Below are 56,943 nucleotides of genomic sequence, written 5' to 3' on the forward strand. Positions count from 1 at the left end.
GGCCGCCTCCTTCACCGCATCCTGCCGGTTGGTGGTGGCGTAGCAGATGGAATCGGCTGCGGGTGCCTGCAGGTTCGGGAAGCGCTCCTGCAGCTTCACGATGACGCCTGCGGTGTCGTCGACTGAGAGCGTCGTCTGGGTCACGAATCCAAGGTTGTCCGGATCCGCCGGCGCATAGACCTCGGCATCCTCCACCGTCTCGACGAGCGATACCGTCCCTTCCGGAAGCTGACCCATCGTGCCTATCACCTCCGGATGACCGGCATGGCCGATCAGGATGACGTGGCGACCGAGGCGCTGATGGCGCATCGCCTGCTTGTGCACCTTGGAGACCAGCGGGCACGTGGCGTCCAGATAGAAGAGATTACGCGCCTGTGCATCTTCGGGAACGGACTTCGGCACGCCGTGGGCGGAGAAGACCACCGGCTGCTCCCGGTGCTCAGCCGGAATTTCGTTCAGCTCCTCGACGAAGACGGCACCCTTGGCTTCCAGACCTTCGACGACGTAGCGGTTGTGCACGATCTCATGGCGAACATAGACTGGTGCGCCATAGGCCTTCAGTGCCAGAACCACGATCTGGATCGCGCGATCGACGCCTGCACAGAAACCGCGCGGCCCGCAAAGGCGGATCGTGAGCGGCGGCTTCTCGGCTGTGTTGTCTAGGTGGATGTTCATGCGTTCCGCTGCTGGTCGGTGGCAGATGCCGTCCATATAGGCGAGCCCACTCGCGCCCGCCAAGGAAAAGTTTGCTATTGCGGCCGATCGCCGGGTCGGCGGCGCCACAAGACGCCGATCACGACCACGACCAGGGCTCCTGCCAAGCCGTACCATGTGACGGCATATTGCAGGTGGTTGTTGGGGAGCGCGAACTGCGTCACCCCGCCCTGCGGCCAGCCGCCGGGATTGGTCTGCGAAGCGTCGACGTCCATGAAGAACGGCAGGACGCGGCCGCCGCCCAGGCTCGCCGTTTCCGTCATTGCATCGAGATCCTTCCAGTAAAAGATGTTCTTCGCGGGGTCGTTGTCCGGTACGATTGCCGAAGGCTTCCCATCCAGCCTGGAACGGGCATAGCCGGTGAGCGTGACCTTGCCCTCGACCTGCCCCTGCACGCGGAGGGCGGGATCCTTCATCTCGTAGGGGATAAAGCCGCGGTTGACGAAAAGGACGCCCCCATCTTCCAAGGTCACCGGGGTGTAGACATAGAAGCCGGTACGGCCCTCATGGGTGGCGAAGAAGTGCCGCTCGCGCTGATGATCGAAGGTACCGGTCACCTGCACCCGTCGGTACTCGATATCATCCCCGCGCGCCACCATGGCCGCGATGGCGACGGCATCGACGGGCTCGCCGTGCTGCCGCTCGGCCATGTCGGCCAACAGTTGCTCCTTCCAGTGCAGGCGCTGTACCTGCCAGGTGCCGAGCGAAAGCAGAATCGCCATCGCAGCGACGACAGCGACGGCGGTCACAATCACCCTTGTTCGACTCATGGGAGGCGCATTGTAGCCCTCACCCAAGGCTTCGGTCTTGTTGGTCATGCTTACTCTCTAATGCAGAAGGGCGGCTTTCGCCGCCCTCCCTCAATTTGGTCATTAAGCTTCGCCCGATCAATGGGCGAGCGGTGCGCCCCAGCCGCCCCAGATGTAGATGGCGAAGAAGAGGAAGAGCCAGACAACGTCGACGAAGTGCCAGTACCAGGCCGCCGCCTCAAAGCCAAAGTGCCTCTCCGGGGTAAAACCGCCGCGCATGGCACGGATCAGGCAGACAGCCAAGAAGATGGTGCCGATCAAGACGTGGAAGCCGTGGAAGCCGGTCGCCATGAAGAAGGTCGCGCCGTAGATCGAGTTGGAGAACGCGAAAGGCGCGGTCGCATACTCGTAGGCCTGGACGCAGGAGAACAGGATGCCGAGGGCAACCGTCAGTGCAAGACCGGTGACGAGGCCCTTGCGATCATTGTGCAGCAGTGCGTGGTGCGCCCAGGTGACGCAGGTGCCCGAGAGCAGCAGGATGACCGTGTTGTAGATCGGCAGGTGCCAGGGATCGAGAACCTCGATGCCTGCCGGCGGCCACTGGCCGCCGAGAGCTTCGACGCGGGTCGCCTGAATGGCTTCATTGGCGTACAGGCTGGCATCGAAGAAGGCCCAGAACCACGCCACGAAGAACATCACTTCCGAAGCAATGAACATGATCATGCCGTAGCGCAGATGCAGCGACACGACGCGGGTATGGTTGCCCTCGCGGCCTTCCTTGATGGTGTCGCTCCACCAGCCGATCATTACGTACACGATGATCGCGAGGCCGAGATAGAACAGCCACGGATTGGCAAGGTTCATGCCGAACAGGTTGAACTGGCCGCCATTCAGGTAGCGCATGTATCCGATGCCACCGAAGGTGATGACGAACGCACCGATGGACGCCAACAGCGGCCAAGGGCTCGGATCGATGATGTGGTAGTCGTGATTTTTCTGATGCGCGTCGGCCATGTCAGAATCCCCGGATCAATGCTTCTCCGCCGGCTGCCCGGCAGAATCCTCTCAAAGTTGCCCTTTGGCTGCCTTACCCTTTTCCTGCACCGCTGCAACCGGCTTTGACGGCTGCGTCGGGTAGAATGTGTAGGACAGCGTGATCGTCTTGATGTTCTTGGTCTCTTCAGCCTTGGTGATCTCCGGGTCGATGAAGAACACCACCGGCATTTCCAGCGTCTCACCAGGCTGAAGCGTCGTTTCGGTGAAGCAGAAGCACTGCACCTTGTTGAAGTAGGCCCCCGCCTCCATCGGCGTGACGTTAAAGACAGCCGTGCCCGTGGCTGCCGTGCTGGAGCGATTCGTGGCGGTGAAGTTCACCTGAACCGTCTCGCCAATCTTCGGCGCAATCGGCTTGGCCGGCTTGAACTCCCAGTTCAGCCCGGTCGAAGTATTAGCGTCGAAACTGACCGGCATGGTGCGCTCGAGGATCGTCTCGGAATACTGCTCCGTACGCTGCGTCGTGCCGTTATAGCCCGTCACCTGGCAGAAGATGCGGTAAAGCGGAACCGCTGCATAGGCCATCCCGACCATGCCGCCGGCAAACACGAAGCACAGGGCCATGATGGCGCCGTTGCCAAGCCTTTTGCTCTGCTGTTGCTTCACTGCTTCTGCCATGACGATGTCCTCAGTTCCCCCACCCGCCGATCTTGACCAGCGTGATGACGTAGAAGAGCGCAACGAGCGCCGCCAGGACCAGGCCGAGCGCGATGTTGCGGTTGCGCCGCGACTTCTTCTGCTTGTCTGTCACCTTCACCGTTTCGATCACAGCAGGCCTCCGACAAGGGCGCCGAAGCCTGCGGCGAAATGATCCGCCATCAAGGCGGAGAAGATCGCGAAAAGATAGAAGATCGAATAGCCGAACATCTTCTTGGCCGCGATCATCTTCTCGTCGCCATCTGGCATGCGCCAAACGGCGATGGAACAGTAGATGAAGATGGCACTGAGCAAAGCAGCGAAGATGCCGTAGCCGATCCCGGCAAGACCGGTGAAATAGGGAGCCACGGCAGTTGCAGCGGTGAGAGCCGAATAGACGACGATCTGGTTCTTGGTCGACCGCTCGCCCGCGACGTTCGGCATCATCGGAATGCCGACGGAACCGTAGTCGCGCATCTTGAAGAGGGCGAGCGCCCAGAAGTGAGCAGGCGTCCAGAGGAAGATGATCAGGAACAGCAGCACGCTGTCGATGGAGACGCCACCCGTAACGCAGGCCCAGCCGAGCATCGGGGGGAAGGCTCCGGAAGCTCCGCCGATGACGATGTTTTGTGGCGTCGAGCGCTTCAGCCACATCGTGTAGACAACGGCGTAGAAGAAGATGGTGAAGGCCAGCAGGCACGCTGCGAACCAGTTGACCGCCAGACCGAGGATGGTGACGGAGAAGACGGAGAGCGTCAGACCGAAGGCGAGTGCCTCGCGCGGCTCGATCCGTCCGGTCGGAATGGGACGCTTGGCGGTGCGCGACATAACGGCGTCGATGTCGGCATCATACCACATATTGAGTGCACCGGAGGCGCCTGCGCCAACGGCAATGCAGAGGATGGAGATCAGCCCGAGGATGGGGTTGATCTCGCCCGGTGCCAGCAGCAGCCCGACGACTGCCGTGAACACCACAAGCGACATGACGCGGGGCTTCAGAAGCTCGAAGAAATCGCGAGCGCCCGCTTCGGAAAGGCTGAAGCCTCCGTCGATCCCAGCTGTCTCGTGATTGTCGATTACCGTCATCATGCCGTCCTGTCTTACTGGTCAGGGCACCGCGCTGCGGTGCCCTGTTCTTTGCTTGTCGATCAGCGGATCTTCGGAAGCTGTTCCCACTGGTGGAACGGCGGAGGCGAAGACAGCTGCCACTCGAGTGTGCTTGCGCCCTCACCCCAGGGATTGTCGCCGGCGATCCGCTTCTTGGCGAAGGCTTCCCAGATCATGAACAGGAAGATGATGACGCCGAAGAAGGAGATGTAGGAGCCGATCGAGGACACGTAGTTCCAGCCGACATAGGCGTCCGGGTAATCAATGTATCGACGTGGCATACCGGCGAGACCCAGGAAGTGCTGCGGGAAGAACACGAGGTTCACACCGATGAACATCACCCAGAAGTGCAAGTTCCCGAGCGCTTCGGAATACATGTAGCCGCTCATCTTCGGGAACCAGTAGTACCAGGCTGCGAAGATGGCGAAGACGGCGCCGAGCGACAAAACGTAGTGGAAGTGGGCAACCACGTAGTAGGTGTCGTGCAGCGAACGGTCGAGGCCGGCATTAGCGAGCTGGACGCCCGTGACGCCGCCGACGGTGAAGAGGAAGATGAACCCGATCGCCCAGATCATCGGCGTGCGGAAGCTCAGTGAGCCGCCCCACATCGTCGCAATCCACGAGAAGATCTTGATGCCCGTCGGAACCGCGATCACCATGGTGGCGAAGACAAAGTAGCGCTGGGCATCAAGTGAGAGGCCGACCGTATACATGTGGTGCGCCCACACGATGAAGCCGACAGCGCCGATTGCGACCATTGCGTAAGCCATGCCGAGATAACCGAAGACAGGCTTGCGCGAGAAGGTCGAGATGATGTGGCTGATGATGCCGAAGCCCGGCAGGATCAGGATGTAGACTTCCGGGTGACCGAAGAACCAGAAGAGGTGCTGGTAAAGGATCGGGTCACCGCCGCCTTCCGGCGCAAAGAAGGTCGTGCCGAAGTTGCGGTCGGTCAGCAGCATGGTGATGCCGCCCGCCAAAACCGGCAGCGAAAGCAGCAGCAGGAAGGCTGTGACGAGAACGGACCAGGCGAAGAGCGGCATCTTGTGGATGGTCATACCCGGCGCGCGCATGTTGAGGATCGTGGTGATGAAGTTGATCGCACCAAGGATCGAAGAGGCACCCGAAACGTGCAGCGCAAAGATTGCCAGATCGATCGCCGGGCCGGGATGGCCTGCCGTCGAAAGCGGAGGATACAGCGTCCAGCCACCGCCTGCGCCATAAGCGCCTGCCGGACCTTCGACGAAGAGCGACAGCATGAGCAGCAGGAAGGACGGCGGCAGCAGCCAGAACGAGATGTTGTTCAGGCGCGGGAAGGCCATGTCCGGAGCACCGATCATGATCGGGATCATCCAGTTGGCAAAACCGCCGATCAGGGCCGGCATGACCATGAAGAAGATCATGACCAGCGCGTGCGCCGTGGTGAAGACATTGTACATGTGCTTGCCGCCATCGATGGCAGCTTCGCCTTCGAAGCCGTAGACCATGGAGGCCAGACCATGGAAGATCTGGATGCCAGGCTCCTGCAGCTCCATGCGCATGAACACGGACAGAAGGCCGCCGACGATACCCGCCATGATCGCGAAGATCAGGTAGAGCGTGCCGATGTCCTTGTGGTTGGTCGACAGAAACCAGCGGGCGAAGAAGCCCGGCTTGTGGTCGTGATGTCCATGCGCGTCGTCGTGCGAGGCAGCGCGGGCGTGTGCGTGGTCGTCATGAGCGGTAGGTCCAGCCATTGTCCTCACTCCTCGTTACTTGTTTTCGGTCGCGGCGACGCGGACGGCATCAGCCGACTGATCGGCCGAAGCCATCAGGGCACGGTTCGCACCGGCGAGATCTTCTCGGGCAGCGGTCGACCAGGCAGCGTATTGTTCATCCGAAACGACGCGGATCGCGATCGGCATGAAGGCATGATCCTTGCCGCAAAGCTCGGAGCACTGACCGTAATACATGCCTTCCTTCTCGGCGCGGAACCAGGTTTCATTCAGACGACCCGGGACGGCGTCGATCTTCAGACCAAAGGCCGGCATTGCGAATGCGTGAATGACATCCGTCGGCGCTGCCGTCACGAGAAGGCGGACCGTCTTGTTGACCGGCACGACCAGTTCGTTGTCGACGGCTAAGAGGCGCGGGTAGGCAGCCAGATCTTCCTTGCCGATTTCAGCGCGGTCTTCATCCTTCAGCATGTAGGAGTCGAAGGAGAGCGGGTCTTCGCCACCTTCATACTCGTAGCTCCACAGCCATTGCGTCGCCGTCGCCTTCACCGTCAGGTCCGGATTGGTCGGGATCGTCAACTGGGCATTCAGAAGATTGAAGGAGGGAATAGCAATGAAGAAGAGAACGAGCACAGGCCCAATCGTCCAGATGATCTCGATCATCGTGTTGTGGCTGGTGCGCGACGGCACCGGATTGGCGCTTGCGCGGAACTTCATGACGACCGCAACGATCAGGATGAGCACCAGGAAGGTGATCGGGACAATGAACCACAGGGTGTAGTTATTGAACCACTTGATTTCCTGCATGATCGGGGTGGCCGGCACCTGCATGTCCACCTGCCACGGTGTCGGCTGATCAGCAAAACCGGCAGAGGCAAAGAGCAGACAGATGAGCGCCGTCATCACCGCAAAAGCTCTGTTCATCACAACTATTCTCCTCAGGCGTTTGATTTCGATCAAATCGAAACGCAGAATCCAGGCTAGATGGTCTGCTTCAATCACAGTTTGCCGGCTGCCGCAATATCTGCCGGGAAAAGCCAGTGCGGCATTTTTGCGCGTCGTCAAACGCCCGTGACAGAGCGCATTTTAGCAAGTTTTGCGCCCTTCCGTCACTCGGTGTCTTGCCCCCGGGTCCCATTTTCGCCTCACTCCATTGGAAAGAGGACGGGGCTTTTCATTTGAAGCCTTGGGCGCCAAGAATAGCCGCACCGATTCGCCATTAGGGGGTTCCATGGGTCGTTCCTCAATCATCGCCGCTTGCCTTGCCGTCGCCCTTGCCGGCTCGTCGCTTCCTGCGCGGGCTCAGCAGAGTGCCGTTCCGGCTCCGCAAGCGCCGACGCAGGAACGGGCGCCGCAGCCGAGCGCGCCGCAACAGCAGCCCGGAACCGTTCGCGAGAACCATGGCGCATGGTCGATCATCTGCGACCGCCCCGCCGGCGCCTCCACCGAACAGTGCGCGCTGATGCAGAACGTGATCGCCGAAGATCGTCCGGAAGTCGGGCTCTCCGTCGTCGTTCTGAAGACGGCGGACCGCAAGGCAAAGATCCTGCGCATCCTCGCCCCGCTCGGCGTGTTGCTGAAGGACGGCATGGAGCTCTATGTCGACAACAACAATATCGGCCGCGCCTATTTCACCCGCTGCTTCTCGGAAGGTTGCTATGTCGAGGTGGAAATTGACGACGAGTTGATGCGGATTCTGAGGGCCGGCAAGAACGCCGTCTTTGCACTTCGAGAATCGGTTGATCAGGATCGCGTCGGCATTCCAATCGAGCTCAATGGCTTTGCCGCCGGATACGACGCCCTCCCCTAACCTTGCTTCGGCTCGACACGGGACCTACATCGGTCGAAACGCTCTTGAATGCCCAAGGAGCGAAGGAGCCTTTCATGAATACCGACCTTCTGAGCCTGTTCGACTGCGACGAGGCGCGCCTGCGCCGGATCCTCGCCGAGACGCTTGCGGGCGCCGACGACGGCGAACTCTTCGTCGAACATGCACAGGCGGAATCGCTGACGTTCGATAACGGCCGATTGAAGGGCGGAAGCTTCAATACGGACCAAGGCTTTGGACTACGCTCCGTCGCCGGCGAGGCTGTCGGGTACGCGCATGCCGGCGAGCTTTCGGCCGCAGCACTGGAGCGTGCCGCCGATGCTGTTCGTGCCGTGACAGCCGGCTATTCCGGCTCCTATGCAGCCGCCCCCCAGCGGACGAACACGAAGTATTACGGTGACGACAACCCGATCGGGCAGCCCAGCTTCGAGGAAAAGGTCAAGCTGCTGACGGAGATCGACGCCTATCTGCGGAGCAAGGATCCGAAGGTGCGGCAGGTGACGGCCACGGCTTCGGCAAGCTGGCAAGTCGTTGATATCCTGCGCGCCGACGGGCACCGCATGCAGGACATCCGTCCGATGACACGGGTCAACATCTCGGTTGTCGTCGGCGAAGGTGACCGGCAGGAATCCGGCTCCTTCGGCACCGGCGGGCGCATGGGCTTCGGCGACTTCGTGGTGTCCGGAAACTGGCAGTCTGGCGCAGACGAGGCTCTGCGGCAGGCGCTGGTGAACCTGGAGGCGATCGATGCGCCGGCCGGCACCATGGACATCGTGCTCGGCAATGGTTGGCCGGGTGTCATGCTGCACGAAGCCGTCGGCCACGGGCTGGAAGGCGACTTCAACCGCAAGAAGACCTCGGCCTTTGCCGGGCTCCTCGGCGAGATGGTTGCCGCGCCCGGCGTCACCGTCGTGGACGACGGCACGATCGATGGTCGCCGCGGTTCGATCACGATTGACGATGAAGGCACGCCTTCCGGTTACAATGTGCTGATCGAAAACGGCAAGCTGGTCGGCTACATGCATGACCGGCAGAATGCCCGGCTAATGGGCATGACGCCGACCGGCAACGGCCGCCGCCAGGGCTATTCGCACGTGCCTATGCCGCGCATGACCAATACCTATATGCTATCAGGCGACAAGACGCCGGAAGAGATGATCACCTCGGTCAAGAAGGGCATCTATGCCGTTTCCTTCGGCGGCGGCCAGGTCGATATCACCTCCGGCAAGTTCGTCTTCGGCTGCACCGAGGCCTACATGATTGAGGACGGCAAGATCGGCCCGGCGATCAAGGGCGCCATGCTGATCGGCAACGGGCCGGACGCGATGAAGCGTGTCTCGATGGTCGGCAACGACACCAAGCTCGATACCGGCATCGGCAATTGCGGCAAGGCCGGCCAGTGGGTTCCCGTCGGCGTCGGCCAGCCGCATCTGCGGATGGACCAGATGACGGTCGGCGGCACGCGGACCTGACCGCGTGCCAGGCAACGCCCTCGTTCCCGAGCTTGCGGTGTCCGACTGGCAGAGGAGCCGCAGCTTCTACTGCGACCTGATCGGCTTCTCCGTGCGCTACGAGAGACCAGAAGAAGGTTTCTCCTATCTTGTTCTCGACGGCGCCGAGCTGATGATCGACCAGATCGGCGTCGGCCGGACCTTCACCGTCGCCGACGCACCCGTTGAACGACCTTTTGGTCGAGGGCTCAACCTTCAGCTCAGAGTGCCTGACGTTGGCGCAATCCTTCGGCGCTTGGAGCTTGCGAATGTCTCGTTCTACCTGCCCTTGGAGGAGAAGTAGTACCGGCGCGACGACCGAGAGGTGGGCAACCGGCAATTCGTCGTGGCGGACCCGGACGGCTATCTTGTCAGGCCGTTCGAGGAACTTGGGGAGCGTCCCTTGGAAGCGTCTGCGGGCTGAACCGCCACTTGCGCTCGATCGCAGCTTCGACGCCCAGCTCGCTGGCGCGGGCGAAGAGCAGGATGTGGCCCAGGACATCTGCAGCCTCATCCGCCAATTCGCGCGCGAGGGCGTCGGACGTGCGTTCCCCAGTCCGGCCGCAACGGCTGATCCCGTTTCAAGCCTGGGTCAACTCACCGACTTCCTCGTGGCAGTTTCAGCACGTACCAGTCAAGATCCCGGGTGAGACCTTGGGTTCGGCATAACGGCGAGAGGCTGCCTCGACCTCCTGCATCAGGCGGCAGAGCATCTTCGTTCTCCCTTTGTGTTGCCACCTGACAATGATTCACCCGTCCACGCCCATTTGACCGTCCTTATTGGCGACGGTTCCAAGCCCTATCCTTGAGAGATTTCTTGCGGCGCCTTTTCCGACTTTGACTGCCTTTCAGGCGGAGTGGCAGAGACTGACTTTCCTTCTTCAACAATACTTAAGATTGCAGCATCTATCCTTGCGCCCGCTAAAACTATAGGGCGTGACATTGATCAGTTTGCACCATGAATTGAAAGGCATCTGGCGCCGGGGCGGCAAGCGCAACGTCATTGCTGGTGCGCTGAACGCTGCCCATCTCGCGTCGAATGCCGGTTTTTTTTCCAGCCACCGAGGTCGCGGTGCCATCTTTACGCTGCATCATGTCCGTCCGGCCGCACAACTTTTCGAACCGAACGCCCATCTCGAGGTGACGCCGGAGTTCCTCGACGCCGCCATCGTGCAGCTTCGTTCCGATGGCTATGAGTTCGTGCGCCTCGACGACGTGCCGGCGCGGCTGGCATCTTCCGATACCAAGCCGTTCGCTGCCTTTACCCTCGACGACGGCTACCACAACAATGCCGAATACGCGCTTCCAGTCTTCGAGCGCCACAAAGTCCCCTTCACCGTTTTCATCACGCGCGGGTTTGCCGAACGCACCTACTCGCTTTGGTGGGAAACGCTTGGCGCGTTCATGCCGTCAGCGAGCGAGCTCACGTTCGACTTCGGCAGTGGACCGGAGACAATCGACCTGTCAACGTCGGTGCGCATCCAAGACTGCGTCAAGAGGTTTGCACGTTACGTCTCGGAGCGCGATGAGGCAGAAGCCGTGGCTGCCATCGATACACTTGCGCGCCGGCATGGGGTCGATCCTCTCGAGCTGACGGCGCGGCTGGTGATGGGGCGCGACGATCTGCTGAGGCTGGTCGAGCATCCTCTCGCCGCGCTCGGCGCCCACACGATCAGCCACCGCGCTGTCAGCCGGCTTTCGCCCCAGGAGGCGCGCGAAGAGCTGCGCCAGTCGGCGGACTGGCTGGAGCGACTGACTGGCGAAAGGCCGTCGACCTTCGCCTTTCCCTATGGCACCCGCGCTGCCGTTGCGGCGCGCGATGTCGAGATTGCAAAAGATCTCGGCTTTTCCGTCGCCGTCACGACCCAGCCGGGAACGCTTTCGGAGCGATCGCTGGATCACCTGACCGGCCTGCCGCGGATCTCGCTGAACGGCTACTTCCAGCGACCGAAATACGTCTCGGCACTTGCCTCCGGCATCCCGTTTGCGCTGATGTCGCGCTAAGCGATCAGGGATACATCCGGACCTTTTCCCACTCTCCCTCCGGAGAGGCGCGGCGAAACTCAATGCGGTCGTGCAGGCGGAACGGCCTGTCGTGCCAGAACTCGATCGACACCGGCTTGATGCGGAAGCCGGACCAGTGGGATGGCCGCGGGATTTCACCGATGGCATAGCGGGTGGTGAATTCCGCAACCGCCTTCTCCAGAGCAAAACGCCCCTCGAGCGGGCGCGACTGCTTAGATGCCCAGGCGCCGATGCGGCTGCCACGCGGGCGGGTTGCGTAATAGGCGTCGGCTTCCGCGTCGGTCACGACCTCGACCTCGCCACGGAGCCGGACCTGGCGGCGCAGCGACTTCCAGTGGAAGCACATGGCGGCCTTCTTCCGGGCCAGGATTTCCCTGCCCTTCTGGCTTTCAAAGTTGGTGTAGAAGACAAATCCCGCCTCGTCATAGCCCTTGAGCAGCACCATTCGGACATTCGGCAGGCCGTTCTCGTCTACGGTCGCGAGTGCAACGGCAGTCGGATCGTTGATCTCGGAGGCCTCTGCATCCTTCAGCCACTTGCCGAAGAGCGTGAAGGGTTCGCTCTCTTCGGTAAAGTCACCGCTTGTTAACTCAATCTCAGACATATTGACTAAAACGCTCCCGACTGGTGAATTTGCCCGTGACTCACGCCCGAACAGGACGCAAGGTGGCATCGATAGCAAAGCCGAACAACTGCTCTTATAGGGCGATGCCGCGGGTTGTGCATCTGCTCGTTCTGGCGGCCACCGCGCTCGGTGCCGCCTCCTGCACCAGCAGCCTTGATCTTCTCGGCAGTGCCAAAGTAGATCGCTCCATCGCAACCGGCACCGTACCTGCCGTCGCCGCCTCCACCAGCAGTCTTTCGGATGAAGCGACTGTGCGCAATGCGGTAAGTTCGGCCGATCTTGCCAAGATCGGCGAAGCGCCGCTGCCTTGGGCCAATGCCGCGACAGGTAGTGCCGGCGTGGTCTCGACCATCCGAGAGGCCCGCAATGACGGGCATGTCTGCCGTGACTTCAAGACCACACGGCATTCCTATGACGGTATTGCAATGTTCTCCGGCCAGACCTGCCTCACCGGCAGTGGCGACTGGTTGCTGACGGCTTTCGACCGGCAGTAGAAACTTAACCGTTCTGCGGGCCGCTCCGTCCCCGTAACCACTGATTCAGAACTGTGCTGCTAACCTCCCCTTGAAGGGTGGATGCCGCGGTTGAGGAACCGCCGGAGTCCTGCCCGCGTTGTTGCGGATGTCGGGCCCGGATTGGCGCCCTCGCTCAGTGGAACCGGTGGTCATCGATGCGCGATCCTTATTCTGTTCTTGGTGTGCAGCGAAATGCCGATGCCGACGAGATCAAGTCGGCATGGCGGACCAAAGCGAAGTCTGTTCATCCGGACCACAACCAGGACGATCCGGCCGCCTCCAGCCGCTTTGCCGAAATCGGCCGCGCCTACGAGGTGCTGAAGGACCCGGAGCGCCGCAAGAGATACGACCGGGCCGTCGACGCGCATCAGACTATCCTGCAGCAGCGCCAGGCGGCGAGGGAAGCCGCGGAGCGCGCGAAGGCGGCTCGTGCCAATGCCGAGAAGGTGATGGAGGAGCTGGCGCGCGCCAATGCCCAGCGCGCCCAGGCGCAGGCGAACAGCGCCGGCGAAGCGGCCGAGGACATGGTCGAGAGGATCTTCGGCGCCGCTGCAGGTGGGGAAGGCAAGGAGAGCAGAAGTGCCGCTGGTGGCGCATCCGCCGCCTATCGCAAGGCTGCGTCTGCGGGGCCGCAAGACGCTCAGACAAGCCAAACGGCCCAAGCCGCAGACCCAATCCATGAGAACGCCGAAGAGGCTGCCAAACCGGAAGCCTCCGAGGCACAACCGCTGGCGGTTCAGGCGGTCGAGGTCATTGCTTCGCTGATGCGCCGCATCCGCCGCGTTGCACCACCGCCAGAGAAGGCGCCCGATCACGCAGTCGAGGCGAAGGCGACGCTGGAGGACCTGCTGAAGCTGAACCTCGTCGCGATCAAGCTCCCGGATGACCGCGAGGTGCGTCTTCCTTTGGAAGCCGGCATGACCGACGGTCACGTTGCCCGCATGAAGGGCCAGGGTCTCAAGGTGCAGGGTATGCAGCGCGGTGACCTGTTGGTGACGCTGAGGATCGAGAAGGACACCCGCTTCCGCGTCGACGGCTTTGATCTCCACACGGTGCTGCCGATCTCGTTGGAAGACGCCGTGCTTGGTTCCGAACGCGAGATCGAGACGCCGGAAGGGCCGCGAACCGTGGCGGTCCCTGCCTGGTCTGGTTCCGACCGCAACATCGTCCTGGAGGGCCTTGGCCTCCACGACGACAACGGCGGACGAGGTAATCTCATCGTCGAGATCCGCGTTCTGCTGCACGAGAAGCCGGACGAGAAGATCACCGACCTGATGCGCCACATGCGCGAAGGCCTGTATATCTAGGCAGGTTGCGCGATCACGCACCCATTGTTACCGCGCCTTACATGAGATGATCTGCGTTAACTTGAACGGCTGACCCGGCTATGCCATAGGCAACCTTCGATTTTTGCAGCACGATATTCGTCTCAGAGGGCATAGCATGGTTCAGGCTTCGGGCCTCATGGCAGGTAAGCGCGGCGTCATCATGGGCGTCGCCAACAATCGTTCAATCGCCTGGGGCATTGCCAAGGCCATCCACGCACAGGGTGGCGAGATCGCGCTGACCTATCAGGGCGAGGCCTTGAAACGGCGCGTCGAGCCGCTGGCAGCCGAAATCGGTGCCGTGGTTGCAGGCGATTGCGACGTTGGCGACGAAGCAAGCATTGATACGGCTTTCGCGGAAATCGAAAAGCTCTGGGGCAAGATCGACTTCCTGGTCCATGCCATCGGGTTTTCCGACAAGGACGAACTCACGGGGCGTTACGTTGACACGACCGCCGAGAACTTCGACAAGACGATGCGCATTTCGGTGTATTCCTTCACCTCCGTCGCACGTCGCGCGGAAAAGCTGATGACCAATGGCGGGTCGATGCTGACGCTGACCTATTACGGCGCTGAAAAGGTGATGCCGAACTACAACGTGATGGGCGTGGCGAAAGCCGCGCTTGAGGCAAGCGTGAAGTATCTGGCGGTCGACCTTGGCCCGAAGAACATCCGTGTCAACGCAATTTCCGCCGGCCCCATCAAGACGCTGGCCGCCTCCGGCATTGGCGACTTCCGCTACATTCTGAAGTGGAACGAGTACAACGCGCCGCTGCGCCGCACCGTCAGCATCGAGGAAGTCGGCGATGTCGGGCTTTACATGCTGTCCGACCTGTCGCGCTCGGTGACCGGCGAGGTGCACCACGCCGACAGCGGCTATCACGTTGTCGGCATGAAGGCCGTGGACGCGCCCGACATCTCGGTCGTCAAGGACTAATCCGGAGACCGTCTGCCGTGCTCATCTACATGATCCGGCACGGCCAGACGGACTGGAATGCCGAGGGACGCCTGCAGGGGCAGAAGGACATCAGCCTCAACGCCCTCGGCCGCGTGCAGGCAAGCCGCAATGGGGAGATGCTGCTGCGAGTGCCCGGCAGCGATATCGCCGGCTTCGATTTCGTTTCCAGCCCCCTCTCCCGCACGCGGGAGACCATGGAGCGCCTGCGCGGGGCCATGGGTCTCAACCCCGATGACTATCGCATCGATGAGCGCCTGCTGGAACTTTCCTTCGGTGACTGGGAAGGCCAGACGCTGGAAGAGGTCGGGCGCATTGCGCCGGAACGGGTTGTCGCTCGGTTAGAGCAGAAATGGAATTTCATTCCACCCGGACCATCTGCGGAAAGCTATGAAATCCTCTCCTGGCGCGTCGGTGCCTGGCTGAGATCACTGGCCGGGCCAACGGTGGCTGTGACGCACGGAGGCGTGGTCCGATCCGTATTCCGTCTGGTGACAAACCTCTCGGAAGATCAGGCTGCAACCATGACCGTTCCGCAGGACAAGATCCTCAAGGTCGATCTTGCAGACGGCACCCTGCACTGGTTCTAGATCATAGACGCTGCACGAGAGAATGCGGCGATCTAGCGGACGATCTCCAGATCGTCGACGACGCGATGCCCATCCACTTCCGTATAGAACACCAACACTTTGACGCCCGCCTCCAGACCTTCGAAGTTGAATTCGTCCGGAACCTTGTATGTCTGGCCGTCATCGAGGGTGAGGGTCAGCGAATTGACGTCGATGTCGTCGATTGTCGCCTCCACATCCGCGCTCTGGGCAAAGCCGCTCAGGGGAGACAGGAGACTGGCGGTAGCAAGCAGAGCGGCAATGAGGAGACGCATGGTGGGAGCCTTCGACGTAGCCTTTGAGCGATTGGACGACGCAAAGAATAGCCCTCCGATTGTGGCGAAAATCGCCCGCACCGATGACATTTTCCGTACAAGTTGTGACTAGAATCCTAACTGACTTCACGGGACTAGCACCGACAGGGCTCCAATTAGCGACAGCAACCTTGATGAGATTATCCCGAAAATGCCGATGCGGCGTGCAATGCCGCATTAACCCGCGACTGTTACACCTCTTCCATGAGCACTAGCTTTAAGAGGTGGAAGAGGTTGGGACGTTTGCTGTCGCTCGCGGAGCGCTTGAACAGCCTCTTCAGGCAAAACCACATCTTCTTCGCCGCCATGGTCGCGGTTGCCTTGGCGGTGATTGCCGTTGCCCTGTCGCTCGACCGGCGACATCAGGTGCAGTATCAGCAGGAACTGCATGAACAGACCCAAAGGGCGGCTGCAGCCATCTCCCGGCGTCTCTCTTCGCGCATCCAGATCGATCTCGCTTCCGCTCAGCGCCTCAGCCAGATTGCCTCTCACCAACCTGCTGGCTTTCAGGCTCTGCTTCACCGCGTGGTCGAACAGGAACTTGCGAAGCACTCCCACGTCATCGGCCTCGGATTGGCACCCGACTTCAGGCTCGAGCGGGTCTTCAGCCGCGCCTCCTCACCTGCAATCCAAGCAGACGCTGCCAGATCCCGCGATCGTCTGACGGCGCTGCTGGATGGCCCCTTGTCGAAGCGCAAGCCGATGATGGTGAGCTTCCCCGGTAAGGCCTTTCTTGCTCTGATCCGCCCAAACGACGGGGAATTCGATGTCAGGGAAGCTCCCGGTGCGGCGGTGGTGCTGATCGACAAGCAGCAGCTGATGCGGGAGGCGGGTGTTGCCCCTTCCGCAGCACTGGAAGCGCAGATGCCAAGCCTCGACTGGTTGGACGTGGCGGTTGTCGACCTTGGCCAAACGCAGGATCAGCTGTTCTTCGGCGATCCGTCGATTTTGGAGAAGCGTCCCTTGAGCTGGAACATGACGGTGGTGGACACCACCTGGCAGATCCTCGCCGTTCCAAAGAGCGGCTGGGATGTGGCGGCTCCAGACCAGTTGGAATACCGGTTCTCGCTTGCGCTCGGCGGCCTTGCCCTCATCGTGCCGGTCGTGATGGCGAGCCTTCTAATCGGCGAACGAAATCGTAACATCACTGCGCTCAAGGCCCGCGAAGCCAATCTTCTCGAGCTGTCTCAACGCTTCAACCTCGCAATGGAAGCGTCCAACATCGGCATCTGGGAGGTTACACGCGACGGCCAGCATCTGTTCTGGGATGAACGCGCCGCCGCCGTGCATGGTCAACCCGCCAGCGGTCTCGACAATCGGCTCGAGGACTGGCTGGAGGTGATCCATCCGCAGGATCGGCCGGCCGCCGAGGCTCATTTCTTCACCTGCACCTGCGTCAGACACGCCTGCAGCGAAACCTACAGGGTGCTGCTGCCTGACGGCACGGAGAGGCATGTTCGCTCGGCCGGAGCAAGTTATCGCAACCCCGACGGAAGCATGCGTACGGCGGGTATCGTGTGGGACGTTACGGCCGACGAGATGATGACGCAGACGCTGCGCCAGGCCAAGCAGGTGAGCGACATCAAGAATGCTGAACTGGAACTGGCGCTGGACGAGCTTTCCAGGCGGGAGCAGGAGCTGGAGGAGCTTTCCAACAAGCTGGACCTCGCGCTTGCGTCCTACAGCTGCGGGATTTGGGAGTATGACCCTTTCACCAACGTGGAACGCTGGGACGAACGGATGTGCCAGCTCTACGGCATCCCCTACACTGACGGCATCATCTCCAAGTCCCAGTGGTTCGCGCTCATCCATCCGGACGACCGGGCCCAGGCGGAGGACGTATCGGCGCGATTCCTCAGCCGCGATATTCAGGATGCGCTGGTCGTTCGGGTTGCGAAGCCTGACGGAGGTATCCGCTACATTCGCTCCGTCGGTCAGCTGCAAATGGACCGCAACGGCAACAGGAAGATCATCGGCATTGCCTTCGACGTCACCGAAGATGCACTGCTGACGGCAGAACTGAAAGCCGCTAAGGCAGAATCGGACGCAAAGAACGCCGAACTTGAGGTGGCAAAGAGCCGGATCGAGCACAATGCGCTGCACGATCCGCTGACGTCGCTGGCGAACCGGCGCAAGCTGGACATGGAGCTCGATCGGATCTCTCGGGACAGCCGGGAGGAACGTCAGAAATTCACCATCCTCCATCTCGACCTGGACAGGTTCAAGCAGATCAACGACACGCTTGGTCATGCAGCTGGCGATGCAATGCTCACTCACGCATCCGAGGTCCTGTCACGCAACGTCCGCGGCAGCGATCTCGTCGCACGGATTGGCGGCGACGAGTTCGTCATCCTGGCGAGGGGCAGCAGCGGCAGTGACGAGATGGCGCAGCTTGCCGGACGCATCATCGCCGAACTACATCAACCGATCGATTTCGACGGCTTCGAGTGCCGATGCGGCGTCTCGATCGGAATTGCGGTTGCCGGCGGCTTGAATATCGATGCGCGTCGCATCCTCGTCAACGCCGACATCGCTCTCTACCGGGCAAAGGCCATGGGCCGGAACCGCTATGAGTTCTTCACCCAGAACCTGCAAGCGGAGATCATCAGCCACAAGCGGACCGCCGATGAGGTGCTGGCCGGTATCGACAACGACGAATTCGTCACCTGGTATCAGCCGCAGTTCAATGCACAGACAAACGAGCTGACCGGCGTCGAAGCGCTCGTGCGCTGGCGACATCCGCATTTCGGCATCCTGGCACCGGACCGGTTCCTGAAGATTGCCGAAGATCTCAACGTCGCCGCAACGCTTGACCATATCGTTCTTCAGACGGTGCTGAAGGACAAGATGCGGTGGACAGCCATGGGGCTGCAGGTACCCAAGGTTTCCGTCAACGTTTCCTCGCGCCGTCTGCATGACGAAGGACTGGTGGGAACGCTGCGCAGCCTTTCCATCCGGCCTGGAGAGATCTCGTTTGAACTCGTGGAATCGATCTTCCTCGACGAGCACGAGGATATCGCCGCCACCAATCTCGACCAGATCAAGGCGCTCGGCATTGATATCGAGATCGATGACTTCGGTACCGGACACACCTCGATCGTGAGCCTTCTGAAGCTCAAGCCAAAGCGGTTGAAGATCGATCGGCAATTGGTGATGCCGATCCTGAACTCGCCGCAGGAGCGGGCTCTGGTGCGCTCCATCATCGACATTGCCCGCTCGCTGGGTGTGGAGACCGTAGCGGAGGGCGTCGAAACGATGCAACATGCCGCGCTGCTGCGGGATCTTGGATGCGACCTGCTGCAGGGCTACGCGTTTGCGCGGCCGCTTGGCTTTGAGGATTTCACGCAGATGGCGCTTGCAAACTGGGCAAGAGCGGCGGCCTGAGGCCGCTCTGCCGGCATAAGTAGGGCTTGTCGCTCGGCGCCGTTTTCCATAAGACAGCCGCGTCGGGGTCCGGCACCCCTCCAAATTCGGTCTGCCATGTCTCACAACACCTTTGGCCATCTCTTCCGCGTAACCACCTGGGGCGAGAGTCACGGTCCCGCTCTCGGCTGCGTCGTCGACGGCTGCCCTCCCGGCATCCGTCTGACGCTTGGCGAAATCCAGAGCTGGATGGACAAGCGCAAGCCCGGCCAGTCCCGCTTCGTGACGCAGCGGCGCGAAGACGATATCGTCAAGATCCTTTCCGGCGTGATGTTCGACGACGACGGTGAGACGATGATCACCACCGGCACGCCGATCTCCATGCTGATCGAGAACACCGACCAACGCTCCAAAGACTATGGCGAGATTGCCCGGCGCTACCGGCCGGGACATGCCGACTTCACCTATGACCTGAAATATGGGATCCGCGACTATCGCGGCGGTGGCCGCTCCTCTGCCCGTGAAACGGCCGCCCGTGTCGCCGCAGGTGCCGTTGCGCGCAAGGTACTTCCCGACCTCGTCGTCCGCGGTGCGCTGGTGCAGATCGGCAAGCACAAGATCAACCGCGAAAATTGGGACTGGGCACAGGTCGATCAAAACCCGTTCTTCTGCCCGGATCAGCAAATGGTGCCTGTTTGGGAAGAGTACCTGGACTCCATCCGACGGGCCGGATCTTCGATCGGTGCCGTGGTCGAAGTCGTCGCCGACAACGTTCCGGCAGGCCTTGGCGCCCCTATCTATAGTAAGCTGGACCAGGACATCGCGTCCCTGCTGATGTCGATCAATGCCGTCAAGGGTGTTGAAATCGGCGAAGGTTTCGCTTCCGCGGAACTCTCGGGCGAGGAGAATGCAGACGAGATGCGGACGGGCAACGACGGGACACCGCTGTTTCTTTCCAATCACGCCGGCGGTATTCTTGGCGGCATTTCTACCGGGCAGCCGGTCGTTGCACGCTTCGCCATCAAGCCCACCTCCTCCATTCTGACCGAGCGCCAATCGATCGACGCGGACGGCAACAATGTTGAGGTTCGTACGAAGGGCCGACATGATCCGTGTGTCGGCATTCGCGCCGTACCGATCGGGGAGGCCATGGTCGCCTGTGCAATCGTCGATCATTACCTCAGGGACCGGGGCCAGACCGGCCGGCTGCGATAAGGAAATTCCCATGGCCTATGACCAGAAGCGTGTCGTCGACGCCATCCGTGCCTTCGAGGCCGGCGAGATCGTGGTCGTCACCGACGACGACGACCGCGAGAACGAAGGCGACCTGATCGTTGCCGCCGTTCATTGCACGGCGGAAAAGATGGCCTTCATCGTACGCCATACCTCGGGCATCGTATGCGCGCCCATGCCAAGGGAAGAGGCAAAGCGGCTGAACCTCAACGCCATGGTGGCGGAGAACGATTCCGCCCATACGACGGCCTTTACCGTCACCGTCGACTTCAAGCACGGCACCACCACCGGGATTTCCGCCGACGACCGGACGCTCACCGTCCGCAACCTTGCTAATCCGAACGCGGGGCCGGCCGATTTCGTCCGTCCCGGCCACATCTTTCCGCTGATCGCCCGCGAAGGCGGCGTTTTGATGCGCTCCGGCCATACGGAAGCCGCGGTCGATCTGTGCAAGCTTGCAGGCCTGCCTCCGGTCGGCGTCATCTGCGAACTGGTCAACGACAACGGCAGCGTGATGCGCGGCCCGCAGGTGGCAGATTTCGCTGTCACGCATGGTCTGAAGCAGGTGTCGGTGGCGGATCTGATCGCGTACCGCCAGCGCAAGGAAACGCTGATCGAACTGCAGTCGCAGTTCGAGGTGGAGACGCCTTACGGCAAGGCGAAGGGTCATGCCTATTCGCTGCCTTGGGACCCGATGCAGCACGTCGCCATCATCTTCGGTGACATCCGCGACGGCATCGATGTTCCCGTTCGGCTGCATCTGGAAAATGTGGCGGACGACGTCTTCGGCACCCGCCGTCCGGTCGACCGCTACATGCAGACGATCGCCGGGGATGGCCGTGGCGTGATCATCTACCTGCGTGAAGGCTCGGTCGGCGTCGGGCAGAAGGATCACGGCCGCCGGCATCGCCACGATCAGGAGGCGCACGAGCAGGCGCAGGCCCGCGAAAGCGAGTGGCTGGAGATCGGCCTGGGTGCGCAGATCCTGAAGGATCTTGGGGTCAGCTCCATCAAGCTTCTTACCCGCAGCGAGCGCCATTATGTGGGACTGGAAGGCTTCGGCATCCGGATTGCGGAAACGGCGATCTGCTGAGATTGTGACCCGGGCTGCTGTGATTAGCCGGTGATCGGGCCTTCGACGTGCGGCTCAAGGGCGCCGCTCCATGCCAGCCGATAGACATCCCCCTGCCGCACCGACTGAACGGCGGCAGGGCGCAGGACTGCGAAGCAGGTGCCTCCCTTCTTTCGGACGGAGGGATAGATGATGCCGTTCAGGCCGGCGGCCCTTACCTGCTCCGCCAGCGCATTGCCGGCAGGGTAACCGATTTCCTTGTCGGCCTGCAGGCTCGGATGCGTCGGCCTCTCGCGCAGATCGGCGAACTCGCCCGACACGCTGCAGAACATTTCCGCATATTCCACCACGGTCTTAAAGCTGCCGGTCCGGGCCAGAAACTCGGTCATGTGAAAGATGATCTCCGCAAGGCAGGTCTCCACGGCGAGTGCGGCATACCAAGCGCCACGATACTCGCCGTTGAAGCGGTTCGGCTCCCGCGGCTTTGCATAGGCGAAACTCGCATTGATGAAGTGCGCATGCGGCACGTCGGAGACCAGCTCGTTGGCGGCCAAGCCGGTGATCCCGGTCACCTCCGCCACCCTGCGGCTACTGGTCGCGCTCTCGATCTCCGCCAATTGCTCCAGTTCCGCCTCGTCATCGACGAGCGGCGCGAGCACCGCCTCGCGAAGCCGCGCCGTCGTCACCAGTCGTACCGTCTTCGGATAGGCCGTGGTGATAACCGGAACGCCATCAACCAGCACCTAAAGGCCTCCGCGCACCGCGTCAACATAGCGGCGGGTATCCAGCATTAGAGGGATACCCCCCTCGATCATCGACGTGACGGGTGTGCGGCCTGCGAACAACGGCCCGGTATTCGGCAGCATCGGCCAGCGGTCGGCCATCGCGTCGGCAAACAGGAGATGCAGGCCCTTGTAGATCCCGATCAGAACCGAGACCCGCGTCATCTGATCCTGGCTCAGCGTGCGGCGCCCCTCACCCTCCGGCTTCAATCGCTCCCAGGTGCTGACCGAAACACCGAGAAGTGCTGCGGCCTGGGCGCTGGTCAGACCCCATTGCTCGACAAGTCGGCGGTAGGCCTTGAGGGCGGTGCCGGCAAGACGAGCCCGGTCGGCCTCCACTGCGAACCCCTGCAGCGTCACGGGGTTTGGGATACCCTTCTGCTCCAATGCCTGCACCATAGGCCATCTCCATCAACTGACGGATAAATATAGTTCATTTGAGGGCTCTTCGCCAGCCCTGACTATCCGCGCCACCCGTCGGCATAGGTGACCCCTTCGACGCCTGCGAATTTCGCCACGCGCGCAAGCTCCGCCTCCAGCTTCTCCAGCCGTCCGGCGGAAGCGCGTAAGCAGCCCTCCAACCACAGCCGCCGCACATCCAGGCTTCCCGTCCTGCGGTTGGCCTTCATGTCGATGCGGCCGATCATCCGGTCGCCCTCGATCAGCGGAAAGACATAGTAGCCGTACTGGCGTTGCGACTCCGGCACGAAGATCTCGATCCGATAGTTGAAGTTGAACAGCCGCTCGGCACGGTTGCGATCACGCAGCAGCGGATCGAAGGGGCTCAGCACCCGGACGCGTCTCGGGGGTTCCGGAACATCCCCCAGCTGTTCTGGGAACCCTGCAAAGGAGTGCGCCGCACGAGGACGGCTGCCGTTTGCGCTTTGGATCACCACATCAGTCAGTTCGCCGCGATGGGCGTCTACCCACTCTTTCGCCTCCTGCGGGGTGACGAGGGCCCAGAAGGCGGCGATTTCTCCGGATGTTGCGAAGCCGAGCCTTTCAAGCGCGCTGCGGCAGGCCCAGTCGATGAATTCTTCGTGGCTTACTTCCGGTTCATGGTAGCGGGCTGGCAGGACGCGCTCGGTGAGATCATAGATCTTCTGGAAGTTGACCCGGCCGGCGATGGCGAGCTTGCCGGTGTGCCAGTAATATTCGAGCGCGGTCTTGTTCGGGTGCCAGTTCCACCAGCCGCCGGATTTGTGTTCTTCCGCCTTCATTTCACGGGCCATGATCGGCCCGTTCTCGACGATCCGCTGATAGGTTTCCTCAAAGGCGCTGTCGAAGTCTTCGCCCTGCCATTTGCGCCAGCGTTCGCCAATCACCGCCTCCCGTCTGACAAAGCGATGCTTCCAGTAGCGGAAGAATTTCGACGGGATGACCGAGGCGTCATGGGTCCAGTGCTCGAAGAGCTCGCCTTCCTTCTCCAGCAGCTGCCGCAGGTGGTCTCGGCGATAGGTCTGATTGCGGGAGAACAGGATCATGTGATGGGCGCGTTCGACCGTCGCGATACTGTCGATCTGAACGAAGCCGAGCTTCTCGATCAGTGACAAAAGATGCTGCTTGCTCAAACTGCGGGTGGGCGGCTGGGACAAGCCCTGCCGTTCCAGAAAGATCTTTCGCGCCAATAAGTTCGAGATGAGAATCGCCATGACAGTAGACTAGGATGATCCAGGGCAGTCCGCAATGTTCACGATCTGTTTTGCGTTCCCCTCCCCGCTCATCCGGTCTATAGCAGCCGGCGGACTGAGAGGTGGCGCGTGGACATCCGTTTTGAGCAGGCAGGAGCGACCTTCGGCGACCGCGTGGCAGTCGAGCCGCTGACGCTGTCGTTGACGGAGCGGCGGATCGCCATCATCGGCCTCAACGGCTCCGGCAAGACAACGTTTGCCCGGATGATCAATGGTCTCGTGAGACCGACAACGGGGCACGTGACGATCAACGGGTTGGACACTGTAGGCGACGGCGAGGATGTGCGCAGCCAGGTCGGCTTCATCTTCCAGAACCCGCAGAACCAGATCATCCTGCCTATCCTGCGCGAAGATATTGCGCTTGGCCTGAAGACCCGGCGGCTTCCTGTGGCAGTGGTGGATGACGCCGTTGAAGCCATCCTTGCTCGGTTCGGGATCGAACATCTGGCAGCGCGACGGGCGCATGAGCTTTCGGGCGGTGAGTTGCAGCTTGCCGCCCTCGCTTCCGTTCTCGTGACGGAACCGGAGATCGTCATCCTGGACGAGCCGACGAACCAGCTGGACCTGCGCAACCGGGCGCAGGTAGAAACGACGCTACGCCTGCTGGACGAGAGCGTGCTGGTGATCAGCCACGACTTGGCCCTGATCGAGGATTTCGACCGTGCGCTGATGTTTCACGAGGGGCGCCTCGCCGCGGATGGTACGCCTTGCGAGGTCATCGCGGAGTACCGGAAGATCGCGGCGCCATGAAATCGCTCTATGTCGAAGGCGACAGCTTCTTTCACCGCCTGCCGCCGCGCCCGAAGCTCATACTCCTGCTCGTTGCGAGCCTTGCCCTCTTCTTGACCCGCTCGCCCCTTCTGCTCGGCCTGGCCGCAGGTGCCGCCGCGCTGCTCTACAGCTCTCTCGGGATCGGCTGGCGGCAAAGCAGGATCCGCCTGCGGCCGATCCTGCTGACGATCGCGATCGTGGCGCTGGCGACCCTTGTGTTAAACTCCATGGAGGAAGGTATCGCGGTCCTGCTGCGGCTGACGACGCTGATGCTGCTGGCTGCCGCCGTCAGCGCCACGGTGCCGATCGGCGACTTCATCAATGAGGTGACGCTTGCGGCTCGACCGCTGGAGAGGCTGGGACTGGTGAAGGCGTCCGACATCGGACTTTCCGTCGGGCTCGTTATCCGCTTTGTTCCGGAGGTCGATTCACGGTTTCAGCAACTGCGACAGGCACATCAGGCGCGGGGGTTGAAGGTACGGGCAACGACGATGATTGTGCCGCTGATCATCCAGACGCTGAAGTCTGCCGACGAGATCGCCGCGGCGATTGACGCGCGCGGCATCCGTGGGCAAAGACAGGCGCGAAATTCGGAGGATTCTCGATGACCACACGCGATCTCGTCCTTGCCGCCCTGTTTGCGGCCATCATCGTTGCGCTCGGCCTGCTGCCGCCGATCATGCTCGGCTTCATTCCCGTGCCGATCACCGCGCAGTCGATGGGCGTGATGCTGGCCGGCGTCATTCTGGGCGCACGGCGTGGAACCGTTGCGGTGCTGCTCGTTCTCCTGCTCGCGGCCATCGGCCTTCCGGTGCTCTCCGGTGGACGTGGGGGACTGGCCGTCTTTGCCGCACCCACCACAGGCTACCTGATCGGCTGGGCGTTTGCTGCCTTCACGACCGGTTTCATTGCCGAGCGCGTCGTCAGGCCATCGCAGACCTCGCTCACCCAGACGCTTGGCTTCTTCGTCGCGGCAGTGGCGGGCGGCGTGGTGGTTCTTTATGCCTTCGGCATCACCTATCTCGCCTTTATCACCGGCATTGGCATGAACAAGGCGTTCATCGGCTCCATGGCCTTCATTCCGGGTGACGTCGTCAAGGCGGTTGTTGCGGCTCTGGCGGGCCGCGCCGTTTTGGCAGGCTACCCGCTGCTGCCGGCCCGTGCCTAGTTATCGGGGCTGACCCGATCTCGACGCTGGTGCCGCCTTACCATTCCGCGGCGGCCCGAATCTCGGCATCGGTCAGACCAGCAGTGATCTGCGACATCACCTCGTGCTGGCGCTTGCCGCTGCGGAAAGCCTTCAGCTGCGTGTCGATGTAGATGACGTTCTCGCCCGCAAGGTGAGGCGCGTCCTCGATCACTGCCAATCCGTCCGCTCCATGACAGGAGACGCAGACAGAGGCGCCATGGCCTCGCTTTTGCCCGGCGGAAGTTTTGCGCTGACCGGCTGGGAAGCATACCACGCGGCCAGATCGGCAATGGTCTTGTCATCAAGCCTCTTGCCACGACCGACATCATCTCATGCGTGCGGTGCCGTCGCGAAAGGCCGTGAGCTGGTGCATCAGTTCGGTGGCGCTTTCGCCGCCGATGTGTGGCGCGATCGGAATGCGCGCACGACCGTCGATGCCGTGGCAGGTGCGGCACATACCCGCTTTCTGGCGCCCGGCCGCCGGATCTCCCGGCGGCTCCTGTCCCGATGCAAGGTCCGGTCTGCCTTGGGGAAAGACAGGCCGCCCAAGGCGAGGATTGCGATCCAACGCATCAATTGCCCTCGTACCAGATGCGGTAGAGCGCTCCGACAAGATCGTCCGAGACCAGGATCGAGCCGTCGCGCAGTTGCGCCACGTCGACGGGGCGGCCAAGATATTCACCGTCCTCGTCGATACAGCCTTGCGCGAGCGGTTCGCTCGTGGCCTTCCCCTCGTCATCCGCGTAGGCCACCATCACCCGCGCACCGATCGGGGTGGTGCGTTTCCAAGGCCCGTGCTGGGCCGAGAAGATGGCGTTCCGATACTTCTGCGGGAACATGTCGCCGCTATAGAACGTCATGCCGAGCGGCATGCGCATCCATCTCGATGGCCGGCATGACGACTTCGACCGGCACCTCCTGGCCCTCGTATTCCTTCCTCCTAACGTTGCGGCCACCGTACCAGGGGTGCCCGAAGTTCTGCCTCGCAGCGGTCTGCCGGTTGATCTCGCCGAGCGGTATGTCGTCACCCATGCCGTCCACCTGGTTGTCGCTAAACCAGGGCTCCCCCGTGACCGGATGGAAGTCATGGCCGACGGAGTTGCGCACGCCGCGGGTAAGACCTCCCGGCCCGTCCCATCGGTGTTGATGCGGATGATCCCGCCGATGCCCCACTTGTTGAACTCGTCCAGGCTCTCGGCCGGAGCGACGTTGAACGGCTGTCCAAGCGAGATGTAGACCTTGCCGTCCGGCCCGACCTTGCAGACCCGCGCGGTGTGGTTGAAGCTCTCATGTTGCGACGGGATCAGTTCCCTCTGCTTGATCAGGTTGAAGGCCGCAACGTGGGGGCTTTCCTAGAAGAACTTGGCGGCGGGAAACAGGAGCACACGGTTCTGCTCGGCGATGCAGAGGAACCCGTCATCGGAGAAGCGAGGGCCGTTCGGAATCGCGGAGGTCAGCGAAGGTGCGAAGTCCTTCACCTCGTCGGCCACACGATCCTTGTTGGGGTCGTGACCGCCATACCTTGTCCTTGCGCGTGCCGACAAAGGTGACAATCCCTTGCGCGCCGACAGCCATGTGGTGGGCGTCCGGCACAATGGCATAGAGCCCGATCTTGAAGCCTGGCGGAAGCTTGATCCGCTCGAGGTTCTTCTTGCCCCCCCCCTCGGCATAATCTCCGCCTTGCTCGATCATGGTGAACTTGGTCGTGCCGGTCGTCTGGAAATTAGACAGCTTCTCCAGATTGTCGGGCACGTCAGGGGTCTGCGCGTGAGCGAGGCCGGCGGCAAGCGCGAGCATGGCTACGGATGACAACAACTGTTTCATGATTTTCTCCCAGATCAGTCACGTCGTTATGCGCACGCCACGCGGAGCGGCGTGTCAGAGTGCATCCTCGTCATGTCATTCAATCAGGGCTGCCATGGCGTCTGTGCTTCCCAACACGCACCACATCGGCAATTAAGAAACCGAACCCGTTCGCTGTCAGTTCGATAAGAGGGCGGCTCACGCGCCCAGGTCACAGGAACTGGTAGAGCCAGTCGCGGAGGTCTTCCGGCAGGGCGACGGGCTCCCGCTTCTCCCGGTCGCAGGCGGTCCAGACGATTTCCGTCTCCGCCACCTCTTCGTTGCTGCGCATCATGCGCACCAGGAAGCCGGCGGACTTGCCGCCGATCTTGCTGACATGCACGTCCATGCGCACCACGTCGCCCACGTGGAGCGCCGCGTGAAGGGTGCAGGTGACCTTGCTGACGGTGAAGTGCGGATCGGTCGCCGCAGCCGGACGGCGGGCCCAGAACGTCGTCAGCGCCTCCTCCGCACGGTGAACGTAGACGGCCCGGAACATCTCCCCATGCAGATCCACGTCGCGAAAGGGAACCTTGAACTCCAGATACTCGACAGCTTCCTTGGCCACGTAACCTCCAGCATACCCCTCTTCATGTAAGCGCATTCCTTTCGCCTCCACAAGCTGGGCGACCGCGGCAGCTTGAAAAGCAAGGCCTTCTGCGCCATGTCGTGGCAAACCGGAGACGCCGCCTGATGTCCACCCGCCTTTACGAACACGACATCTTCCTCGACCACCGGACACCGGAAGGTCATCCGGAACGCCCGGACCGGCTGCGGTCGCTGGCGATCGCTCTGCAGCACCCGAACTTCGAGAAGCTTGACCGGAAGAAGGCGCCGCAGGCCAACGAGGACGCCGTCCTCCTGGCCCATCCGGAGGAACACCTGCGCTCGGTGATGCGTGAGATTCCGGAAGAGGACGAGATCCACCAGATCGAGGCCGATACCTATGTCGGGCCGAAGAGCCTGCAGGCGGCGCTGACCGGCATCGGGGCTGCGATGGCGGCCGTCGACGATGTCTTCACGGGCAAGGCGGATAATGTCTTCGTCGCCGCCCGGCCGCCGGGTCACCATGCCGAGAAGACGAAGGCAATGGGCTTCTGCCTCTTCAACAACGCGGCGATCGCCGCGCGTCACGCGCAGAAGACCTATGGCGTGGAGCGCGTGGCGATTGTCGACTGGGACGTCCATCACGGCAACGGAACGCAGGACATCTTCTGGGACGATCCTTCCGTGCTGTTCTGTTCGACGCACCAGATGCCGCTTTACCCGTGGACCGGCGCACGCGACGAGACCGGCACCAAGGGGAACATCGTCAATGCGCCGCTGGAGGCGAATTCCGCCAGCGAACATTTCCGCGACGCCTTCAAGACGCGCGTGCTGCCGGCGCTGGAGGATTTTCGGCCGGACTTCCTGGTCATTTCGGCAGGTTTCGACGCTCATCACCGCGACCCGCTGGCGCAGATCAACCTCGTCGGCGACGATTTTGACTGGGCAACCGGCCGTCTGATGGAGGTCGCCGGCAAGTATTCCGGCAACAGGCTTATCAGCCTTCTGGAGGGAGGATATGATCTGGAGGGCCTCGCCGAGTCGGCGGGATTGCATATTTGCAGACTGATGAAGGGCTGAAGATGACCGAGAGCGGCGAAACCATTGATGTCAGCGGCTACACCTTCGAGAAGGCCGTGGCGGAGCTGGAAAACATCGTCGCTCGGCTGGAGCGCGGTGACGTGGCGCTCGACGAGTCGATTGCCATCTACGAGCGCGGCGAAGCTCTGAAGAAGCATTGCGAGAAGCTGCTGACAGCCGCCGAGAACCGCATCGAAAAGATCCGCCTCGACCGCTCGGGACGACCGCAGGGTGTCGAGCCGCTCGACAATGGATAAGCTCGGACGAGCCTCGAGACCTATCGTTCTGTGTATGCTGCATTTCTGACACAAAGCGATTGACGGGGCCGACCCGCCTCCCCATGATAGCGCCATTGAACGATGGTCTTGGGAGGAAAAATCGTGAAATCAATCAAGCTCATGCTTGCGGCAACGCTGGCGGTTTCGGCAAGCTTTGCAACGACTGGTGCGAAGGCGCAGGAATTCATCAACGTACTGACGGGCGGTACGTCCGGCGTCTATTATCCGCTCGGCGTCGCGCTTTCGGAAATCTACGGCGAGAAGATTGAGGGTGCGCGCACGCAGGTGCAGTCCACCAAGGCCTCCGTCGAAAACCTCAACCTGTTGCAGGCCGGCCGTGGCGAGATCGGCTTCTCGCTCGGCGATTCAGTGCAGATGGCCTGGGAAGGCAATACGGAAGCGGGCTTTCCCGGCAAGCTGGACAAGCTGCGCGGCATCGCTGCCATCTACCCGAACTATATCCAGATCGTGGCCAGCAAGGATTCCGGCGTCAAGACGCTCGCGGACCTGAAGGGCAGGAGCCTTTCCGTCGGTGCACCAAAGTCCGGCACGGAGCTGAACGCCCGGGCCATTTTCGAAGCGGCCGGCATGTCCTACGAAGATCTGGGTAAGACCGAGTATCTGCCGTTCGCTGAATCCGTCGAGCTGATCAAGAACCGTCAGCTGGATGCGACGCTGCAGTCAGCCGGTCTGGGTGTCGCGTCGATCCGCGATCTTGCAAGCTCTGTGCCGATCAACGTCGTCGCCGTGCCGGCGGCCGAGGTGGAGAAGATCGGCGCGCCCTACATCCCGGTGACCATCCCGGCGGGTACCTATGAGGGCCAGGAGGAAGACGTACAGACTGCCGCCGTCGGCAACTTCCTGATCACCCACGAGGATGTCTCAGAAGAAACGGCCTACCAGATGACCAAGCTCCTGTTCGAGAACCTGGATCGTCTCGCTGCCGCCCATGCGGCCGCCAAGGCCATCGATCCGAAGAAGGCCCTGGAAGGCATGCCGGTACCGCTGCATCCAGGTGCAGAGCGCTACTACAAAGAAGCTGGGCTGATGCAGTAGTCCGACACCTAGGCTTCTGTCCCGCAGCCGCGTGCCCGTGGCTGCGGGATTTTCTTGTTGCGCAGACATCCGAGGGTTTCGATGAGCGATCTAGCAGCTGTGGAGAGCCGGCCGGCTCCGCATTCTACGGAAGAGGCGGTTGAAGGCCTCCCGCCCGGCTTCGGCGAGGGCTTAAGCGGGCGGATCGCATTCTGGATTGCCTTTACCTTCTCCTTGTTCCAGCTCTGGACCGCCGCCTATGGCACACTGCCCAGCCAGGTGGTACGGGCCATGCACGTGGGCTTCCTGCTGCTTCTCGGCTTCGGGCTGATCGCCAACCTCGTCGCCAAGCGGCCTGCCGCGAAGATCTGGTTCTGGGCGCTCGGGATCGTCGGCTTCCTGACCGGGATCTACAACTGGATCTTCTATGAGGATCTAATCCTGCGCAGCGGCTTCCTGACCGGCATGGATCTCGCGGTCGGAACGGTCGTCATCGCGCTCGTCTTCGAAGGCGCCCGGCGCCTGATGGGCCTGCCGCTGACGGTGATCGCTGCTGTCTTCCTCATCTACTGTTTCTTCGGCCAGTATTTCCCACCGCCCTTCATCCATCGCGGCTACGACTTCGAGCTTATCATCGAGCACTTCGGCTTCGGCACCGAAGGCATCTACGGCACGCCGATCTATGTTTCCGCGGCCTATATCTTCATCTTCGTTGTCTTTGCCGCCTTCCTTGAACGGGCTGGCATGTTGGCTCTGTTCAATGACTTCGCACTCGGTCTGGTCGGCACTTGGCGCGGTGGACCGGCGCAGGTTTGCGTCATGTCGTCGGCGCTGATGGGGACGATCTCCGGCTCCGGTGTTGCCAATGTGGTGGCAAGCGGCCAATTCACCATTCCGCTGATGAAGCGCTTTGGCTTCCGCTCGTCGTTTTCGGGTGGCGTGGAGGCAACCTCCTCGATGGGCGGGCAGATCATGCCGCCGGTGATGGGTGCCGTCGCCTTCATCATGGCCGAAACCCTGAACTTGCCTTACGCGGATATCGTCAAGGCGGCGCTCATCCCGGCAATCCTCTATTTCGGCGTCTGCTTTTGGATGGTGTTCCTCGAAGCGGGCAAGGCAGGCTTGCGAGGCATGAACAAGGCTGAACTACCGAACCCCTGGCTTGCCGTGAAGGAGCATTGGCCGCTGATCCTGCCGCTTGCGGCGCTGATCTATCTGCTGTTTGCCGGCTATACGCCGATCTTCGCCGGCACAATGGGGCTGGCGCTGGTGGTCGTGCTGATTCTGGGCATGCCGCTGGCCGCCCGCATCGGCCCGCTGGCCTTCCGGATCGTCTTCTGGTTGACGCTCGGTTTCGCCGCAGCATCCTTCTTGGAGTTCGGCGTCAACATCCTGGCGCTTGTCATCCTCGGGCTGATCGTCGCGTGCCTGTTCGTCAACGGGGGGCGTGAAACCCTTGCTATATGCCGGGATGCGATGGCCCAGGGCGCCAAGAACGCGCTGCCCGTCGGTATTGCATGCGCCATCGTCGGCATCGTCATCGGCACGCTGACGCTGACCGGGATTGCCTCCACCTTCATCGGCTTCATCATCCGCGTCGGGGAGGACAACCTGTTCCTGTCGCTCGTGCTGACGATGATCACCTGCCTGATCCTCGGCATGGGCATCCCGACCATCCCGAACTATATCATCACCTCGTCGCTGGCCGGTCCTGCCCTGCTGGAACTCGGCGTGCCGCTCCTCGTCAGCCACATGTTCGTCTTCTATTTCGGCATCATGGCCGACCTGACGCCGCCGGTAGCGCTGGCCTGCTTTGCGGCAGCCCCGATGGCGAAGACGTCCGGGTTCAAGATCTCGATTGAGGCGACGAAGCTTGCAACGGCGGGATTCGTCGTTCCCTTCATGGCCGTCTATGCACCGGCGTTAATGCTGCAGGATGCGGGGCCGATCGCTGCGGCCTGGGGCTATCCGGTGGAAGTCGCCTATGTCTTCGCCAAGGCCTGCTTCGGCATTGCGCTCTGGGGCACCGCCGTCGTCGGCTTCATGTTGACGCGCATGGCGATGTGGGAGCGGCTCCTGGCCTTCGCAGCAGGCGCCAGTACGATCGTGGCCCTGCCTCTTACCGACGAGATCGGTTGGGTGCTCGGCATCGGGGTGATCGCGCAGCACTGGCTGCGGGCGCGCCGGAGCACCCGCATCGCCGCGGCGCCATGACCGCCACCATCGGCCTCTGCCTGCTTCTCGGCGGCAAGACGACAGTGATCGCCGCGTCCATGTTCACGCTGTCCTGGAACCACTCGGTGCAGAAGACGGAATGGCGGGAGACATGGGCGGTGACAGCTGCAGGACTGAGGCTGACGGAAGCGGCGGTCGAGAGTTCGGGGGCCGGCATGGAGCCGGGCGCTAATGCCGTTCTCAGGGATGGCTGGTGGGTCTGGGCGCCCAAGCTACCGGTGCAGCCGCGGCTGACGCTTGCCGCGTCGGGCGCGACCGGGGGCGGCTGGACGCTCTGCCACCCTGGCGGTTGCTCCGAGATCGGCGCGAAAGTCGGCGAAAACGTGGTGCTTACGCCCTGTCCATGAGGCAGTCGTTTTCCGGCGGAAGGTGCGGCTGTATCTTCTGCCGGAACGTTGGAACAACGAGCCTGCATCATCTGTTGCACCGTAGCACAAAAGAGACAGGTGATACGATGACGACTGCGACAGGAACGCCCCCCCATCAGCCCCCCGCAAAGCCCAGCGACGAAGCGGACGAGAACCAGCTCAAGATGGCCGCCGAAGAGGGACAGAAGTACCTCGCCTCCCTCGAATACATGGCCACCAAGGTGGCCGACACAGGCGGCAAGACCCGCGCAGGCGACTATATCGTCGGTTTCGCCCAGGAACGTGCCGAGGGCATGTACCATATGAAGAACGGCAAGCTGGAGTGGATGGAAGCGCCCTCCGACATGAACTGCCATATGGAGATCGCTGTCGCCGATGCGGCCGACAACCGCTTCATCCCCTATCTCGACATCGACTGCACCCTGTCCAAGGACGGCACGGTGGTGACATCGTTCAAGCCGGACTTCCTCTGGCACCCGGGCCTCTATCACTACGGCAAGGACCTGATGCTGCCGGACGGCGATGGCACCTACGACCTCAAGATAAAGATCGCGCCGCCGACCTTTCCTCGCCATGACGAAACGAACGGCAAGCGCTTCGCCGAGCCGGTCGAGGTGGAGTTCAAGGGCATCAAGATCACGACGGGCCACGAATAGTCCGCCTCGCCCTGACATTTTCTTACAGGCCTTCTCAGCCGCTTCAGCCGCGAATGGGGAGGCCATCTCACATCGATCCGCCGGATCTCGGAATGGAGGCGCAGCGGCCCTGTCTAACACATTGTTCGCGGGATTGGGATAGGCAGGGCGTCTAGCGAATTGTAAGTAGCGCCACAGGATCGGATATCCGGCGAGGGATGAGGATCGATCCGCCACTCCTGACGTGAGGTGCATCCATGTCCTTCTTTCCCGGCATCGATCCTGAACCCGGCGACAGCTTCGCCTGCGATGCAATCGAAGACCTCATCATCCCGCGTTCAAGCGACATCGGTGGCTTTGCCGTGCGCCGGGCGCTGCCGACACGGCAACGAAGGCTGGTCGGCCCCTTCATCTTCTTCGACCGGATGGGACCGGCGCTACTGCGGGCGGGGGAGGCACTAGACGTCAAGCCGCATCCCCACATCGGGCTATCGACCGTCACCTACCTGTTCGACGGCGAGATCAAGCATCGCGACAGTCTCGGGACGGAGCTTGTGATCAAGCCCGGCGACATCAACCTCATGACCGCCGGCCGCGGCATCGTGCACTCGGAGCGGACACCGGAGAACCTGCGCGGCAAACCCCTCTCGGTATCCGGCCTGCAGACTTGGCTCGCGCTTCCGGACGAAAGAGAGGAGATCGAGCCAGGTTTTTCCCATACAGGCGCCGAGGTGATGCCGGTGATCGACAGCGGCGGTGCAAGCGGCCGCATTGTCATTGGCAGCTTTGCAGGCCTCTCCTCGCCCGTGCCGACCTTTTCCGACACGCTTTATGTGGACCTGTGGCTTGAACCACAGCGCGCCTTCCCCTTCCCCGCCGATCACGAGGAACGGGCGATCTACATCCTCTCCGGCGAGCTGGAAATCTCTGGTGATCGTTTCGCTGCCGACCAGTTGCTGGTGTTGCGACCGGGGGACGAGATCACGCTCACGGCCGGCGACCAAGGATGCCACCTGATGCTGTTCGGCGGTGCGGCGCTGAACTCGAAGCGCTATATCTGGTGGAACTTCGTGTCCTCTTCGAAAGATAGGATAGAGCAGGCAAAGCAGGAGTGGCGGACGGGCAAGTTCGACATCGTGCCGGGGGACGAGGAAGAGTTTGTGCCTTTGCCCGAGAGATGAAATCCGCTAAGGCACTTACTTGAAAAAGCCCATTTCCTCCTCATGTTGGAGGCATTGATCGCATCCGAAAGAGCAGAAAAGGCCAGACTTCGTGACACCCCTCCCCCAGACGCCGCTGCTCGACACGGTCAAGTTTCCTGCAGACCTGAGGATGATCGAAGACCGGGATTTGCCCCAGCTTGCGCGCGAAGTGCGTGACGAGATGATCGATGCGGTCTCCAAAACCGGCGGACATCTCGGTGCGGGTCTCGGGGTGGTCGAGCTGACGATTGCGATCCACAAGGTCTTCAACACGCCGGACGACAGGCTGATCTTCGACGTTGGACATCAGTGCTACCCGCACAAGATCCTCACGGGACGGCGCGACCGCATCCGCACGTTGCGCCAGGAGAACGGCCTGTCAGGCTTCACCCGCCGGGCCGAAAGCGACTACGACCCCTTTGGCGCCGCACACTCCTCCACTTCGATATCTGCCGGCCTTGGCATGGCGGTGGCCTCAGGCCTTTCAGGCTCGAAGCGCAACGTGATCTCGGTGATCGGCGACGGCGCGATGTCGGCCGGCATGGCCTATGAGGCCCTCAACAATGCCGGCGCGCTCGATGCGCGCCTGATCGTCATCCTCAACGACAACGACATGTCGATCGCACCGCCGACGGGCGCGATGAGCGCGTACCTCGCGCGCCTTGCCTCCGGCCGCACCTATATGGGCGTGCGCGAGATCGGCAAGAAGCTGACGGCCTATCTTGGCAAGGGCGTCGACCGCGCCATCACCCGCGCCGTGGAACACGCGCGCGGCTATGTGACCGGCGGCACGATGTTTGAGGAGATGGGCTTCTACCATATCGGCCCGATCGACGGACATTCGTTCGAACACCTGCTGCCCGTACTGCGCAACGTGCGCGACAATGCGCGCGGACCGGTGCTGATCCATGTCTGCACCCAGAAGGGCAAGGGTTATCCACCGGCGGAAGCGGCGCTCGATAAATATCACGGCGTCAGCAAATTCGACGTCATCACCGGCACACAGGCGAAGGCGAAGCCCAATGCGCCGAGCTACACGAGCGTCTTCGGAGAATCGCTCGTGCAGGAGGCCCGTCTCGACGACAAGATCGTCGGCATTACGGCGGCGATGCCGAACGGAACCGGCATCGACAAGCTGGCGGAGGTCTTCCCGGCGCGGACCTTCGACGTCGGCATTGCCGAGCAGCATGCAGTGACCTTCGCGGCCGGCCTTGCCGCCGAGGGCTACAAGCCCTTCTGCGCCATTTACTCTACCTTCCTGCAGCGCGGCTACGACCAGGTCGTCCACGACGTGGCGATCCAGGGCCTGCCGGTCCGGTTTCCGATCGATCGCGCCGGTTTTGTTGGCGCGGACGGTCCGACGCATGCGGGCTCTTTCGACACGACTTTCCTTGCCACCCTGCCCGGCATGGTGGTGATGGCGGCGGCCGACGAGGCCGAGCTCAAGCACATGGTGCGCACGGCCACAGCCTATGACGAAGGGCCGATTTCCTTCAGGTATCCACGCGGCGAAGGCGTTGGCGTCGAGATGCCGGAGCGTGGGCAGATCCTGGAGATCGGTAAGGGCCGCATCGTCAAGGAAGGCTCGAAAGTCGCGCTGCTTTCGTTCGGAACGCGTCTCAAGGAATGTCTGCTGGCGGCCGAGGACCTGGATGCCGCAGGGCTTTCCACCACGGTTGCCGACGCGCGCTTCGCCAAGCCGCTCGATCACGAGTTGATCCGCCAGCTTGTTCGGCATCACGAGGTTCTTGTCACCATCGAGGAAGGCGCGGTCGGCGGGTTCGGAGCGCATGTCCTGCAGTCCCTTGCCTCTGCAGGCTTGCTCGACAACGGGCTGAAGATCCGCTCCATGGTGCTGCCCGATGTCTGGATGGAGCAGGCGAGCCCCGATGCCATGTATGCGAAAGCCGGTCTCGACCGAACCGGCATCGTCGGCACGGTGTTCAATGCGCTCGGCCACAAGCAGGTCGGCATGGGTGCGGCGGGATAACGTCGCAACATCGATACTACGGATAGCAAACACGGCCGGGTTGAACCGGCCGTTTTTCATTCGAGCACTGCAGTCGTCTCAGAACTCTTCCCAGTTGTCCTCGCTCGGCTTTGCCGCAGCGGCGCCGCTGCCGAAGGCGGCGGTGAGCTTGCCGTGGAGAGCGCTGGCCGGCGACGGCGCAGGACGCGACGCGGCTGTTGCCGGCATCGGCGCGCGAGCCGGGACCGGTTTGGCTGCCGGCTTGCTGACCGGTGCCGCGACTGGCGCGGGCGCGGCGGAGGCCATGACCGGCTTCGATGGAGGTGCAAGAGGCGCGGGGCTTGCTATCCGCGGTGCAGCGCGGTTGGTCGCCTGGCTGCCGAGGTTGAACTGCCGCAGCAAGCTGTTCAGCGATTCCGCCTCGCTGGCGAGCGAATGGCTGGCGGCGGTCTGCTGCTCCACCATGGCCGCATTCTGCTGGGTTCCCTGGTCCATCGTGTTGACCGCGACATTGATCTCCTGAAGGCCGGTCGACTGCTCGCGAGTGGAGGTGACGATCGCCTTGATGTGTTCGTTGATCTCCTGGACTTCTCCGACGATGGCTTCAAGGGCCTGGCCCGTTTCACCGACGAGGGCGACGCCGGCATCCACCTGGTCAGAGGAGGTGGTGATCAGTGACTTGATCTCCTTGGCGGCATTGGCCGAGCGCTGGGCGAGCTCGCGCACTTCCTGGGCGACGACGGCAAAGCCCTTGCCTGCCTCCCCGGCCCGCGCCGCCTCGACGCCCGCGTTGAGGGCAAGCAGGTTGGTCTGGAAGGCGATGTCGTCGATCACGCTGATGATGTTAATGATCTCGCCGGAGGACTTCGAGATCTGTCCCATGGCATCCACCGCGCGGCGCACGACATCACCGGACTTCTCGGCACCCGCACGGGCCCGTTCGACACGCTGGCCGACGTCTTCGGCACGCTTGGCGGCATCCTTGACGGTGGTCGTGACCTCTTCCAGTGCTGCCGCCGTCTGCTCAACTGAGGCCGCCTGCTGCTCCGTGCGGCGTGCAAGATTGTCCGCAGCGACCCGTATCTCGTCTGCGCCAGCATTAATGGCCGAGGCGTTGGCACCGACGGACTGAAGCGCAGCCTGCAGCTTGGCAACCGCCTCGTTGAAGTCCACGCGAAGACGGTCGAGGTTACCGGCGAAGGGTGCGTCGATGCGATAGGCGACATCACCGTTGGAGAGGTTGGAGAGGCCTTTTGCAAGGGAATCGACCGCAAATTCCAACTGCCCTGCTTCGCGCGCCTTCAGCTCCTCATTGCTCAGCCGATCGCGCTCGGCCGCGGCACGGGCAGCTTCGCTCTCCCGCTCCAGGCGACGCTTCTCGATGGCGGCATCCTTGAAGACCGCGACGGCTTGCGCCATGCGACCGACTTCGTCGCCGCGGTTCAGTGCTGGAACGTTGATGTTGTTGTTTCCGCTGGCGAGCTGGGACATCGCGTGCGTCATGCCGACGATGGGAATGACGATGGCACGCGAGAGCGCCCAAACGAGGCCGGTGGCGATCACGCCTGCCGCAGCACCGCCGATCATGAGCGCCATCATGACGTTCCACTGCGCGTTTTCCTGCTCAGCCTGCATGGCATCCGTCAGCTTGATCACGTCCTGCTTGATGGTCATGGCCGCGTCACGGAATGCACCGAGCTGACCTTTCGACTGGCTTTTGCCGATCTCGACGATTTCCGAAACCGGTGCTTCCGTCGTCTTGCGTGCTGTCAGCTGGGGTTCGCTGAGCTCCTTGTGGAAGGCATCCGCAGCGGTGCGCATCTGGTCCAGCGAGGCAACCAGTGCGGGGCGATCGGCAGCGGCCTTCTTGGCTTCCTCGAGCTCGGCAATCATCTTCTCGCGCTCGGCGAACACGGCGTTAAAGGTGCTGTCGCTCCGGAACAGCAGATAGCCGCGCTGGTTGACCGCCTGTTCCAGCAGCGCCTCGAGCGCATTATCGACGTGATGCAGGATAGCGTTTGCCTTTGTCTGCTCGACCGAAGCTCGCGTCGCTTGAACGACCTGCCAAAAGACGCCCGCCGATGCCAGCAGGCAGACAGACATCACTGCAGCGAAGGTGCCGATTAGCTTTCTGTTCAGGGAGAGGTTTCGGAGGGCCATTTTTTCCGCCGGTAAACAGACTGAAATTGAACGACTGGTCCGAACTGATTTCGGACGTCGAAGACTGCGGCGCGAGGTCAGGGCGCTGCCGAGAAGGAATCGCATCTGCCTTAAAATTCCATTGAGAAAAGGATACAGAATTCCCTTTGCTGGATGCGGATACGCCTAAAATCCTTGCACATTTGACGAAAGCCAATCATGGAGACGCGATGTCGCCTGCCGCCCCTCAACGCCTCGACCAACTGCTCGTCTCAATCCGGCTTTTTGAGAGCCGATCGCGGGCGCGGGATGCTGTCATGCGCGGCACCGTCAAGGTGAATGGTCAGACTGTGACGAAGCCCGGTCAAGTCTTTCCCGCAGATGCGGTCGTGGAGATCGATGATCCGGCACAAAACTATGTTTCGCGGGCGGCGCTCAAGCTCTTCGCGGCGCTGGAGCACTTCCAGCTGACGGTTTTCGGGAAAGAATGCCTCGATGTCGGCGCCTCCACCGGCGGTTTCACGCAGGTCTTGTTGGAAGCTGGCGCAAGCCATGTGACGGCGGTCGATGTGGGGCACGGTCAGATGCATCCCCGCCTTGCCGACGATCCGCGCGTGACGAACCTGGAAGGGCTAAATGCGCGGGATCTGACGGCGGACGATCTTGAGGGCAGAACGCCGTCCGTGGTCGTCTCGGACGTTTCCTTCATCTCGCTGAAGCTCGCTTTGCCGCCCGCGTTGAACTTGGCCGAGCCCGGGGCCATATGCGTGCTGCTGGTCAAGCCGCAGTTCGAGGCCGGCCGAGAGGCGATCGGCAAGGGCGGCCTCCTGAAACGGCCGGAGACGGCTGAAGAGATCGCGGGCGAGTTGGAGCTCTGGCTGACAGAGGAAAGGGGCTGGACTAGCCTTGGACTTATTCCTTCTCCCATTGCAGGCGGCGAAGGCAACCAGGAATTCCTGCTCGCAGGACGGAAGACATGAGCACAGAAACCGTCACCATCTCGAAGCTTGGCGCAAAGGGCCATGGAATTGCGCACGGGCCGCAGGGGCCGATCTATGTGGCGCATGCCCTGCCGGGCGAAACGGTAGCGATCGCGCTAAACGGCAACCACGGCACGGTCATCTCCACCTCGGCAGTCTCCGAGGATCGGGCCGAGCCGCTCTGTCGCCACTTCGATCCGGACCGCGATGCCTGCGGGGGTTGCACGCTGCAGCACCTCGCCAGCGCTCCCTACGAAGCCTTCAAGCGTGATCTCGTCGTTGACGCGTTGAAGGCAAAGGGGATCGACGGGTTGGTTGCGCCGGTGGTCAGTTGCGCGGTCGGCCAGAGGCGCCGCGCCGTCTTTTCCGCACGCCAGACCGAGAAGGGGCTGCTGCTCGGTTTCAATCGTGCGGAAACCAACCATATTGTTTCGATCGAGGAATGTCCTATCGCCTCGCCCGGTATCTTGAGCGGGCTTCCTGCCATCCGTGCAGTTGCCGAGTCCTGTGCCGCCGGAGCAGACACGTTCCGACTAACCGTCACCGAAACCCTTACCGGGCTTGATCTCGCAGCCGAGGGGCTGAAGCCGCTGAACGAGAAGCAGCGTCGACGCGTCATCGAAACCGTTCTCGCAGCCAAGGGCGTTGCACGCGTATCAGCCAATGGCGAGGTGCTGGTGGAGCCGCAAAAGCCCCTCGTCGACTTTGGCGGCGTAGCAGTCTCCCCTCCACCCGGCGCCTTCATGCAGGCCACGAAGGAGGCCGAGGATGCGATGGCAGAGCTTTTGCTGTCCCACGTGGGCAAGGCGAAACGGGTCCTGGATCTCTTTGCTGGTTCAGGCACGTTCGCTCTGCGCCTTGCCCGCACCGGACGGGTGCATGCGGTGGAAGGGGAGGAAAAGCCACTGAAGGCGCTCGACCAGGCGGCCCGCAACACGCAAGGCCTCAAGGCGGTGACTGTCGAGAAGCGGGACCTGTTCCGGCGCCCTCTGACCACGCAGGAACTGAAACAGTACGATGCCGTCGTGTTCGATCCGCCTCGAGCGGGTGCGGAGGCACAGGTGAAGGAGCTGGCGCGATCAGGCGTCAAGAAGATCGCCGCTGTCAGCTGCAATCCCCTCACGCTCGCGCGAGACCTCAGAACCCTCATCGACGGCGGCTACAAGGTCCGCTCCGTGACACCTATCGACCAGTTCCTGTGGTCGACGCACGTCGAAGCGGTCGCCTTGCTGGAGCGGTAGCTTCAGCTTTTACGGCCCATGAATGCCTCGAAAGCTGCGCGGGCTTCGGCGCTGCGCAGCTGCTTGGTGAAGTGAACAAGCTCCTCGTCCATGCGGGCAAGGACGTCGTCGCCATTGCGGATGAGGCTGCGGGCGATCTTCAGGGCGTGCGGCGGTTTTTGCGCAAGCCTTGCAGCAAGTGCCAGCGTTTCGGCCTCGACCGCATCGGCTGGGACGACCTTCCAGATGATGCCTGCTTCGCGGGCCTGCTCGGCAGAAAATCCTTCGCCGGCAGCGAGAAGCGCAAACGCCCTCTGGTGGCCCATGATGCGTGGGGCAATGAGGCTCGAGGCCGCTTCCGGAACGAGCGCGAGATCGACGAAGGGCGTGCGGAACACGCTGCGGTCGGAGGCTAACGTCATGTCGCAATGCAGGTTGAGCGTCGTGCCGATGCCGATCGCCAGACCATCCACGCCCGAGACTAGCGGCTTATCACAGGTCGCCAGCGCCTGGAGGAAATCCACTGCCGCCGGGCGCCCGCCGTCGCCCATGGCATAGGCAAGGAAATCGGCCATGTCGTTGCCGGCGGAAAAGCATCCTTCGGTGCCGAGGAAGGCAACAGCACGAACGGAGGCGTGATTGTCCGCCTCGCGCAGCGCTACGGTCATCCGCTCGTACATCTCGGTGGTGATGGCATTCTTCTTGTCCGGCCGGTTGAACCGCATAACCATCACGCCTGGCTGCGCCTGGGGATGCTCGACAAGGACATGTTCGCTCATTGCCGTCGCCTCAGGCCAGAACCGCGCGTGCAGCTTCCAAGCTTGCCGCCCCTTCGACCACCTGCCGCTTCAAGGCAGAGGTCTCCGGAAGCAGATTCTCGGCTGCGAAACGGCACAATACGATGCGTTGATCGGACTTGCTATCGTCTGACGCGGCCAGAGCACCCTTGGCGAGATAGACGCCGGTCAGCACGAGGCCGAACAGGCGCTGGTACGGCGTTGCTCCCGCCAAAGCCTCGGAGTGCCGACCCTCCGACTGTGCCTTCAGGAGCCAGCCTGTCGCCGCCTCCAGATCGTCGATTGCAGCATGAAGGCGATCGGCCGTCAGGCCAAATTGCGTATCATTGGCCGCTTCGACGCGGCGCACGACCTCCTTCAGTTCGCTGATGAAGCCTTCGACCTGAGCGCCGGCGGAGAGCGGCAGCTTGCGGGTCACGAGATCGATTGCCTGGATGCCGTTCGTACCTTCGTAAATCGGCGCGATGCGCGCGTCCCGCAGATAGCGCGCAGCACCAGTCTCCTCGATGAAGCCCATGCCGCCATGGACCTGGACGCCGAGGGACGCCACATCGACGCCGACATCGGTGGAGTAGGACTTGGCGATTGGCGTCAGCAGGGCCGCCCGTTCCGCCCACACCCTGGCCTCCTCCCCTTCACCGTGGCGCGCCATGTCGAGCGCGTGGGCGCAGGCATAGCAGATGGCGCGGGAGCCTTGCGTGAGCGCCTTCATGGTCAGAAGCATGCGGGCGACGTCCGGGTGCTCGATGATCGGGCTCATGCCCGACCCACTCCAGCCAGGCGCCTTGCCCTGCGTGCGTTCGCGCGCATAGTCGATCGCCTTCTGGGTGGCCGCTTCGGCAATCGCAACACCTTGGATACCGACAGCGAGGCGAGCATTGTTCATCATCGTGAACATGCAGGCGAGGCCCTTGTTCTCCTCGCCGATGAGCCAGCCAATGGCGCCCTTCTCGTCGCCGAACTTGCCGTCGCCGTAGATCATGGTGCAGGTGGGAGAGCCGTGGATGCCGAGCTTGTGCTCGATCGAGTGACAGAACACGTCGTTGCGCGCACCGAGCGAACCGTCTTCCTTCACCAGGAACTTCGGCACGAGAAAGAGCGAGATGCCGCGGGTGCCGGCAGGGGCGTTCGGAAGCCGCGCCAAAACCAAATGAATGATGTTGTCGGCCGCGTCGTGCTCGCCCCAGGTGATGTAGATCTTCTGGCCGAAGATGCGATAGCTGCCGTCATCGCGGCGCTCGGCGCGGGTCTTCAGCACGCCGAGATCGGAGCCCGCATGCGGCTCCGTAAGGTTCATCGTTCCCGTCCACTCGCCGGAGACGAGCTTCTCGAGATACGTCGCCTTGAGTTCATCGCTGCCATGCTTGTGGAGCGACTCGATGGCGCCCATCGTCAGCGTCGGCGCCAGCGCAAAGGCCATGGAAGCGGAATTCCACATCTCCAGCGCGGCGACGTTGAGCATGTTGGGCAGGCTCTGGCCGCCGAACTCCTCCGGGCCCGTCAGGCCGTTCCAGCCACCTTCCCGCCACGATCGATAGAGATCTGCCCAGCCATCGGGAGTGGTCACGACACCGTCCGATACACGGGCACCCTGACGGTCGCCGGTTACACCCAGCGGCGCCATCTCGTTGGATGCGAATCTCCCCGCTTCCTCGAGGATCGCATCGACGAGGTCGCTACCGAGGTCTCCGAGCTTGCCGGTCTGCAAGGCGTCGGACAATCCGGCGACATGGTTGAGCGTGAAGGCTATATCTGCGACGGGGGCTTTGTACATCTGGCGATCCTCCTCATGACCGGCTGAGAGGCAAGTCTTGCGATCCTGCAGCATTTTCGCTTTTTACGTAAACGTAAATGTGCTTGTCAATCAGCGACGCGGCTTCGCTGACAGGATGGAACATGAAGAAGGCCCACGCAACGACGGCTGCGCGGGCCTTCAGGATCAGCTGATGATCGCTCAGTAATAGGGCGAGTAACAGGTCCGCCGGGGACCGTGATACGGCTGAAAAGTGTTGGAATAGCTGTCATACGAGCGGTAGCGCGCGCTGCACCATTCGTAGTGGCGCGGGTTGATGCCGCTGGCCCGATAAACCGGAGCCGGGACCGGATGCACGTAACGCGGCGGCGCGGCGATCGCACCGCCTATCAGAGCACCGGCGCCGAAGGCCGCCAGCGGGAACCAATAGCCATCGTGGTAGCGGTGACCATGCCTGTAGTGACGATAGCCGCGATGGCCGTGATAGTAGCCGCGGTGATATTCGCGGTGGCGGACCTGCGTTACGTCGGACTTTACGTCGGTGGCGGCCGCTGGCGCCGCAACAACCGGCATGGCCTGTGCCGGAACGACAGCACCGGCAATGACCGTTGCGGAGAGTGCGGCGACCGCGACCTGCCTGAACAGATTTAGCATCCTTGTCTCCATCTAAGTTGAACTGCCTGCGCTCCTGCTCACAGCGCTCGAAACGAGCGTTGGTTATTGGATCGCGATCACCCTAGGAAACCCAAGCTGAACCGCCCATCAACGCTGATCCTGGAAAAAAGCTCCGCACCAACAGAAAAAGCCGCTCCGTTCGAGGAGCGGCTTCACGATCGATCCTGAGGGATCAGGAATAGGGCGAGTAGCACTGACGGCGAGGGCCCTCATAGGGCTGATAGGTGTTGTCCGACGCCCGGTAGGAGCGGTAACGGTTTTCGCACCACTGGTAGTGCCGCGCGCTGAGGCTGCGGCTGGGGCGGGCCTGGGACGAGCTGCCGCCGATGATGGCCCCGCTTGCGAAGGCTGCAAGCGGGAACCAGAAGCCGTTGTAGTAGCGATAGCCGGGGCGGCGGTTGCGATAGCCGCGATAACCATTGTGGTAGCCTGCGCGATAGCCGCGGCGATAGTGACGCCGGTCATCGCGGCGATCCCACCGGCGGTCACCGCGATCGCGGTACTGAACGTCGGTTACCGTAGTATGGGCCGCAGCGGTCGGTGCCGAGGGCAACGGCATTGCCTGAACCGGGACGAAACTGGAGACCGCAATGGCGAAGGCTGCGGCCATGGTGGTGAAGCGAGAACTGAAAGCACGCATGGAGTTTCCTCTCTTGTCTTTTGTATCTGTCGACAGAACCGATGATCCAAGGGTTGGTTCCGTTTCCAGGTCGTGTTTCTTCACCGGCAAATCGAGAAGAGATACCAGTGCTTAACCATGTTCGGTTACCGTTTCTCTGAGATAAACAGGGAGATCTGCCGGTGCCGAGCAGCGGAAAGCTTCGCTATTACGACGCAACACCGGGAGCAGGCAGGGCGGGGAGCGCCGCCCCTCACTCCGAGTTTCTCCGCACTGGGCGGATCGAGCGGAGCTCACCTGAACGCCCCTCGCCGGGCAGACGCTATATCAGTGCGGAGGAAGTGGCTGAACGAACGGGGCGGATACTCACCGCAGCTGGCGAAACGACCTACCAGCGCATCAATTCCTTTCACCGTGCGATCCGCCTGCCCAAGGCGATCTTCTACCGCGTGTTCGATGACATCCCACATTTCGGCTATTGCCACGTGACAACCGCCAGCACCGCCTTCAAGGCGGAGGAGCCCGTGAACTGGTCCTTCTACATCGCCAACTTCTCATCCGAGATCAGCGAGACCTATCCGTTCTTCGAGCGCATTCGCAGCGGCAAGGGCCGGATGTATTTTGCCGTCGCGTTCGAGAAGGCACCGGGCGACATGTTCAAGATCGACCGCTCGCTGCGCAAGAACGGCCTGCTGTTCCGCACCAGCGATCCGCAGGTGGCTTTGCGCAACGTGCTGATGCTGGGTGCACCGAACGAGGCTGCGCGTTCTCTCGTGAGGCAGATGGACGGCTAACGATGGATTGCCGGCGACGGCCATTCCGCGCTAGGAACGGCGGCATGACAGCGAAGATCATCCATATCAGCGACGGGGCCGAGACAGCCATCGAAGCGGCGAAGGCGGCCCTTTCGAAGAGCCTTCCCGTCGCCATCCCGACCGAGACGGTCTATGGTCTTGCTGCTGATGCCACCGATCCGGTAGCGATCACCCGCATCTATGAGACGAAGGGGCGGCCCCGCTTCAACCCTCTGATCTGCCACATGGCAGATCTTGCGATGGCGGAGCGATACGCGATCTTCGATCCTGTTTCGCGCCGACTGGCGGAGCATTTCTGGCCAGGACCGCTGACGCTTGTTCTGCCGCTCAGAGAAGGCGGCGGCATTCATCCACTGGCGACGGCGGGGCTGGATACCGTCGGCATCCGCGTCCCCAAAGGGCTTGCTTCAGCTCTGATCCATTCGTTTGGCAGGCCGCTTGCCGCACCAAGCGCCAATACCTCGGGAATGGTCAGCCCGACCAGCGCTTTACATGTGACGGAAGATCTAGGAGAAAAGCTCGGTCTGATCATCGATGGCGACGCCTCGCCTGTCGGGGTGGAATCGACGATCGTGCGGGTTGAGAAGGATTGCATCCGGCTTCTTCGCCCGGGCGGCGTTTCGGCAGAAGCACTTGCGGCGGCCACCGCGCTGCCGATCCTGCGGCCGCAATCGCCTTCACCAACAATCGAAGCGCCGGGTATGCTCGCGTCTCACTACGCACCGACGGCGCCGGTCCGGCTCAATGCGAGGGACGTGGTCCCGGGCGAAGCAATCATCTGCTTCGGTGACACATCCACGCTCGACCTCGGGCAAGCCGCCCTCGTTCTCAACCTCAGCCCGAACGGGGATCTGCGCGAAGCGGCGGCCAACCTCTTCGACTACCTGAAAAAGGCGGACGCTGCCTCGGTCAATGGCATAGCGGTGACGCCGATACCACATGAAGGTCTAGGCGAAGCGATCAACGACCGCCTTACTCGTGCCGCCGCACCAAGGACTTGAGGACACGCGCAATGGACCGCCAGGCCACCCCTTCCGATCTTATTGGGCGCTTCGCCGCCATCGTGGGGGAAGCGAACGCCCTACGGGACGAGCGGGACATCGCACCGCGGCTGGTTGAAAACCGCGGACTCTACCGTGGCGCCTCCCCGATGGTGCTGAGGCCGGGATCCACGGAGGAGGTGTCCCGTATTCTTTCGCTTGCGACGGAAACACGAACACCGATCGTGCCTCAGACCGGCAATACCGGTCTCGTTGGCGGCCAAACGCCGAGCAGCAGCGGCAATGAGCTCATCGTCTCGCTGGAGCGGATGCACCGCATCCGGGATGTGGACCCGGTTGCCAACGTGCTTGTTGCAGACGGCGGCGCGATTCTTGCAGACGTTCAGAAGGCGGCGGCGGACGTCAATCGCCTCTTTCCCCTTTCGCTCGGCTCGGAAGGCACCTGCCGCATCGGGGGCAATCTCTCTACCAACGCAGGAGGTACCGCAGTGCTTGCCTATGGCAACATGCGCCAGCTCTGCCTTGGACTGGAGGTCGTCTTGCCGACCGGCGAGATCTGGGACGGCCTTCGACGGCTGAAGAAGGACAATACCGGCTACGACCTGCGTGATCTCTTCATCGGCGCGGAAGGCACGCTCGGCATCATCACCGGAGCGGTGCTGCGGCTATTCCCCCAGCCGGTGGGCCACCAGGTCGCCTTCGCCGGCGTTTCCTCACCCGCCGATGCGCTGCGCCTCTTCGAGAAGGCCTCAAACCTCTGCGGCACGGCGCTAACCGGTTTCGAGCTGATGCCACGCATTGGCATCGAGTTCACCACACGCCACATCGAGAGTGTCCGCGATCCGCTGTCGGAACCTCATCCATGGTATGCGCTGATCGACATTTCGACCTCCGACTCGGCGGAAACTGCCCAGACGATGGTCGAGGCGCTGCTTTCGGCCGGTGTAGAGGAAGGCATCGTGCGAGACGCCGTCATCGCCTCGTCCGTGGCGCAGCAGCAGGCGCTCTGGCACATGCGCGAGAGCATGTCGGATGCGCAGAAGCCGGAGGGCGGATCTATCAAGCACGACGTCTCCGTGCCGATTTCAAAGGTCCCGACATTCATGGAGCGTGCGGAAAGCGCGGTACTGGCGGCCATGCCCGGCGCCCGCATCTGCGCCTTCGGGCATCTGGGCGACGGCAACATCCACTACAACATTTCCCAGCCCGTGGGGGCGGACAAGACTGAATTCCTGGCTCGCTGGCATGAAATCAACGAGATCGTCCATGCCATCGTGCGTGACATGGACGGCTCGATCTCGGCGGAACATGGGATCGGCCAGTTGAAGCGGGACGAACTTGCGCGTATCCGCCCGCCCATCGAGATCGACCTGATGCGCCGCATCAAGTGGAGCTTCGACCCGGCTGGCATCATGAATCCGGGGAAGGTAATTTCGCTGTGAGAGGTTTTCGCTACTGTCGCAACTGCGACAGAGACCATAGCGTATCGGCGCTGATGCCCGAGTAGGCACTGGCACCAGTTAAGATGTCCACGGGAGACGGCCCTGTGGAGCCAGTCTCCAGGTCGTAAAGAATCGTGAATCGCTGGATCAACTTTTGCAGCTTCTGCGGATCGGACAGATCGGACAGGGTCAGGTGTTTTTCTATCAACTTCGCCTGCTGGTCCACATCCATGTTGGCCATTTCGCTTGGTAGGCTGAAGGCAATGCGGACGAACTCTGCCAGCGCCTCGTCGCCGATGATGCCGTAAGCATCGGTGATCGAGCCTGCCATTCGCTCAAAGTAGAGAGCGAGCCGAACGCCGGCGTTTTCATTGCCTTGTTCTGTTTCCAGCGTTTGCCGCAGGTACATTTGCTGCGTCTCGATCGTTTGGCCGAGGTTCTGGACTGACGCAGAGGTGTTACGATCAAGATTGCCACTGGCGTCGAAGTTGAAGGTTCCGAGAATTTCGGCGAAGCGGCTGTCCGTCTGCTGATTGACAAAGCTTTCTGGATCTTCCAGGTCCGAACCAAAGACCTGCCTTAGGAAATCATCTGTCACTGTTTGAGGATCCAGCCCCTTAGCCGTCAGTATAAAATCGACCAGCCTTCGATCGGCAAGGAGTTCATTGAGGGTTTTGATCCCTGCCATGGTGCTGGTGTAGTAGGAGGCCTCGGCATCCGCCTTCTCGCGTGCTGCCTCTTCCTCTGCACCTTTCAGGAAGCGAGTCTGCTGAACGATATACTCTTTCGCCGTCGCAGTGACTGTCGCGGGCGATTGCGCCTGGATTGGCGCTGTGACGCTACCGTCGCGCGTGAAGTTGAATGCCTGCGCAAGCGTAAGATAGCGCTCATCTTTTAGTCCGTACACGTAGCTTTTGGGATCCGACAGATCGCTTTTTAGGACATTCTTGAGTGTCAACATTGAAACTGAATCCGGATCAAGGCCGACAGCCTTGAGAGCAAATCCATAGATGGCTTCATCTGACAGGAAGTCGTCGATCGATTTGACTGCCGCCATTTCGGACTTGTAGAGGCTGATCGCTTTCTCGTCTGCCTCCTCCTGTTTGTCGTCATAGCGGCTGAAATAATTGTTCGCGGTCAACTGCGTCTGCGCTACAGTTTGCACCTGCGTTCCATTTACAGTTCCGTCGGTGTTGAAGTTGAACGCCTTCGCTAGCTCAATATACTGCGGCCTTTCCTCGGCATAGAGGTTAGCGTAGCTTTTCGGATCACTGAGATCGCTTGTCAGGATCTGCTCCAAAGTCGATTTGACCACGTAAAGCTCATCTAAATTAAATGCCTTGCGCACATAGTCATAGAGTCGTGGATCATCCAGAAGTTCATCAACGTTCGTCACTGCTGTAATCTTCTGTTCAAAATACTCGCGCTCTCGCAGTGCCGACTCGCGCGTTTGCCGAGGCTGGCCGAGCAGATAGAGATCAGTGGTTGCCGCCAGTTGCTGCTCCGTTTGGGCAGCACCCTTGGCAGACGTGCCGTCGGCAGCAAATTCAAAGGCGCCAGCGAGGTCGATGTGGGCCTGCGTGGACAGGATCGCCTTCTGATAACCCGCAATCTCCGCCTTCAGCGCTGTCTTCTTCTCGACATGCTCCGTTGCATTGTTGCCCAGCGCGGCAAGCTCCGCTTGCGTCGCACTCAGCTTCGCAGCCAGATAATCCATTTGGTCCTTGAGCACTGTGTTGGTGTAGCTGTTGGGATCGTCCTTGTCGCTGGTCATCGCCTGTCTGACAACATCATAGGAGTAGACGCTATCGTCGATGCCTAGCGCGCCGAATACGTACTGGCGCAGCCGGTCGTTCTGAAGAATGTCATCGACATTGTCGACCTGCGCTATCATCACCTTGTAGTAGCGCGTTTCCTCGGCAACCGCGTCTTCCATCGCCAGAATACTCTGGTCGTACAGCTCCAGCATATCCTCCTGCTGCGCCGCCGACTGTGCGATCGGCGTTGCCCCGGATGCGGAGAAACTGAAGCCTGCAGCAAACGTCTTATATCGTTCGTCGGTAAGCAGATTGGCGTAACTGTTAGGATCGCCTAGGTCACTCTCCAGGACCTTCTTCATGAAGGCCTTGGCGTAGGTCATCTCCTCTAGGCCGTAAGCCTTCATCGCATATGAGTACAGCCGATAGTCGTCCATGAATTCCTCAATGGTCGAGACCTTGCCGATATTCTCTTGGTAATACTGCGCCTCACGCGCAACCTGCTGATCCGAAGCAACGCGCTGCAGCGTCTTGAACATGTCGCGGTTGACGAGGTCGTAGCTGAGATAGGTCGAGACCATGGACTGAAGCTCCGCTCATAGTAATGCCGTTGCCATCATGGCGCCGGAGCCTTGCCCGTGGCTTTAGCGTCTTCCGCCATGGGACGTTCACCCTCTGGAAACCGAGTCGCCTCGGGTTTCGATAACCATCGACGGAGGCAAAGCTTCATTAACCGCGAATATTAAGCCGTCAGGCAGGTGACGGCTCGTATGGTCTGTCCATCAGAGGACAAAAGTCCCGTGGAGAAACCGGAAACGGCTCTCAGGTAAAACAAGGGTAGTATACACGATGACGAACACGGTTCTGAAGCCTGCCTGGGCAGGCTCCACCCTCAGGTTGGACCCCACGCGCTTTCCGCAGCAAGTGACCTACGCCCTGCGTGGCTCGTCCGAAGACGTCATGATCACCCTCGACGAGCGCGGCGCAGTGCTCCGAAAGGTCCTGCCTACGAGCGGCCTGCCTCTATCTTTTGCACTGCCGGCACGCGCCTTCAAGGGCGTCGCCGCCCGCGCCATCGATCATGGCGACGGTGAGGTCACCGTTACGCTTGAGCTGCACCACGAGGATCCCGAGCTCTGCATTCCGCTCTTGGTTGCGCACGACCTTTGCGACATTGCTGCCGATTGGCGCAGCTGGTCGGATGCCTTCCGCATCCCGATGCTGATGGTCGAGGCAGACGGTATCGCCCGGCCGCTGGAAAACCACCTCGGCGACGTACGCGCCCATGCCGCCAAGCCGCGCCGTCGCCATTCCTATTTTGCAAGCCGGCGCCCGCGCTTCCTGGTCCGTCGCACCACCGGCAAGCTCGGCGTGACGATGAAGATCGAAGGCAAGGAGATCATCGCGCGCCGCTGAAAGGTCCACCGCCGCCACGCGCTGATGCTGGAGCCCGGCCGCAAGCCGGGTTCCTGCGTTTCAGGCAAAGGGGATCGCGAGGACGAGGCCGGCAAAGATCACAGCTCCGACCCGGCTATTTGACTTGAAGAGCGAGAGGCACTGGTCCGAATCGTCGATGTCAAGAACGAGGATCTGCCAGGCAAACATGACTGCGGCGATCAGCAGCCCGAGGTAGGCAATGAAGCCTACGCCCGCTGCGGCATAGGCCAGTAGCAGTAGAAACAGCGTCGCTCCATACAGGCCGATCAGCCACCGCTTCGTGTTTTGTCCGAAGAGACGGGCGGTGGAGCGAACCCCCACCAACGCGTCATCCTCCTTGTCCTGATGGGCGTAGATCGTGTCATAGCCGATCGTCCAGGCGACTGCACCCAGATAAAGCCAGACTGGCGCCATTGCCAGGCCACCGAAGATGCCCGCCCAACCCATCAGCCCGCCCCAGGAGAAGGCCAGACCGAGGAAGAACTGCGGCCAATCGGTGAAGCGTTTGGCGAACGGGTAAACGGCAACAACCGCGAGCGAGAGGATGCCGAGGGTGATTGCGGAAGCGTTGAACTGAATCAGCACAAGCAGCCCCACCATCGCCTGGACCGCAAGAAATGCCTTTGCCTCAAACCGGCTCACGCGCCCGGACGGCAGAGGTCGTGAGCGGGTGCGGGCGACCTCGCTGTCGATTACGTGGTCGACGAGGTCATTATAGGTGCAGCCGGCGCCGCGCATCGCGACCGAGCCCGCAAAGAAGAGAAAGAGGTGGAAGACGAAGAGGCTAACCGAGAGCTGATCGAGATCCGCGGCATGGTTGGCCGCCAGCGCCGACGACCAGAAGCAGGGCCACATCAGCAGCTGCCAGCCGATCGGCCGGTCCCACCGCGCAAGCTGCGCATAGGGCCAGGCGGACCGGGGCAGAACCCGGTAGACCCAGTTTCCGGATGGCGCGTCCGCCACCCTGTCCTTCAAATGATCAACATTGCTCATTTCCGGTTTCTACAGGCGCAGAAACCGGCCGGTCAAGCGAAGGCTACACGGCAATCCTGTCTGGCCGTATCCGGCTTTCTTCCAATGCCTTCAATTCCGCTTCACGCAGCAGGATGTAGTCACGATTATCCGGCACCGCCGTCCGCTTCTTGACGATCTGCATCTGGAAGATGAAGAAGTTCTCGTGGGTGAAGGCCATTTCCGATGCCGCCAGATAGAACTCCCACATGCGCACGAACCGCTCGTCATAAACGGCTGCCGCCTTCTCCCTGTTGTCCATGAATCGCTGGCGCCAGTGACGCAGCGTATGGGCGTAATGCATCGGCAAGATCTCGATGTCGGAGACGAGCAGCCCGGCCTTCTCGACCGCAGGCATCACCTCCGAGATTGCTGGGATGTAGCCGCCGGGGAAAATGTACTTCTCGATCCACGGAGCATTATAGAGCGCAGGGTAAGGCTGGCCGATCGAGTGCAACACCATGACGCCGTCGTCGGCCAGGACGTCGTTCACCTTGTTAAAGAAGCGACGGTAGTTCAGCCGTCCGACATGCTCGAACATGCCGACCGATACCACCCTGTCATATTTCGTGTGCGGCTGCAGGTAGTAGTAATCCTGCAGCTCGAAACGCACGCTTTTGTTGAGTCCCCGCTTGGTTGCGCGCTCGCGGGAGATCTTCAGCTGCTCGGTGCTCAGCGTAATCCCGGTGACGTCGACGCCGGAAGCTTCGGCGAGATACATGGCCATGCCGCCCCAGCCTGAACCAATCTCCAGCACGCGCTGCCCCTCTTCGGCGAGAAGCTTGGCGGCGATGTGTCGTTTCTTGGTCAGTTGCGCTTCATCGAGCGAGATGCCCGGCGGATTGAAGTAGGCGCAGGAATACTGCCAGTCCTCGTCGAGGAAGAGCGAGAACAGCCTTTCGTCCAGATCATAGTGATGCGCCACGTTGCGGCGGTTGTGGTTGATCGGGACACGGTTGCGGAACTGTGAGGCGAGCATGCGCAGGATGCCGCGCCAGATCATTCCGAACGTCAGCCCCTCGCTGAGGGTGTTGTCCTTCACCAGCGCGAGGAACTCGTAGATGTCGCCTTCCTCGACCGTCAGCCGGCCATCCATGTACAACTCGCCAAGCTTGAGTTGTGGGTCAGCGTAGAGTTCCCTCTCTGCGGCTTCGTCGGCGAAGCGGATCACCACCCGCCGGTCGCCACCGCTGCCGAACTGCCTATCGCCGCCCGGGCCACGGACGATCAGCGTGCCATTCCTGATGATTTTATGAAGCAGAGTATTGAGGGACGAGGCCATAGACTCACCTCCGAGATACTGATCTAGCTCATTAATCCGGTTGAAGTTACTACCTGTCACAACAGAGACAAGTATTATTCTCCATCAAGAAAGCAGTTCAGGAGGGCGCCCGCGCAAGCGCAGCCGCCCTGGCTCTCGGCAAGTGTACACCTCAGCGTTTCTTCATGGCCTCCGCCAAGGCCGCACCCAATCCCCCCATCTGGCGCTCTGCCTTCTTTGCAGGAGCAGCACTACCGTAGCGAGAGGTATTCGCGTTGCTCCGGTTATCCCGCGTGGGAGCCGGCGCCGGCTCGCCTCCCTCCTTGCGCATCGTCAGCCCGATCCGCTTGCGCTTTACGTCCACCTCGACAACACGCACCTTCACCACATCGCCGGCCTTCACGACCTCATGCGGATCCTTGACGAAGCGGTCTGCCAGTTGCGAGACATGCACCAGCCCATCCTGATGAACGCCGATATCCACGAAGGCGCCGAAGGCTGCGACGTTGGTGACGGTGCCCTCCAGTATCAAACCGGGCTTCAGGTCGCTAATCTCGTCGATCCCCTCGGCAAAGGTCGCGGTCTTGAAGCTCGGACGGGGATCGCGGCCGGGCTTTTCCAGCTCGGCGAGAATGTCCTTCACCGTCGGCAGGCCGAACTGCTCGTCGACGAATCGCCGCGGATCGAGCTTCTTCAGGGCTGCGCTGTCGCCCATCAGGGTGCGCAGGTCACGACCGCAGGCGGCGACGATCTTCTTGGCGACGCCATAGGCTTCCGGGTGTACCGCCGAGGCATCCAGCGGCTCCTTACCGTTGGGAATGCGCAGGAAGCCTGCTGCCTGTTCGAACGTGCGATTGCCGAGGCGAGCAACCTTCAGGAGCTCCTTGCGGCTTTGGAAGGGGCCGTTCTGATCCCGATGGACGACAATGGCATCGGCAATCGAGCGGCTGAGGCCGGAGACGCGTGACAGGAGCGGTGCGGAGGCGGTGTTGAGATCGACGCCGACGGCGTTCACCGCATCCTCCACCACGGCATCGAGCGACCGCGACAGCTTCCCCTGGTCGACGTCATGCTGATATTGGCCAACGCCGATAGACTTCGGCTCGATCTTCACCAGTTCCGCGAGCGGATCCTGCAGGCGGCGGGCAATCGAGACGGCACCCCGCAACGATACATCCAGCCCCGGAAATTCTGCCGCAGCCGTTTCCGATGCGGAGTAGACGGAGGCGCCCGCCTCCGAGACAATAACCTTGGTCGGTTTCGGCGCCGTCAGGTTTGTCAGCATGTCGGCCACCAGCTTTTCGGTTTCGCGGCTGCCGGTGCCGTTGCCGATGGCAATCAACTCGATCTTGTACTTGCGCACGAGATTGGCAAGTTCTGCTTGTGTCCCGCGAACATCGTTACGCGGGGGAAACGGATAAACGGTGGTGGTTTCCAAGAGCTTGCCTGTGCCATCCACCACGGCAACCTTGACGCCGGTCCGGATGCCGGGATCGAGGCCCATAGTGGGCCGCGAGCCTGCGGGGGCGGCAAGGAGCAGGTCCTTGAGGTTGCGCGAAAAGACGTGGATCGCCTCCTCCTCGGCGCGCTCGCGCAGCTCCCGCATCAGATCGAGCGACAGGGAGGTGTTGAGCTTCACGCGCCAGGTCCAGCCGGCGACATCCATCAGCCAGCGGTCCGCCGGTCCCTTGTCGCCAATCTGGAAGGTAGCGGCGATGATCCGCTGCGCCGGTTTCACCGGTGACGGGTCGTCCTGGTCCACCTCGATCGAGAGCGTCAGAACTTCCTCGTTCCAACCACGCAGCATGGCAAGCGCGCGGTGGCCGGGGGCGGTCACCCAGCGTTCCGAATGATCGAAGTAGTCGGCAAACTTGGCGCCGGCTTCCTGCTTGCCTTCGACGACCTTCGCCTTCAGCATTGCGCCGTTGCGCATGTGCTGGCGCAGACGACCGAGCAGGCCGGCGTTTTCCGAGATGGTTTCGGCCACGATGTCGCGTGCGCCTTCCAGCGCCATCTTCACATCCGTGACCTCTCCAGCGACGTAACCCTCGGCCAGCTTGGCAGGATCGGCTGTGCGCTCCGCCCAGATTGCATCCGCCAGCGGACCAAGACCCCGCTCGCGCGCGATTTCTGCGCGGGTGCGGCGCTTCGGCTTGTAGGGAAGGTACAGATCTTCAAGCTCAGCCTTTGTCGCAGCACCGGCGAGTTTGCTGGCAAGCTCATCGGTCATCTTCCCCTGGGAATTGATCGACTCGACGATCGACACGCGCCGCGCCTCAAGCTCGCGCAGGTATACGAGCCGTTCGGAGAGCGTGCGAAGCTGCGTGTCATCCAGGCCGCCCGTCACTTCCTTACGGTAGCGGGCGATGAAGGGCACGGTGGCGCCTTCGTCGATCAGCCCGATCGCGGCGGCCGCCTGATCGGGACGGGCGTTGATCTCCGCGGAAATCACGGCGGCAAGGGAGCGAATATCGGCGGCCATGGCAGTCTCTCTCGTTTCGGAGGCGCGACCATAGTCAAACTTTGAGGCAAGGCAACGTGGAGGAAGCCCGATTCCACAAGTTGCACGCTTGACCTTTGCCGCCCCTCCCCTTAACCGCCGCACAAGGCAAAAAGAGAGGGCGTGACATGAAGGTTCTGCTGATCGGCTCCGGTGGCCGCGAACATGCGCTGACCTGGAAGCTTGCCCAATCACCAAAGCTTACGAAGCTTTTCGCCGCACCGGGCAATCCGGGCATCGCCGAACATGCCGAACTTCTTCCGCTGGATATCGACGACCACTCCTCGGTCGTCGCCTTTTGCCGCGACGCAGCAGTGGATCTTGTGGTCGTCGGTCCGGAAGCGCCGCTGGTTGCGGGACTGGCGGATCGATTGCGCGAGGCGGGAATTGTTACCTTCGGGCCATCGGCTGCCGCAGCACAGCTGGAAGGCTCCAAGGGGTTCACGAAGGATCTCTGCGCCCGCTACGGGATCCCGACCGGCGCTTATCGCCGCTTCACCAATGCTAACGAAGCGAAGGCGTATGTCATCGAGCAGGGAGCGCCAATCGTCATCAAGGCCGACGGTCTGGCCGCCGGCAAGGGCGT

At 61.8% G+C, this 56,943-nt stretch carries 53 protein-coding genes and 3 pseudogenes (2 of these 56 only partly in view); 29 read left to right on the plus strand and 27 right to left on the minus strand.

Annotated features, from left to right (window positions below; all coding sequences use genetic code 11):
• From ispH to coxB, 8 genes are all read right to left on the minus strand, one after another.
• A protein-coding gene (gene ispH / locus MUU54_RS01425; RefSeq protein ID WP_247242224.1) for a 4-hydroxy-3-methylbut-2-enyl diphosphate reductase crosses the window boundary here: on the minus strand, window positions 1–675 show its 5' portion. 342 nt of this gene lie to the left of the window's left edge; only the first 675 of its 1,017 coding nucleotides appear in the window; it begins with the start codon at window positions 673–675; its stop codon lies off the left edge, out of view.
• 74 nt (window positions 676–749) lie between these two features.
• A complete protein-coding gene (locus tag MUU54_RS01430) occupies window positions 750–1,532 on the minus strand; it encodes an SURF1 family protein (protein WP_376742032.1) in 783 nt (260 codons plus the stop codon).
• Window positions 1,533–1,601: 69 nt separating this feature from the next.
• Complete coding sequence (locus MUU54_RS01435; RefSeq protein WP_247242225.1) at window positions 1,602–2,477, minus strand: cytochrome c oxidase subunit 3; 876 nt, start codon at window positions 2,475–2,477, stop codon at window positions 1,602–1,604.
• A 51-nt stretch (window positions 2,478–2,528) separates the two neighbouring features.
• Window positions 2,529–3,134, minus strand: coding sequence for a cytochrome c oxidase assembly protein (locus tag MUU54_RS01440; RefSeq protein WP_376742033.1), 606 nt, complete (start codon window positions 3,132–3,134; stop codon window positions 2,529–2,531).
• Between the two features lie 10 nt (window positions 3,135–3,144).
• Window positions 3,145–3,282, minus strand: a complete 138-nt coding sequence (locus tag MUU54_RS01445; RefSeq protein WP_494338232.1) for a cytochrome c oxidase system small membrane protein — start codon at window positions 3,280–3,282, stop codon at window positions 3,145–3,147.
• Window positions 3,282–4,238 carry a heme o synthase gene (cyoE, locus tag MUU54_RS01450; RefSeq protein ID WP_247242405.1) on the minus strand — a complete coding sequence of 319 codons (957 nt, stop codon included), beginning with the start codon at window positions 4,236–4,238 and terminating at the stop codon, window positions 3,282–3,284. Before cyoE ends, MUU54_RS01445 begins: the two co-directional genes overlap by 1 nt.
• A gap of 62 nt (window positions 4,239–4,300) precedes the next feature.
• Complete coding sequence (ctaD, locus tag MUU54_RS01455) at window positions 4,301–5,995, minus strand: cytochrome c oxidase subunit I (RefSeq protein WP_247242227.1); 1,695 nt, start codon at window positions 5,993–5,995, stop codon at window positions 4,301–4,303.
• A gap of 15 nt (window positions 5,996–6,010) precedes the next feature.
• Window positions 6,011–6,898, minus strand: a complete 888-nt coding sequence (coxB, locus tag MUU54_RS01460) for a cytochrome c oxidase subunit II (RefSeq protein ID WP_247242228.1) — start codon at window positions 6,896–6,898, stop codon at window positions 6,011–6,013.
• A 307-nt stretch (window positions 6,899–7,205) separates the two neighbouring features.
• On the opposite strand from coxB, the gene MUU54_RS01465 reads away from it, so the two are divergent.
• The 3 genes and pseudogenes from MUU54_RS01465 (at window position 7,206) to MUU54_RS01475 (ending at window position 9,716) form a co-directional block, all read left to right on the plus strand.
• Window positions 7,206–7,784 (plus strand): invasion associated locus B family protein, encoded by a 579-nt coding sequence (locus MUU54_RS01465; protein ID WP_247242229.1) that lies wholly within the window; start codon window positions 7,206–7,208, stop codon window positions 7,782–7,784.
• A gap of 74 nt (window positions 7,785–7,858) precedes the next feature.
• A complete protein-coding gene (tldD, locus tag MUU54_RS01470) occupies window positions 7,859–9,274 on the plus strand; it encodes a metalloprotease TldD (protein WP_247242230.1) in 1,416 nt (471 codons plus the stop codon).
• A gap of 4 nt (window positions 9,275–9,278) precedes the next feature.
• Window positions 9,279–9,716 (plus strand): annotated as a pseudogene (locus tag MUU54_RS01475) (bleomycin resistance protein).
• Here the strand turns inward: MUU54_RS01475 and MUU54_RS01480 are convergent.
• Window positions 9,664–10,005, minus strand: a pseudogene (locus MUU54_RS01480) (nucleoside triphosphate pyrophosphohydrolase family protein). The pseudogenes MUU54_RS01475 and MUU54_RS01480 overlap by 53 nt on opposite strands.
• A 238-nt stretch (window positions 10,006–10,243) precedes the next feature.
• Here MUU54_RS01480 and MUU54_RS01485 point away from each other — a divergent pair.
• On the plus strand, window positions 10,244–11,296 hold the full coding sequence (locus tag MUU54_RS01485) for a polysaccharide deacetylase family protein (protein ID WP_247242406.1): 1,053 nt from the start codon (window positions 10,244–10,246) through the stop codon (window positions 11,294–11,296).
• Window positions 11,297–11,300: 4 nt separating this feature from the next.
• Here the strand turns inward: MUU54_RS01485 and pdxH are convergent, their stop codons facing one another.
• Complete coding sequence (pdxH, locus tag MUU54_RS01490) at window positions 11,301–11,921, minus strand: pyridoxamine 5'-phosphate oxidase (RefSeq protein WP_247242231.1); 621 nt, start codon at window positions 11,919–11,921, stop codon at window positions 11,301–11,303.
• A 104-nt stretch (window positions 11,922–12,025) separates the two neighbouring features.
• Between pdxH and MUU54_RS01495 the strand changes: the two genes are divergently transcribed.
• The 4 genes from MUU54_RS01495 (at window position 12,026) to MUU54_RS01510 (ending at window position 15,327) form a co-directional block, all read left to right on the plus strand.
• Entirely contained in the window at window positions 12,026–12,436 is a 411-nt protein-coding gene (locus tag MUU54_RS01495; RefSeq protein WP_247242407.1) for an RT0821/Lpp0805 family surface protein, read from the plus strand.
• Window positions 12,437–12,612: 176 nt separating this feature from the next.
• The gene (locus tag MUU54_RS01500; RefSeq protein ID WP_247242232.1) at window positions 12,613–13,764 is read left to right on the plus strand and encodes a DnaJ C-terminal domain-containing protein; all 1,152 of its coding nucleotides are present in this window, start codon (window positions 12,613–12,615) and stop codon (window positions 13,762–13,764) included.
• Between the two features lie 136 nt (window positions 13,765–13,900).
• The gene (gene fabI, locus MUU54_RS01505; RefSeq protein WP_247242233.1) at window positions 13,901–14,719 is read left to right on the plus strand and encodes an enoyl-ACP reductase FabI; all 819 of its coding nucleotides are present in this window, start codon (window positions 13,901–13,903) and stop codon (window positions 14,717–14,719) included.
• Between the two features lie 17 nt (window positions 14,720–14,736).
• Window positions 14,737–15,327 carry a histidine phosphatase family protein gene (locus MUU54_RS01510; RefSeq protein WP_247242234.1) on the plus strand — a complete coding sequence of 197 codons (591 nt, stop codon included), beginning with the start codon at window positions 14,737–14,739 and terminating at the stop codon, window positions 15,325–15,327.
• 32 nt (window positions 15,328–15,359) lie between these two features.
• On the opposite strand, the gene MUU54_RS01515 is transcribed toward MUU54_RS01510, so the two are convergent.
• Entirely contained in the window at window positions 15,360–15,620 is a 261-nt protein-coding gene (locus MUU54_RS01515) for a DUF1344 domain-containing protein (RefSeq protein WP_247242235.1), read from the minus strand.
• A gap of 273 nt (window positions 15,621–15,893) precedes the next feature.
• Between MUU54_RS01515 and MUU54_RS01520 the strand changes: the two genes are divergently transcribed.
• The 3 genes from MUU54_RS01520 (at window position 15,894) to ribB (ending at window position 21,348) form a co-directional block, all read left to right on the plus strand.
• Window positions 15,894–19,043, plus strand: coding sequence for a bifunctional diguanylate cyclase/phosphodiesterase (locus MUU54_RS01520; protein ID WP_247242236.1), 3,150 nt, complete (start codon window positions 15,894–15,896; stop codon window positions 19,041–19,043).
• A gap of 96 nt (window positions 19,044–19,139) precedes the next feature.
• Complete coding sequence (aroC, locus tag MUU54_RS01525) at window positions 19,140–20,237, plus strand: chorismate synthase (protein WP_247242237.1); 1,098 nt, start codon at window positions 19,140–19,142, stop codon at window positions 20,235–20,237.
• A gap of 10 nt (window positions 20,238–20,247) precedes the next feature.
• Entirely contained in the window at window positions 20,248–21,348 is a 1,101-nt protein-coding gene (ribB, locus tag MUU54_RS01530; protein ID WP_247242238.1) for a 3,4-dihydroxy-2-butanone-4-phosphate synthase, read from the plus strand.
• Between the two features lie 23 nt (window positions 21,349–21,371).
• On the opposite strand, the gene MUU54_RS01535 is transcribed toward ribB, so the two are convergent.
• The 3 genes from MUU54_RS01535 to MUU54_RS01545 form a co-directional block, all read right to left on the minus strand.
• Window positions 21,372–22,070 carry an RES family NAD+ phosphorylase gene (locus MUU54_RS01535; protein WP_247242239.1) on the minus strand — a complete coding sequence of 233 codons (699 nt, stop codon included), beginning with the start codon at window positions 22,068–22,070 and terminating at the stop codon, window positions 21,372–21,374.
• The gene (locus MUU54_RS01540; RefSeq protein WP_247242240.1) at window positions 22,071–22,508 is read right to left on the minus strand and encodes a helix-turn-helix domain-containing protein; all 438 of its coding nucleotides are present in this window, start codon (window positions 22,506–22,508) and stop codon (window positions 22,071–22,073) included. It lies immediately after the preceding gene.
• A 62-nt stretch (window positions 22,509–22,570) separates the two neighbouring features.
• Window positions 22,571–23,761, minus strand: coding sequence for a winged helix-turn-helix domain-containing protein (locus MUU54_RS01545; RefSeq protein ID WP_247242241.1), 1,191 nt, complete (start codon window positions 23,759–23,761; stop codon window positions 22,571–22,573).
• A gap of 108 nt (window positions 23,762–23,869) precedes the next feature.
• On the opposite strand from MUU54_RS01545, the gene MUU54_RS01550 reads away from it, so the two are divergent.
• Genes MUU54_RS01550 through MUU54_RS01560 form a run of 3 tightly spaced genes read left to right on the plus strand, consistent with a single transcriptional unit; the run spans window position 23,870 to window position 25,739 of the window.
• The gene (locus MUU54_RS01550) at window positions 23,870–24,550 is read left to right on the plus strand and encodes an energy-coupling factor ABC transporter ATP-binding protein (protein WP_247242242.1); all 681 of its coding nucleotides are present in this window, start codon (window positions 23,870–23,872) and stop codon (window positions 24,548–24,550) included.
• Window positions 24,547–25,179 carry an energy-coupling factor transporter transmembrane component T family protein gene (locus MUU54_RS01555; RefSeq protein ID WP_247242243.1) on the plus strand — a complete coding sequence of 211 codons (633 nt, stop codon included), beginning with the start codon at window positions 24,547–24,549 and terminating at the stop codon, window positions 25,177–25,179. The genes MUU54_RS01550 and MUU54_RS01555 overlap by 4 nt, the downstream gene beginning before the upstream one ends.
• The gene (locus tag MUU54_RS01560; protein WP_247242245.1) at window positions 25,176–25,739 is read left to right on the plus strand and encodes a biotin transporter BioY; all 564 of its coding nucleotides are present in this window, start codon (window positions 25,176–25,178) and stop codon (window positions 25,737–25,739) included. The genes MUU54_RS01555 and MUU54_RS01560 overlap by 4 nt, the downstream gene beginning before the upstream one ends.
• A 37-nt stretch (window positions 25,740–25,776) precedes the next feature.
• On the opposite strand, the gene MUU54_RS01565 is transcribed toward MUU54_RS01560, so the two are convergent.
• From MUU54_RS01565 to MUU54_RS01575, 4 genes and pseudogenes are all read right to left on the minus strand, one after another.
• Window positions 25,777–25,932 (minus strand): c-type cytochrome, encoded by a 156-nt coding sequence (locus MUU54_RS01565; RefSeq protein ID WP_247242408.1) that lies wholly within the window; start codon window positions 25,930–25,932, stop codon window positions 25,777–25,779.
• A gap of 153 nt (window positions 25,933–26,085) precedes the next feature.
• The gene (locus MUU54_RS24480) at window positions 26,086–26,217 is read right to left on the minus strand and encodes a c-type cytochrome (RefSeq protein WP_281433168.1); all 132 of its coding nucleotides are present in this window, start codon (window positions 26,215–26,217) and stop codon (window positions 26,086–26,088) included.
• Window positions 26,218–26,332: 115 nt separating this feature from the next.
• Window positions 26,333–27,584: pseudogene (locus MUU54_RS01570) on the minus strand (PQQ-dependent sugar dehydrogenase).
• Window positions 27,585–27,774: 190 nt separating this feature from the next.
• A complete protein-coding gene (locus MUU54_RS01575; protein WP_247242247.1) occupies window positions 27,775–28,206 on the minus strand; it encodes an acyl-CoA thioesterase in 432 nt (143 codons plus the stop codon).
• Window positions 28,207–28,295: 89 nt separating this feature from the next.
• On the opposite strand from MUU54_RS01575, the gene MUU54_RS01580 reads away from it, so the two are divergent.
• From MUU54_RS01580 to dxs, 8 genes are all read left to right on the plus strand, one after another.
• Window positions 28,296–29,228, plus strand: a complete 933-nt coding sequence (locus MUU54_RS01580) for a histone deacetylase family protein (protein WP_247242249.1) — start codon at window positions 28,296–28,298, stop codon at window positions 29,226–29,228.
• 2 nt (window positions 29,229–29,230) lie between these two features.
• Window positions 29,231–29,485, plus strand: coding sequence for an exodeoxyribonuclease VII small subunit (locus tag MUU54_RS01585; RefSeq protein ID WP_247242250.1), 255 nt, complete (start codon window positions 29,231–29,233; stop codon window positions 29,483–29,485).
• Between the two features lie 141 nt (window positions 29,486–29,626).
• Window positions 29,627–30,562, plus strand: a complete 936-nt coding sequence (locus MUU54_RS01590) for a TAXI family TRAP transporter solute-binding subunit (RefSeq protein ID WP_247242409.1) — start codon at window positions 29,627–29,629, stop codon at window positions 30,560–30,562.
• 81 nt (window positions 30,563–30,643) lie between these two features.
• On the plus strand, window positions 30,644–32,755 hold the full coding sequence (locus MUU54_RS01595) for a TRAP transporter permease (RefSeq protein ID WP_247242251.1): 2,112 nt from the start codon (window positions 30,644–30,646) through the stop codon (window positions 32,753–32,755).
• Window positions 32,752–33,123 carry a DUF1850 domain-containing protein gene (locus MUU54_RS01600; protein ID WP_247242252.1) on the plus strand — a complete coding sequence of 124 codons (372 nt, stop codon included), beginning with the start codon at window positions 32,752–32,754 and terminating at the stop codon, window positions 33,121–33,123. Before MUU54_RS01595 ends, MUU54_RS01600 begins: the two co-directional genes overlap by 4 nt.
• A 107-nt stretch (window positions 33,124–33,230) precedes the next feature.
• Window positions 33,231–33,800: an iron transporter gene (locus tag MUU54_RS01605; RefSeq protein ID WP_247242253.1), complete on the plus strand. Its 570-nt coding sequence runs from the start codon at window positions 33,231–33,233 to the stop codon at window positions 33,798–33,800.
• A 236-nt stretch (window positions 33,801–34,036) separates the two neighbouring features.
• The gene (locus MUU54_RS01610) at window positions 34,037–34,960 is read left to right on the plus strand and encodes a pirin family protein (protein WP_247242254.1); all 924 of its coding nucleotides are present in this window, start codon (window positions 34,037–34,039) and stop codon (window positions 34,958–34,960) included.
• A gap of 91 nt (window positions 34,961–35,051) precedes the next feature.
• Window positions 35,052–36,971, plus strand: a complete 1,920-nt coding sequence (gene dxs, locus MUU54_RS01615) for a 1-deoxy-D-xylulose-5-phosphate synthase (protein ID WP_247242255.1) — start codon at window positions 35,052–35,054, stop codon at window positions 36,969–36,971.
• Between the two features lie 78 nt (window positions 36,972–37,049).
• Here the strand turns inward: dxs and MUU54_RS01620 are convergent, their stop codons facing one another.
• Complete coding sequence (locus MUU54_RS01620; protein ID WP_247242256.1) at window positions 37,050–39,110, minus strand: methyl-accepting chemotaxis protein; 2,061 nt, start codon at window positions 39,108–39,110, stop codon at window positions 37,050–37,052.
• A gap of 209 nt (window positions 39,111–39,319) precedes the next feature.
• Between MUU54_RS01620 and MUU54_RS01625 the strand changes: the two genes are divergently transcribed.
• A complete protein-coding gene (locus tag MUU54_RS01625; RefSeq protein WP_247242257.1) occupies window positions 39,320–40,069 on the plus strand; it encodes a TlyA family RNA methyltransferase in 750 nt (249 codons plus the stop codon).
• Complete coding sequence (locus tag MUU54_RS01630; protein WP_247242258.1) at window positions 40,066–41,310, plus strand: class I SAM-dependent RNA methyltransferase; 1,245 nt, start codon at window positions 40,066–40,068, stop codon at window positions 41,308–41,310. The genes MUU54_RS01625 and MUU54_RS01630 overlap by 4 nt, the downstream gene beginning before the upstream one ends.
• Before the next feature lie 2 nt (window positions 41,311–41,312).
• On the opposite strand, the gene MUU54_RS01635 is transcribed toward MUU54_RS01630, so the two are convergent.
• From MUU54_RS01635 to MUU54_RS01650, 4 genes are all read right to left on the minus strand, one after another.
• Window positions 41,313–42,068, minus strand: a complete 756-nt coding sequence (locus MUU54_RS01635; protein ID WP_247242259.1) for a crotonase/enoyl-CoA hydratase family protein — start codon at window positions 42,066–42,068, stop codon at window positions 41,313–41,315.
• Window positions 42,069–42,078: 10 nt separating this feature from the next.
• The gene (locus MUU54_RS01640; RefSeq protein ID WP_247242260.1) at window positions 42,079–43,860 is read right to left on the minus strand and encodes an acyl-CoA dehydrogenase; all 1,782 of its coding nucleotides are present in this window, start codon (window positions 43,858–43,860) and stop codon (window positions 42,079–42,081) included.
• 180 nt (window positions 43,861–44,040) lie between these two features.
• Window positions 44,041–44,493, minus strand: a complete 453-nt coding sequence (locus tag MUU54_RS01645; protein ID WP_247242261.1) for a BA14K family protein — start codon at window positions 44,491–44,493, stop codon at window positions 44,041–44,043.
• Window positions 44,494–44,686: 193 nt separating this feature from the next.
• Window positions 44,687–45,154: a BA14K family protein gene (locus MUU54_RS01650; RefSeq protein ID WP_247242262.1), complete on the minus strand. Its 468-nt coding sequence runs from the start codon at window positions 45,152–45,154 to the stop codon at window positions 44,687–44,689.
• A 161-nt stretch (window positions 45,155–45,315) separates the two neighbouring features.
• Between MUU54_RS01650 and MUU54_RS01655 the strand changes: the two genes are divergently transcribed.
• From MUU54_RS01655 to MUU54_RS01665, 3 genes are read left to right on the plus strand one after another with little or no spacing between them, the layout of a single operon-like run.
• Window positions 45,316–45,927 (plus strand): DUF6656 family protein, encoded by a 612-nt coding sequence (locus tag MUU54_RS01655; RefSeq protein WP_247242263.1) that lies wholly within the window; start codon window positions 45,316–45,318, stop codon window positions 45,925–45,927.
• A 44-nt stretch (window positions 45,928–45,971) separates the two neighbouring features.
• Window positions 45,972–46,949 (plus strand): L-threonylcarbamoyladenylate synthase, encoded by a 978-nt coding sequence (locus MUU54_RS01660; protein WP_247242264.1) that lies wholly within the window; start codon window positions 45,972–45,974, stop codon window positions 46,947–46,949.
• 11 nt (window positions 46,950–46,960) lie between these two features.
• A complete protein-coding gene (locus tag MUU54_RS01665; protein WP_247242265.1) occupies window positions 46,961–48,391 on the plus strand; it encodes an FAD-binding oxidoreductase in 1,431 nt (476 codons plus the stop codon).
• 10 nt (window positions 48,392–48,401) lie between these two features.
• Here the strand turns inward: MUU54_RS01665 and MUU54_RS01670 are convergent, their stop codons facing one another.
• Window positions 48,402–50,729: a DUF1217 domain-containing protein gene (locus tag MUU54_RS01670; protein ID WP_247242266.1), complete on the minus strand. Its 2,328-nt coding sequence runs from the start codon at window positions 50,727–50,729 to the stop codon at window positions 48,402–48,404.
• A gap of 268 nt (window positions 50,730–50,997) precedes the next feature.
• On the opposite strand from MUU54_RS01670, the gene MUU54_RS01675 reads away from it, so the two are divergent.
• Window positions 50,998–51,564: a DUF6101 family protein gene (locus MUU54_RS01675; RefSeq protein ID WP_247242267.1), complete on the plus strand. Its 567-nt coding sequence runs from the start codon at window positions 50,998–51,000 to the stop codon at window positions 51,562–51,564.
• Between the two features lie 60 nt (window positions 51,565–51,624).
• Here MUU54_RS01675 and ubiA read toward each other — a convergent pair whose 3' ends face one another.
• From ubiA to MUU54_RS01690, 3 genes are all read right to left on the minus strand, one after another.
• Window positions 51,625–52,578, minus strand: a complete 954-nt coding sequence (gene ubiA, locus MUU54_RS01680; RefSeq protein ID WP_247242269.1) for a 4-hydroxybenzoate octaprenyltransferase — start codon at window positions 52,576–52,578, stop codon at window positions 51,625–51,627.
• A gap of 43 nt (window positions 52,579–52,621) precedes the next feature.
• On the minus strand, window positions 52,622–53,878 hold the full coding sequence (locus MUU54_RS01685) for a cyclopropane fatty acid synthase (protein WP_247242271.1): 1,257 nt from the start codon (window positions 53,876–53,878) through the stop codon (window positions 52,622–52,624).
• A 151-nt stretch (window positions 53,879–54,029) separates the two neighbouring features.
• Complete coding sequence (locus MUU54_RS01690; protein ID WP_247242272.1) at window positions 54,030–56,339, minus strand: Tex family protein; 2,310 nt, start codon at window positions 56,337–56,339, stop codon at window positions 54,030–54,032.
• 146 nt (window positions 56,340–56,485) lie between these two features.
• Between MUU54_RS01690 and purD the strand changes: the two genes are divergently transcribed.
• Window positions 56,486–56,943, plus strand: partial view of a phosphoribosylamine--glycine ligase gene (purD, locus tag MUU54_RS01695; protein ID WP_247242273.1) — the 5' portion only. Its footprint extends 814 nt past the window's final position; the window shows 458 of its 1,272 coding nt (coding positions 1–458); the start codon lies at window positions 56,486–56,488; its stop codon lies beyond the right edge, outside the window.

It is taken from the genome of Pseudorhizobium tarimense (assembly GCF_022968135.1).
Taxonomy (GTDB): Bacteria; Pseudomonadota; Alphaproteobacteria; order Rhizobiales; family Rhizobiaceae; genus Neorhizobium; species Neorhizobium tarimense.

Coding starts and splice junctions, on each gene's coding strand:
- MUU54_RS01690 (WP_247242272.1), bottom strand. CDS start 56,339: ATGGCCGCCGATATTCGCTCCCTTGCCGCCGTGATTTCCGCGGAGATC.
- MUU54_RS01640 (WP_247242260.1), bottom strand. CDS start 43,860: ATGTACAAAGCCCCCGTCGCAGATATAGCCTTCACGCTCAACCATGTC.
- fabI (WP_247242233.1), top strand. CDS start 13,901: ATGGTTCAGGCTTCGGGCCTCATGGCAGGTAAGCGCGGCGTCATCATG.
- MUU54_RS01465 (WP_247242229.1), top strand. CDS start 7,206: ATGGGTCGTTCCTCAATCATCGCCGCTTGCCTTGCCGTCGCCCTTGCC.
- MUU54_RS01500 (WP_247242232.1), top strand. CDS start 12,613: ATGCGCGATCCTTATTCTGTTCTTGGTGTGCAGCGAAATGCCGATGCC.
- ubiA (WP_247242269.1), bottom strand. CDS start 52,578: ATGAGCAATGTTGATCATTTGAAGGACAGGGTGGCGGACGCGCCATCC.
- MUU54_RS01495 (WP_247242407.1), top strand. CDS start 12,026: ATGCCGCGGGTTGTGCATCTGCTCGTTCTGGCGGCCACCGCGCTCGGT.
- MUU54_RS01605 (WP_247242253.1), top strand. CDS start 33,231: ATGACGACTGCGACAGGAACGCCCCCCCATCAGCCCCCCGCAAAGCCC.
- MUU54_RS01600 (WP_247242252.1), top strand. CDS start 32,752: ATGACCGCCACCATCGGCCTCTGCCTGCTTCTCGGCGGCAAGACGACA.
- aroC (WP_247242237.1), top strand. CDS start 19,140: ATGTCTCACAACACCTTTGGCCATCTCTTCCGCGTAACCACCTGGGGC.
- coxB (WP_247242228.1), bottom strand. CDS start 6,898: ATGAACAGAGCTTTTGCGGTGATGACGGCGCTCATCTGTCTGCTCTTT.
- MUU54_RS01585 (WP_247242250.1), top strand. CDS start 29,231: ATGACCGAGAGCGGCGAAACCATTGATGTCAGCGGCTACACCTTCGAG.
- MUU54_RS01595 (WP_247242251.1), top strand. CDS start 30,644: ATGAGCGATCTAGCAGCTGTGGAGAGCCGGCCGGCTCCGCATTCTACG.
- MUU54_RS01575 (WP_247242247.1), bottom strand. CDS start 28,206: ATGCGCTTACATGAAGAGGGGTATGCTGGAGGTTACGTGGCCAAGGAA.
- ribB (WP_247242238.1), top strand. CDS start 20,248: ATGGCCTATGACCAGAAGCGTGTCGTCGACGCCATCCGTGCCTTCGAG.
- MUU54_RS01580 (WP_247242249.1), top strand. CDS start 28,296: ATGTCCACCCGCCTTTACGAACACGACATCTTCCTCGACCACCGGACA.
- tldD (WP_247242230.1), top strand. CDS start 7,859: ATGAATACCGACCTTCTGAGCCTGTTCGACTGCGACGAGGCGCGCCTG.
- MUU54_RS01610 (WP_247242254.1), top strand. CDS start 34,037: ATGTCCTTCTTTCCCGGCATCGATCCTGAACCCGGCGACAGCTTCGCC.
- pdxH (WP_247242231.1), bottom strand. CDS start 11,921: ATGTCTGAGATTGAGTTAACAAGCGGTGACTTTACCGAAGAGAGCGAA.
- MUU54_RS01545 (WP_247242241.1), bottom strand. CDS start 23,761: ATGGCGATTCTCATCTCGAACTTATTGGCGCGAAAGATCTTTCTGGAA.
- MUU54_RS01435 (WP_247242225.1), bottom strand. CDS start 2,477: ATGGCCGACGCGCATCAGAAAAATCACGACTACCACATCATCGATCCG.
- MUU54_RS01675 (WP_247242267.1), top strand. CDS start 50,998: ATGACGAACACGGTTCTGAAGCCTGCCTGGGCAGGCTCCACCCTCAGG.
- cyoE (WP_247242405.1), bottom strand. CDS start 4,238: ATGACGGTAATCGACAATCACGAGACAGCTGGGATCGACGGAGGCTTC.
- MUU54_RS01665 (WP_247242265.1), top strand. CDS start 46,961: ATGGACCGCCAGGCCACCCCTTCCGATCTTATTGGGCGCTTCGCCGCC.
- ctaD (WP_247242227.1), bottom strand. CDS start 5,995: ATGGCTGGACCTACCGCTCATGACGACCACGCACACGCCCGCGCTGCC.
- MUU54_RS01560 (WP_247242245.1), top strand. CDS start 25,176: ATGACCACACGCGATCTCGTCCTTGCCGCCCTGTTTGCGGCCATCATC.
- MUU54_RS01635 (WP_247242259.1), bottom strand. CDS start 42,068: ATGAGCGAACATGTCCTTGTCGAGCATCCCCAGGCGCAGCCAGGCGTG.
- MUU54_RS01685 (WP_247242271.1), bottom strand. CDS start 53,878: ATGGCCTCGTCCCTCAATACTCTGCTTCATAAAATCATCAGGAATGGC.
- MUU54_RS01630 (WP_247242258.1), top strand. CDS start 40,066: ATGAGCACAGAAACCGTCACCATCTCGAAGCTTGGCGCAAAGGGCCAT.
- MUU54_RS01625 (WP_247242257.1), top strand. CDS start 39,320: ATGTCGCCTGCCGCCCCTCAACGCCTCGACCAACTGCTCGTCTCAATC.
- MUU54_RS01650 (WP_247242262.1), bottom strand. CDS start 45,154: ATGCGTGCTTTCAGTTCTCGCTTCACCACCATGGCCGCAGCCTTCGCC.
- MUU54_RS01440 (WP_376742033.1), bottom strand. CDS start 3,134: ATGGCAGAAGCAGTGAAGCAACAGCAGAGCAAAAGGCTTGGCAACGGC.
- MUU54_RS01540 (WP_247242240.1), bottom strand. CDS start 22,508: ATGGTGCAGGCATTGGAGCAGAAGGGTATCCCAAACCCCGTGACGCTG.
- MUU54_RS01620 (WP_247242256.1), bottom strand. CDS start 39,110: ATGGCCCTCCGAAACCTCTCCCTGAACAGAAAGCTAATCGGCACCTTC.
- MUU54_RS01645 (WP_247242261.1), bottom strand. CDS start 44,493: ATGCTAAATCTGTTCAGGCAGGTCGCGGTCGCCGCACTCTCCGCAACG.
- MUU54_RS01670 (WP_247242266.1), bottom strand. CDS start 50,729: ATGGTCTCGACCTATCTCAGCTACGACCTCGTCAACCGCGACATGTTC.
- MUU54_RS24480 (WP_281433168.1), bottom strand. CDS start 26,217: ATGTGCCGCACCTGCCACGGCATCGACGGTCGTGCGCGCATTCCGATC.
- MUU54_RS01660 (WP_247242264.1), top strand. CDS start 45,972: ATGACAGCGAAGATCATCCATATCAGCGACGGGGCCGAGACAGCCATC.
- MUU54_RS01515 (WP_247242235.1), bottom strand. CDS start 15,620: ATGCGTCTCCTCATTGCCGCTCTGCTTGCTACCGCCAGTCTCCTGTCT.
- MUU54_RS01590 (WP_247242409.1), top strand. CDS start 29,627: ATGCTTGCGGCAACGCTGGCGGTTTCGGCAAGCTTTGCAACGACTGGT.
- MUU54_RS01430 (WP_376742032.1), bottom strand. CDS start 1,532: ATGACCAACAAGACCGAAGCCTTGGGTGAGGGCTACAATGCGCCTCCC.
- MUU54_RS01555 (WP_247242243.1), top strand. CDS start 24,547: ATGAAATCGCTCTATGTCGAAGGCGACAGCTTCTTTCACCGCCTGCCG.